General features: G+C 60.5%; 35 protein-coding genes, 1 pseudogene and 1 riboswitch (1 of these 37 running past the window's edge). Of the genes and pseudogenes, 23 read left to right on the top strand and 13 right to left on the bottom strand.

What is annotated here, in order from left to right; all coding sequences use genetic code 11:
- The 6 genes from BW14_RS05225 to BW14_RS05200 all read left to right on the top strand — a co-directional run.
- Positions 1-1909, top strand: partial view of a 5'-nucleotidase C-terminal domain-containing protein gene (locus BW14_RS05225; protein ID WP_258184900.1) — the 3' portion only. It extends 1907 nt beyond the left edge of the window; only the last 1909 of its 3816 coding nucleotides appear in the window; its start codon lies off the left edge, out of view; its stop codon occupies positions 1907-1909.
- A 257-nt stretch (positions 1910-2166) separates the two neighbouring features.
- Positions 2167-4740: an RNA helicase gene (locus BW14_RS05220; protein WP_044088646.1), complete on the top strand. Its 2574-nt coding sequence runs from the start codon at positions 2167-2169 to the stop codon at positions 4738-4740.
- Positions 4741-4803: 63 nt separating this feature from the next.
- Positions 4804-6183, top strand: coding sequence for a replication-associated recombination protein A (locus BW14_RS05215; protein ID WP_044088645.1), 1380 nt, complete (start codon positions 4804-4806; stop codon positions 6181-6183).
- 73 nt (positions 6184-6256) lie between these two features.
- On the top strand, positions 6257-6976 hold the full coding sequence (mtrA, locus tag BW14_RS05210) for an MtrAB system response regulator MtrA (RefSeq protein WP_044088644.1): 720 nt from the start codon (positions 6257-6259) through the stop codon (positions 6974-6976).
- A gap of 26 nt (positions 6977-7002) precedes the next feature.
- On the top strand, positions 7003-8844 hold the full coding sequence (gene mtrB, locus BW14_RS05205; protein WP_140464576.1) for an MtrAB system histidine kinase MtrB: 1842 nt from the start codon (positions 7003-7005) through the stop codon (positions 8842-8844).
- Complete coding sequence (locus tag BW14_RS05200; RefSeq protein WP_044088643.1) at positions 8841-10565, top strand: LpqB family beta-propeller domain-containing protein; 1725 nt, start codon at positions 8841-8843, stop codon at positions 10563-10565. The genes mtrB and BW14_RS05200 overlap by 4 nt, the downstream gene beginning before the upstream one ends.
- A gap of 90 nt (positions 10566-10655) precedes the next feature.
- Here the strand turns inward: BW14_RS05200 and BW14_RS05195 are convergent, their stop codons facing one another.
- A complete protein-coding gene (locus tag BW14_RS05195; protein ID WP_044088642.1) occupies positions 10656-10925 on the bottom strand; it encodes a hypothetical protein in 270 nt (89 codons plus the stop codon).
- Between the two features lie 287 nt (positions 10926-11212).
- Here BW14_RS05195 and BW14_RS05190 point away from each other — a divergent pair, with 287 nt between their 5' ends.
- The 6 genes from BW14_RS05190 to BW14_RS05165 all read left to right on the top strand — a co-directional run bounded on the left by BW14_RS05190 (position 11213) and on the right by BW14_RS05165 (position 19164).
- Positions 11213-12202 carry an ABC transporter substrate-binding protein gene (locus tag BW14_RS05190; protein WP_044088641.1) on the top strand — a complete coding sequence of 330 codons (990 nt, stop codon included), beginning with the start codon at positions 11213-11215 and terminating at the stop codon, positions 12200-12202.
- A 142-nt stretch (positions 12203-12344) separates the two neighbouring features.
- Positions 12345-13883 (top strand): sugar ABC transporter ATP-binding protein, encoded by a 1539-nt coding sequence (locus tag BW14_RS05185; protein WP_140462526.1) that lies wholly within the window; start codon positions 12345-12347, stop codon positions 13881-13883.
- Between the two features lies 1 nt (position 13884).
- Entirely contained in the window at positions 13885-14955 is a 1071-nt protein-coding gene (locus BW14_RS05180) for an ABC transporter permease (protein WP_044088639.1), read from the top strand.
- Positions 14952-15971, top strand: a complete 1020-nt coding sequence (locus BW14_RS05175; protein WP_044088638.1) for an ABC transporter permease — start codon at positions 14952-14954, stop codon at positions 15969-15971. Before BW14_RS05180 ends, BW14_RS05175 begins: the two co-directional genes overlap by 4 nt.
- Positions 15972-16617: 646 nt before the next feature.
- On the top strand, positions 16618-18114 hold the full coding sequence (locus tag BW14_RS05170) for an MFS transporter (RefSeq protein ID WP_044088637.1): 1497 nt from the start codon (positions 16618-16620) through the stop codon (positions 18112-18114).
- Between the two features lie 63 nt (positions 18115-18177).
- Positions 18178-19164, top strand: a complete 987-nt coding sequence (locus tag BW14_RS05165; RefSeq protein ID WP_044088636.1) for an NAD(P)-dependent oxidoreductase — start codon at positions 18178-18180, stop codon at positions 19162-19164.
- 79 nt (positions 19165-19243) lie between these two features.
- On the opposite strand, the gene BW14_RS05160 is transcribed toward BW14_RS05165, so the two are convergent.
- The 5 genes from BW14_RS05160 to BW14_RS05140 form a co-directional block, all read right to left on the bottom strand.
- Positions 19244-19666, bottom strand: coding sequence for a hypothetical protein (locus tag BW14_RS05160; protein ID WP_044088634.1), 423 nt, complete (start codon positions 19664-19666; stop codon positions 19244-19246).
- A gap of 293 nt (positions 19667-19959) precedes the next feature.
- The gene (locus tag BW14_RS05155; protein WP_081886601.1) at positions 19960-20625 is read right to left on the bottom strand and encodes a TM2 domain-containing protein; all 666 of its coding nucleotides are present in this window, start codon (positions 20623-20625) and stop codon (positions 19960-19962) included.
- A gap of 191 nt (positions 20626-20816) precedes the next feature.
- The gene (locus tag BW14_RS05150) at positions 20817-21122 is read right to left on the bottom strand and encodes a YhbY family RNA-binding protein (RefSeq protein ID WP_044088632.1); all 306 of its coding nucleotides are present in this window, start codon (positions 21120-21122) and stop codon (positions 20817-20819) included.
- 49 nt (positions 21123-21171) lie between these two features.
- Entirely contained in the window at positions 21172-23649 is a 2478-nt protein-coding gene (locus BW14_RS05145; protein ID WP_044088631.1) for an energy-coupling factor transporter ATPase, read from the bottom strand.
- Between the two features lie 82 nt (positions 23650-23731).
- Complete coding sequence (locus BW14_RS05140) at positions 23732-24397, bottom strand: ECF transporter S component (protein ID WP_044088630.1); 666 nt, start codon at positions 24395-24397, stop codon at positions 23732-23734.
- A gap of 5 nt (positions 24398-24402) precedes the next feature.
- Positions 24403-24555: riboswitch (FMN riboswitch) on the bottom strand.
- Positions 24556-25038: 483 nt separating this feature from the next.
- On the opposite strand from BW14_RS05140, the pseudogene BW14_RS05135 reads away from it, so the two are divergent.
- The 5 genes and pseudogenes from BW14_RS05135 (at position 25039) to BW14_RS05115 (ending at position 37760) form a co-directional block, all read left to right on the top strand.
- Positions 25039-33169 (top strand): annotated as a pseudogene (locus tag BW14_RS05135) (beta strand repeat-containing protein).
- 104 nt (positions 33170-33273) lie between these two features.
- Positions 33274-34905, top strand: coding sequence for a SpaH/EbpB family LPXTG-anchored major pilin (locus BW14_RS05130; protein WP_044088629.1), 1632 nt, complete (start codon positions 33274-33276; stop codon positions 34903-34905).
- Between the two features lie 107 nt (positions 34906-35012).
- Positions 35013-35978 (top strand): class C sortase, encoded by a 966-nt coding sequence (locus BW14_RS05125; protein ID WP_140489420.1) that lies wholly within the window; start codon positions 35013-35015, stop codon positions 35976-35978.
- Entirely contained in the window at positions 35962-36699 is a 738-nt protein-coding gene (locus tag BW14_RS05120) for a prealbumin-like fold domain-containing protein (RefSeq protein WP_044088627.1), read from the top strand. Before BW14_RS05125 ends, BW14_RS05120 begins: the two co-directional genes overlap by 17 nt.
- Positions 36700-36737: 38 nt before the next feature.
- Complete coding sequence (locus tag BW14_RS05115) at positions 36738-37760, top strand: glycosyltransferase family 2 protein (RefSeq protein ID WP_375137531.1); 1023 nt, start codon at positions 36738-36740, stop codon at positions 37758-37760.
- Positions 37761-38030: 270 nt separating this feature from the next.
- On the opposite strand, the gene BW14_RS05110 is transcribed toward BW14_RS05115, so the two are convergent.
- Entirely contained in the window at positions 38031-38816 is a 786-nt protein-coding gene (locus BW14_RS05110) for a nitroreductase family protein (protein ID WP_044088624.1), read from the bottom strand.
- A 231-nt stretch (positions 38817-39047) separates the two neighbouring features.
- On the opposite strand from BW14_RS05110, the gene ppgK reads away from it, so the two are divergent.
- The 3 genes from ppgK to BW14_RS05095 all read left to right on the top strand — a co-directional run bounded on the left by ppgK (position 39048) and on the right by BW14_RS05095 (position 42176).
- Positions 39048-39815, top strand: coding sequence for a polyphosphate--glucose phosphotransferase (gene ppgK / locus BW14_RS05105; RefSeq protein WP_140462522.1), 768 nt, complete (start codon positions 39048-39050; stop codon positions 39813-39815).
- A gap of 255 nt (positions 39816-40070) precedes the next feature.
- Positions 40071-41279 (top strand): pyridoxal phosphate-dependent aminotransferase, encoded by a 1209-nt coding sequence (locus BW14_RS05100; RefSeq protein WP_044088621.1) that lies wholly within the window; start codon positions 40071-40073, stop codon positions 41277-41279.
- A gap of 102 nt (positions 41280-41381) precedes the next feature.
- Positions 41382-42176, top strand: a complete 795-nt coding sequence (locus tag BW14_RS05095) for an energy-coupling factor ABC transporter ATP-binding protein (protein ID WP_044088620.1) — start codon at positions 41382-41384, stop codon at positions 42174-42176.
- 35 nt (positions 42177-42211) lie between these two features.
- Here the strand turns inward: BW14_RS05095 and BW14_RS05090 are convergent, their stop codons facing one another.
- Entirely contained in the window at positions 42212-44389 is a 2178-nt protein-coding gene (locus BW14_RS05090) for a hypothetical protein (protein WP_140489440.1), read from the bottom strand.
- 218 nt (positions 44390-44607) lie between these two features.
- Between BW14_RS05090 and BW14_RS05085 the strand changes: the two genes are divergently transcribed.
- Both BW14_RS05085 and ligA read left to right on the top strand, forming a co-directional pair.
- Positions 44608-47928 (top strand): tetratricopeptide repeat protein, encoded by a 3321-nt coding sequence (locus BW14_RS05085; RefSeq protein ID WP_140489438.1) that lies wholly within the window; start codon positions 44608-44610, stop codon positions 47926-47928.
- A 216-nt stretch (positions 47929-48144) separates the two neighbouring features.
- Complete coding sequence (ligA, locus tag BW14_RS05080; RefSeq protein WP_140489417.1) at positions 48145-50865, top strand: NAD-dependent DNA ligase LigA; 2721 nt, start codon at positions 48145-48147, stop codon at positions 50863-50865.
- On the opposite strand, the gene BW14_RS05075 is transcribed toward ligA, so the two are convergent.
- Positions 50843-51067, bottom strand: a complete 225-nt coding sequence (locus tag BW14_RS05075) for a DUF6199 family natural product biosynthesis protein (protein WP_044088617.1) — start codon at positions 51065-51067, stop codon at positions 50843-50845. The genes ligA and BW14_RS05075 overlap by 23 nt on opposite strands.
- 89 nt (positions 51068-51156) lie before the next feature.
- Here BW14_RS05075 and BW14_RS05070 point away from each other — a divergent pair, with 89 nt between their 5' ends.
- The gene (locus BW14_RS05070) at positions 51157-52275 is read left to right on the top strand and encodes an Mrp/NBP35 family ATP-binding protein (RefSeq protein ID WP_140489414.1); all 1119 of its coding nucleotides are present in this window, start codon (positions 51157-51159) and stop codon (positions 52273-52275) included.
- A 159-nt stretch (positions 52276-52434) separates the two neighbouring features.
- Here the strand turns inward: BW14_RS05070 and BW14_RS05065 are convergent, their stop codons facing one another.
- From BW14_RS05065 to BW14_RS05050, 4 genes are all read right to left on the bottom strand, one after another.
- Positions 52435-53424 (bottom strand): cation diffusion facilitator family transporter, encoded by a 990-nt coding sequence (locus BW14_RS05065; protein WP_140489411.1) that lies wholly within the window; start codon positions 53422-53424, stop codon positions 52435-52437.
- A 123-nt stretch (positions 53425-53547) separates the two neighbouring features.
- Positions 53548-54984, bottom strand: coding sequence for a type I glutamate--ammonia ligase (gene glnA / locus BW14_RS05060; RefSeq protein ID WP_094667715.1), 1437 nt, complete (start codon positions 54982-54984; stop codon positions 53548-53550).
- 301 nt (positions 54985-55285) lie between these two features.
- Positions 55286-56068 (bottom strand): DUF4191 domain-containing protein, encoded by a 783-nt coding sequence (locus BW14_RS05055; RefSeq protein WP_140489409.1) that lies wholly within the window; start codon positions 56066-56068, stop codon positions 55286-55288.
- Between the two features lie 75 nt (positions 56069-56143).
- Positions 56144-57631: an NAD(P)/FAD-dependent oxidoreductase gene (locus BW14_RS05050; RefSeq protein WP_044088610.1), complete on the bottom strand. Its 1488-nt coding sequence runs from the start codon at positions 57629-57631 to the stop codon at positions 56144-56146.
- Between the last annotated feature and the right edge of the window lie 40 nt (positions 57632-57671).

The following is a 57671-nucleotide window of genomic DNA, read 5'->3' as shown; positions in this document are numbered from 1 at the left end:
CGTGCAGCGTGACCAGCCCACCATCGACGTGCTCAACGCGCTCGGTGTGAAGGCCTCCGCCGTCGGCAACCACGAGTTCGATCAGGGTTACGACGACCTGACCGGTCGTGTGATGAATGGCACTGAAGGCAACAACAAAGCCCAGTGGGACTACCTCGGTGCCAACGTCTACAAGAAGGGCACCAAGACCCCGGCCCTGCCTGAGTACAGCATCCAGGACGTCGACGGCGTCAAGGTCGGCGTGATCGGTGCGGTCACCCAGGAGACCTCCACGCTGGTCTCGCCCGGCGGCATCAAGGACATCGACTTCGGCGATCCGGTCGAGGCTGTGAACCGCGTGGCCAAGCAGCTCACCGATGGCGATGAATCCAATGGCGAGGCCGACGTGATCGTGGCCGAATACCACGAGGGCGCCCCCGCCAACGAGGATGACGAAACCGGCAAGCCCACGCTCGACGAGCAGAAGGCCTCGAGCCCGGTGTTCAAGGAGATCGTCGACCAGACCGACCCGGCAGTCGATGTGATCTTCACCGCCCACACCCACATGAAGTACGATTACACCGATCCCGCCCACAACAACCGCCCGATCATCCAGACCGGCAGCTACGCGGCGAACGTCGGCCAGGTCGTGCTCGACTATGACAAGGCCAACGGCCAGGTCTCCTACGTCAAGTCCGACAACAACGCGGTGGACACCAGCAAGTCCGATGACGAGCTGGTCGCGTCCGGCGACGAGACGGTCAAGAAGGTCAAGGAAATCGTGGACGCGGCTCTTGAGGTCGCCGACAAGAAGGGCAACGAGAAGGTCGGCTCCATCGCCGCCGACATCACCACCGCATTCAAGGACGGCGCCCGTGACGACCGTGCATCCGAATCCACGATGGGCAACCTCGTGGCCGACTCGCTGCTCGAATCGCTGAAGTCCGCCGACCGTGGCGGTGCCGAAATCGGCGTCGTGAACCCCGGTGGCCTGCGCGCCGAGTTCTGCAAGACCGGCGACAACGAGAAGTGCACGCTCTCGGCTGATGGCTCTATCACCTACGCCCAGGCCAACGCCGTATTGCCGTTCCTCAACAATCTGTGGACCACCACCCTGACCGGCGCGCAGTTCAAGGAGGCTCTGGAACAGCAGTGGCAGCTCACCGCTGACGGCAAGGTGCCTTCACGCCCGTACCTGCAGCTTGGCCTGTCGCACAACGTGTCCTACACCTACGATCCGGAAGCCGTCCAAGGCCACCACATCACCTCGGTGACCGTCAACGGCAAGCCGCTCGACCTCAACAAGGAGTACCGTATCGGCTCCTTCAGCTTCCTGCTCCAGGGCGGCGACAACTTCCGTGCCTTCGCCCAGGGCAAGAACACCAAGGACACCGGTCTGGTCGACCGTGACGCATGGATCGACTACATCGGCAAGAACTCGCCGCTCAAGCCGCGTTACGACCGCCGTGCGGTGGCCGTGACCGGTGTGCCGACCAAGGCCGTCAAGGCCGGTGACTCGTTCACGCTGAACTTCTCCAAGCTCACGCTCACCTCTCTGGGTGTGCCGCAGGAGACCAAGCTGACCGCCACCATCGACGGCAAGACCGTGGGAGAAGCGCAGGTCAACAACGGCGACACCGCTTCGCTCAAGGTGACGGTTCCCGCCGACACCAAGGCCGGTGACCTGACCCTCACCGTGGTCGGCGCCACCAACGGCACCACGGCAAGTCTGCCGCTCGCCGTGGCAGCCGGTGAGGGCGGCAACCCGCAGCCCGGCAAGCCTCAGCCTGGCAAGCCGGTTGCGAAGCCGAACAAGAAACTGTCCGACACCGGTTCCTCCATCGCTCCGCTGGTCGCTGCGTTGGCGATCACTGCGGCCGGTGGCGTCACGGTGCTCGTCATCAAGCGCCGCGAAGCCTCGCGTCACTGAAGAACCCAGCCGGCCGAACCGTTATGACAGAGCACTATCATGCGGCATACATGACATGACGGCATGACGGTAAAAGCCGGATTAGCCTGCCATCGGCATCAGGGCGTCCGCCCACAATCCGCTCATAGGCGGGGCGTGGACGGACGCCCTGATTGTTGTGGGCGCTGAGTGTGGGCGCTGAGACGTGCACGTTGAGATGGCAGACTGCCAGTTGGGAAATCACATACAGGCATTACGGGCGGCTAGACTGGGGGACTATGACTGACGAGAAGGAATATGGATCGCTGGGACGTCTGGCCCCCGAGTGGGATGGCGACGGACGACAGCGCAATCTCACCGCCGACGATATCTACGAGCGGTTCTTCGGCTGGGTGCAGGAGGTCAAAGGCATCGAGCCGTGGCCGCATCAGGAGGAGGCCATCATGGACCTGCTCGCCGGCGACCATGTGATCCTCAACACGCCCACCGGCTCCGGTAAATCGCTGGTGGCGCTCGGCATGCATTTCGCCGCCTTGTGCACCGGCCGGCGTTCGTACTACACCGCACCGATCAAGGCCTTGGTCTCGGAGAAGTTCTTCGATCTCGTCGAGGTGTTCGGGCGCGACAACGTCGGCATGATCACAGGCGACAGCCATATCAACGCTGACGCGCCCATCATCTGCTGCACCGCCGAGATTCTCGCCAACCAGGCGCTGCGCGAAGGCGTCCATGCGGACGTGGGGCTCGTGGCCATGGACGAGTTCCATTACTACGGCGACCCGGAACGTGGCTGGGCATGGCAAGTGCCTCTGCTCACCCTGCCACAGACCCAGTTCCTGCTGATGAGTGCCACGCTCGGCAACGTGGACGCCGTGGCCGACAAGCTCGCTGACCTCAACGACACGCCCGATGTGGACGTGATCGCCGACGCGCCTCGTCCGGTGCCGCTGAGCTACGAGTACACGCTCGACCCGCTCGAGAAGACCGTCGAACTGACCTTCCGCAACGGTGAGACGCCGATCTACGTCGTGCATTTCTCGCAGGACGCCGCATTGGAGACCGCGCAGGCGCTCGCCTCCACCGGCGTGTCCAGCAAGGAGCAGCGACAGGCCATCGCGGATGCCATCAAGGGGGTGAAGTTCACGACGGCGTTCGGCAAAATACTCCAACGGCTGCTGCGCACCGGCGTCGGCATCCACCACGCCGGCATGCTGCCACGCTACCGCCGTCTGGTCGAGCAGCTCGCCCAGCAGGGCCTGCTGCCGGTGATCTGCGGCACCGATACGCTGGGCGTCGGCATCAACGTGCCGATCCATTCGGTGGTCCTGACCGCCCTGACCAAGTTCGACGGCACGAAGATGCGGCGGCTCAGGGCCCGTGAATTCCATCAGATCGCAGGCCGCGCCGGCCGTATGGGCTTCGACACCGAAGGATTGGTGATTGCCGAGGCCCCCGAATATGAGATCGAGAACCAGAAGGCGCTCGCCAAGGCAGGCGGCGACCCGAAGAAGCTCAAGAAGGTCAAGCGCAAGAAGGCGCCCGAAGGATTCGTGACCTGGAACGAAAACACGTTCGACAAACTCATCGACGCCGAACCGGAGACCTTGGTCCCGCATCTCAAGATCACGCATTCCATGGTGCTCAACGAGGTCGCGCAGGGCGGCGACGCCCGCGCCCGCGTCGAGGACCTCATTGACGACAGCGCCCAGACCCCGGAGCAGAAAGAGCATTTGCATCAGCGCGCCGACGAGATCTTCCAGACCCTGTTCGACACACAGGTGATCGAAACCGAGGACAGGCAGGACGGCGGCAAGGACTATTTCATGACCTTGGACATGCCGGACGATTTCGCACTCGATCAGCCACTCTCCCCGTTCCTGCTCGCCGCCCTCGAACTGCTCGACCCCGAATCAGAGACCTATGCGCTGGACGTCATCTCGATGGCCGAGGCCACGCTCGAAGACCCCAAGCAGGTATTGCGCGCCCAGGAGCGCCAGGCGCGAGACAAGGCCCTCGAGGAGATGAAGGCCGACGGTCTCGACTACGACGAGCGCATGGACAAGCTGCAGGAGATCACCTATCCCAAGCCTCTGGAGGACATGCTCGAGGCGGCGTTCGACCAGTACCGGCATGACGTGCCATGGGCGAACGATTACTATCTGAGCCCCAAATCCGTGGTGAGAGACATGGTGGAGACCGCCTCCGACTTCACCGGATATATCGCCCGATACAATATCGCCCGCTCCGAAGGCACGCTGCTGCGCTACCTGTCGGACGCCTACCGCACGCTGGCCCGCACTGTACCGCCTGAGAAATGCGACGAGCAGCTGGAGGACATCATTTCCTGGCTGCGCGTGCTCGTCCGCTCCATCGACTCCTCGCTGGTGGACGAGTGGGAGAACGCCGGAGATTCCTCAGCTCAATCCGAGGCTGCCGCATCCCTGGCCGCGCCCGGCAAAAAGAACCAGGTGGTCGAGGACCGGCGAGGGCTCATCGTGCTGGTTCGCAACGCCCTGTTCCGCCGTGTGCAGCTCATGGACCTCGACGACCCCGACAAACTCGGTGCGCTCGACAAGGACTGGGGCTACGGCGTACACGAGTGGGAGGACGTGCTTGACGACTATTACGACGAGCACGAATACGTCGGCATCGGTGCGGACGCGCGTTCGCCCAAGCTGTTCATGCTTGACGACCGGCATGAGCAGGACGAGCACACATGGAAGGTACGCCAGATCATCGACGACTCCGATGGCGACCACGATTGGGCCATCGAAGGTGTGGTCGACCTCGACGCGACCCAGGACACCGGCGAAGTGGTCTTCTACGACTACAAGGTGGGCAACGGGGACTGAATTCGAAATATGCACGAATCATCATATCGAACAGATGTTCGAGCCGTGCTGTAGGGTGGAACCATGAGTCAGAACGATCTGTTCGGGGCGTCGGATGCGCCGGAGACGATGACGCGGCCATTGGCGGTGCGTATGCGGCCGCGCACATTGGATGAGGTCATCGGGCAGCGGCATGTGCTGGGGGAGGGCAGTCCCCTGCGCCGCCTCGCCAATCCGGCCAGCAAGGGAAGCCTCACGGCCCCAAGCTCGGTGATTCTCTTCGGTCCGCCCGGCGTCGGCAAGACCACGCTCGCCACCATCGTCGCCGGGCAGTCCGGCCGCGTGTTCGAGGAGCTCTCGGCCGTGACCAGCGGCGTCAAGGATGTGCGTGACGTGCTCGTCCGCGCCCACGAACGTCTCGTCTCGCGCGGCCAGGAGACCGTATTGTTCATCGACGAGGTGCATCGGTTCTCCAAATCGCAGCAGGACGCATTGCTGCCTGCTGTGGAGAACCGTGACGTGACCTTCATCGGAGCCACCACCGAAAACCCGAGTTTCTCGGTCATCAAGCCGTTGCTGTCCCGTTCGGTGGTCGTCAAGCTCGAATCCTTGGAAGCCGACCAGCTCACCGAGCTCGTGCACCGTGCGCTGGACAGTGAACGAGGGCTTAAAGGCGAAGTCAAAGCCACTGATGAGGCCATAGCCGACATCGTGCGCATGGCCGGAGGCGACGCGCGCAAATCCCTGACTATCCTCGAGGCTGCCGCCGGTGCGGTCACGGGGGACGAGGCCCGCAAGAAGGGCGCCCGCCGCCCCATCATCACACCGGACGTCGTCGCCAACGTGATGGACACCGCCACCGTGCGCTACGACAAGGACGGCGATGACCACTACGACGTGATCTCCGCGTTCATCAAATCGATGCGCGGCTCCGACCCGGACGCCGCCATCCACTACTTGGCCCGCATGATCAGAGCCGGTGAGGATCCACGGTTCATCGCCCGACGCATCATGATCGCGGCGGCCGAGGAGGTGGGGCTCGCCGCTCCGCAGATCCTGCAGGTCGCCGTCGCCGCCGCCCAGGCCGTGGCCCTGGTCGGCATGCCAGAGGCGCGCATCATCCTCGCCGAGGCGACCATCGCAGTGGCCACGGCGCCCAAGTCGAACGCCAGCTACAACGCCATCAACGCCGCGCTTGCCGACGTGGACGCGGGAAAGATCGGCGCGGTGCCGCTGTATCTCAGGAACGCTCCCACCAAGCTCATGAAAGAATGGGGCAACCATGAGGGATACAAGTACGCGCACGATTGGCCCGGCGCCGTGGCGCCTCAGGAATACATGCCCGAGATGCTGCGCGGCACGGAATACTATCATCCCAACGATCGCGGTTACGAGCATGAGGTGAGCCAGCGCCTGGCGATAATCCGACCAATTCTGCATGGCGAAGATGGCGGGAAGAGGTAAAGTGTAACGGAACAGTGAAGTGTTCCAACGGTGGTGTAGGGAAATCGGTGCGAACAGAGGAGCGTGGAAGGGCATGTCGGTCATTCTCATTGTCGACGACGATCAGGCCATCGGCGAAATGCTGAGCCTCGTATTGGAGAACGAGGGATTCCAGACCGTCACCTGCACGGACGGCCTTCGGGCGGTGGAGATGTTCCCGACGGTCAAGCCGGACCTGATTCTGCTGGATGTCATGCTTCCCGGGCTGGACGGCACTGAAGTGGCCCGTCGCATTCGCCAGACCTCGAATGTGCCGATCATCATGCTTACTACGAAATCGGACACCACCGACGTGGTCGCGGGTCTCGAGGCGGGAGCGGACGACTATGTGCCCAAGCCTTTCAAGGTGGCCGAGCTTCTGGCGCGCATCCGTGCCCGTTTCCGCATCGCCGCACCAATGTCGGCGACTGGTGGGTCAGAGACGGCTGCGAACGCCGCCAATGTCAATCATGTCGAACGTGGCGGCATCGTCATCGACCGTCTGGAGCATACCGCCACCAAGGACGGCAGGGACCTGGGCCTGACCCCGATGGAATTCGAGCTGTTGTTCGTGCTCGCGGCGGCTGCGGGTGAGGCCATCAGCCGCTCGGCGTTGCTGCATGACGTGTGGGGGTATGAGAGTTCGGGCGACACCCGATTGGTCAACGTGCATGTGCAGCGCCTGCGCGCCAAGGTGGAGGATGATCCGGAGAACCCGCAGATCATCCAGACCGTGCGCGGCATTGGCTACAAGTTCGTTACGCCTGAGGGCTGACGGTGTCTGACTCCAAGACGCCGAAGATGAGCGGGGATACGGGGCGCCGGGAGCATCGTGCCGAGCCGGTGTCTCGCCATAGATTCAGCGTCAGGCGTCTGTTGCGCCATGGCCGATCTGAAGTGCGACGTTCATTGCAGGCGCGTACAGTGGCCCTGACAGTGATTTTGACGCTATCGGTCGCGGTAGTGTTCTCCGTGGTCTCCATGGTGTCTGTACGCGCCTCATTGCTGACTCAGACCACGTCACAATCCCAAGCCGATTTCTCCAATATGGTCGAACAGGCCCAGAACAATCTGGACGCTTCGGATGCCACCACCACGGTGCAGATCCAGCAGCTGGTCAACGATCTGGCGTCCAACCTGCAATCGGACGGCTCCTCCAATCTCGTGGGCGTCTACCTGTGGAGCCGTAAATCCACGGCGCGTTCCATCATCCCGGTGTCCACAGAACCGACGTATGAGGATGTGATCACCGCAGACATGCGTTCCGCGGTGGCCTCCGACCTTGATGGCAATGTGTTCTATCAGCCGGTGGGGCTATCCATCGCCTCGGATGTGATGACCGGGAATACACCGGGAGCCGTGTTGGGGACGGTGCTTGATTACGGGCTGGCGGGAGACCTCGAATTCTTCGCTGTGTATTCATATACGTTGCAGCAGCAGTCACTCACGCAGATTCAGCTGAGTCTGCTGACTGTTTGCGCCATGCTGTCGATAGCGGTGGGCGTGGTGATGTGGCTGGTGATACGTGGCATCGTGCATCCGGTGGAACGTGTGGCCGACGCCGCGGCGACGCTGGCCTCGGGTGATCTGGACACGCGTGTCAAGGTGGATCGCAAGGATGAGCTTGGCGTTCTGCAGCGGTCGTTCAACAGTATGGCCGATTCGCTGAATCAGAAAATCGATGAGCTTGAAGAAGCCAGCGCATCCCAGAAACGGTTTGTCTCTGACGTCAGCCATGAGCTGCGCACGCCGGTGACCACGATGCGGATGGCTTCCGATCTCCTGGAGATGAAAAGGGATGGTTTCGATCCCGCCTCGCGGCGCACGATCGAACTGCTGTCCGGACAGATCAACAGATTCCAGGACATGCTCGCAGATTTGCTTGAGATCTCCCGGTACGATGCCGGATACGCGGCATTGGATGCCGTTGATGCCGATGTGCGTGATCCGGTCAATGACGCAGTGGATCAGGTCTCCGGCATCGCTGCGGCAAAACATGTGGAGATCCGGACCATGCTGCCCAACGTGCCGGTATGGGCCAAAGTGGATGTCCGACGCGTCACACGTATCATCCGCAACCTTCTGGCCAATGCCGTCGATTTCGCGGAAAACGGGCCGATTGCGGTTCGTATCGCCGCCAACCGCAAGGCCGTGGTCATCAGCGTGCGCGATTTCGGCGCAGGCATGGACGCGGATACCGTGTCTCATGTGTTCGACCGGTTCTGGAGGGGCGACCCCTCCCGCTCGCGCATCACCGGAGGTACGGGTCTGGGGCTTTCCATCGCGATGACCGATGCGATGCTGCACCATGGTTCAATCACCGTGCGCTCGGCGATCGGCCAAGGCACTTGGTTCCTGGTAGCACTGCCGTGCGATCCGCGAGGAGCTCATCTGTCTGAAGGGGACCTGCCCATCGCGTTCCGCGGAGCCGATGCTGACGACTTCGCGGTGACTGGAGGATTCGGTGTGGCGGCGAGCCCGGTCGCCGAACGCGGGGAGATTGCGGCGGGACATCCGCCATCGGATACGGTTCAGGCTCGGGTTCAGGCTTGGGTTCAGGCTCGGGCTCAGGTTCAGGCTCAGGCGTCCGCGGACGATGCGCATTCGGAAAACCAGCCCGATGACAATGGAGGTCCACAATGAACAGATGGTGTCGTTCAGCGGCCTCTCTGGCCATGGCGCTCGTGTGCTGTCTGACGGTCAGTGCATGTTCGAGCCCTCTGGCATTGCCGTCCAGCGGCAATGTGCAGACGCTTGAACCCATGGAACAACAGTCCCGTCGTGTCTATACCAATCCACAGGGGCCGGTTGAAGACGCACAGCCGGAAAGCATCGTCAAAGGGTTCTATGACGCCATGCCGGCAGGCGTGCAATCCGACGGATACCACGTGGCCCGTCAGTTCCTAGCCTCGTCGGCCTCGGCGGCATGGGACGGCGATGGTGCGGCGCTGATCTACAACGGCACTCCTGATTTCCGGCGTCGCGCCAATACTCTGACATCGCCGCAAGGTACGGAGAACTCTCTGATTGTGGAGGTCGAGCTTCAGGTCGTCGGCACATTGGACCAGAACGGCTCATACCGTCCGGTGCACGACAGCGAGCCACGCAAGATCCCGTATACACTGGTCCAGCATAAAGGGCAATGGCGCATCTCCCGTTTGGACGATGGCGTGGTGATTTCCGTCGCTGATTTCGATCAGGTCTTCCGTCAGGTCTCGGTGTATCAGGTGGCTTCCTCGGGCAAGCAGATGATTCCGGACGTGCGCTGGCTGAGCTGGCGCAATTGGCGCGCGCGGGCGGTCCTGGAGGTGCTGGGGGATGTTCCGGACTGGCTGCGAGGCGCGGTGAAACAGGCGGACGTGTCCTCGATATCGTTGACGACTGATTCGATTCCGGTGCAGAACAATGTGGTCGAAGTGAGACTGACCAGCGGCATCAATGCGATGAGCGATGAGGATCGCGCCATCCTCGTGCACCGCATCAGATTGACGCTTGGTGATGGGGGCACCGGTTATTCATTGAAGGTCACCGGCGACGGTGTGGATTATTCGGATGCCGATACGAACCTCAAGCTCGGCGTCGATCAGCCTGCGGTCGGCGTATATACCTTGACCGGAGGCCACATCGTTTCCCTGTCCAGCTCCAGCCCATTGCGCATAGCGGATGTGTCGGATGCCGAGGATGCGTCAGGCCTCGCATATTCGGCGAATGGGGGAGCGGTGCTCCACTCCAATGGCATCGCGGAGTGTCTGAACGCGAATGGCGGATCCTGCGGCACGGCATTCGGTGGCGCGAGGCTGAAATCACTGACTTCCGGAGCGGACGGCGAGGTGTGGGGAGTCGGTGAAGACGGACGGACGCTGTACGTGTTCAGCGATGGGAAAACCGTGCGACTCGAGATTCCCTGGCTTGATTACGGGGGGCAGGTCTCTTCGGTGAACGTCTCGCCGGAAGGTTCGAGGCTGGCATTGGCCATCGATGGCGGTGCGTTGAGCGGCGTGGCCGTCACCGGGGTCATACGGGATTCGTCCAATACGGTGACCGGGTTGAGCGATGCTGCGGCGTTGGTCTCCCAGGTGCAGCATGTGGCCATGCTGACGTTCTATAACGACCTCAATCTGGTGTACGCCACCGAGGTGTCTGCCGACGGCAATCAGGCTGCGTACCGTCAGATCGTGCCGGGGCCGGCGGTCAACCAAAGGCTGCCCGAAGGTTCGATAGTGTCGATGGCATCCGGGCAGATCAGTTTGTACCGTCGTCTTGCCGTACTCGACAGCACCGGCAATGTCCGTTCGGTGTCCGGGTCGTTGGACGGATCCTGGTCCATAGCCGATAGTCAGGTTGACGCTCTGGGCTCCCAATGAAGTGACAAGGAACAACAAATGAGCCTCCTCATGTATGAGGAGGCTCATGATGAAACCGGCTGCGAGGCGGGAGCGGCTGTGGCAGGCGGATCAGATGCCGCCGTACTCCTTCTTGAACAGCTCGGCGGGCACCTCGGAGTTCAGCGGCACCTCGTAGATGAGGTATTCCATGTTGAACGGGATGTTGAACAGGTGGCGGGTCACGCCATACTCTTCCTTGGTGCCCAGGAAGTTGAAGTTGTCGGGGCATTCAGGCTCCCACTTGGCCAGCAGGTCAGCGGCGTCGCCGATGGTCTCCGCCACGCCTGCCAGATGCTTGACGCCATCCACCTGCTTGAGGATAAGGAACACGGTCTTCATAGTTTCCCTTTCTGTGAACTGTATTGCGGCAACCTTGTCGCCCGGCTGACGGGCGGCATTGCCACCGTGCAACCATGTACCATTATGGCGGAAAATCGGCATGAATTCGCCGAAATAGGGCGCATTCGGGCCACTGTTACCAATTTGTTATAAACCTGTTATCAAACTGTTATCGCTCACGATTGAACAATGCGCCTGTTCGTTCCATACTGATAACTGTCGATGACATGGAGTCATCAATGTGGATGGAAGAACATCCAGAGAATATTGCTCGAGGAGGAGTTTTCATGAAGAATTGGAAGAAAGCCATTGCTCTCGTTGCTTCGGCTGCCGCTCTGGTGAGCGTCGCGGCCTGCGGTTCCAGCAACAATGCCGGTGGCAGCAGCAGCGATGGTGGCAAGAAGACCGTCGGCTTCGTGGCTGTCGGCCCTGAGGGCGGCTTCCGTACCGCAAACGAGAACGACATCAAGTCTGCGTTCGCCGACGCCGGCTTCGAACTGGTCTACTCTCCGACCCAGAACAACGATCAGCAGAAGCAGATCCAGGCATTCAACAAGTTCGTCAACGACGAAGTGGACGCCATCATCCTGTCCTCCACTGAGGATTCCGGTTGGGATGACTCTCTGAAGAAGGCCGCTGAGGCCGAGATTCCGGTCTTCACCGTGGATCGTAACGTCGAAGTCAAGGACGACGCCGCCAAGAAGGCCATCGTCTCCCACATCGGACCGTCCAACGAATGGGCTGGCGAGCAGGCCGCCGAGTTCGTGAACAAGAACTTCCCGGACGGCGCCAACGGCTTCATCCTGGAAGGCCCCGCCGGCCTGTCCGTGGTGAAGGACCGTGGCACCGGCTGGTCCAACAAGATCGGCTCCAACATCAAGGTCCTCGAGTCCCAGTCCGCCAACTGGTCCACTGATGAGGCTAAGACCGTGACCGCAGGTCTGCTCGACAAGTACAAGTCCGACAACCCGCAGTTCATCTTCGCCCAGAACGACGAGATGGGCCTCGGTGCCGCTCAGGCCGTTGACGCCGCCGGCCTCAAGGGCAAGGTCAAGATCATCACCATCGATGGTACGAAGAACGCCCTGCAGGCTCTGGTGGACGGCGACCTCTCCTACGTGATCGAGTACAACCCGATCTTCGGCAAGGAGACCGCTCAGGCCGTCAAGGATTACCTGGATGGCAAGACCGTCGAGAAGGACATCCAGATCGAGTCCAAGACCTTCGATGCCGCTTCCGCCAAGGAAGCCCTGGACAACGGCAGCCGCGCATACTGACGGCAACCCGATCCTGATGCAGACGAACCGAACTGAGTGAATGATGGTGTGAGAGGGATTCCGAATCCTTCCACACCATCACTCATGTTCGGCCGAAACATCACAAAACGATAACAAATCCCTTTTCGTTTAAGGCAAAGACATGACTGATAAAACCCCTATCGTCGTGATGAAGGGCATCACGATTGAATTCCCGGGCGTCAAGGCTTTGGACGGTGTCGACCTGACCCTGTACCCGGGCGAAGTGCACGCTCTCATGGGTGAGAACGGTGCAGGCAAGTCGACCATGATCAAGGCTTTGACCGGTGTCTACAAGATCGACGCCGGCTCCATCACCGTGGAAGGCAAGCCGCAAAGCTTCAACGGCACGCTCGACGCCCAGAACGCCGGCATCGCCACCGTATACCAGGAAGTGAACCTGTGCACCAACCTTTCCGTCGGTGAAAACGTGATGCTGGGCCATGAAAAGCGTGGTCCGTTCGGCATCGATTGGAAGAAGACCCACGAAGCCGCCAAGACGTATCTGGCGCAGATGGGTCTGGAATCCATTGATCCGCACACCCCGCTGAGCTCCATCTCCATCGCCATGCAGCAGCTGGTCGCCATCGCGCGCGCCATGGTCATCAACGCCAAGGTGCTGATTCTCGACGAGCCGACCTCCTCCCTGGACGCCAACGAGGTGCAGGACCTGTTCAAGATCATGCGCAAGGTGCGTGACTCGGGCGTGGCCATCCTGTTCGTCTCCCACTTCCTCGACCAGATCTACGAGATCACCGACCGCCTGACCATCCTGCGTAACGGCAAGTTCATCAAGGAGGTCATGACCAAGGACACCCCGCGCGACGAGCTCATCGGCATGATGATCGGCAAGTCCGCCGCCGAGCTGAGCCAGATCGGCGCCAAGAAGTCCCGCCGCGAGATCGAGCCCGGTGAGAAGCCGCTGCTCGAGGTCAAGGGCCTGGGCAAGAAGGGCACCATCAACCCGGTTGACCTGGACATCTACAAGGGCGAGGTTGTCGGCTTCGCCGGCCTGCTGGGCTCCGGCCGTACCGAGCTCGGCCGTCTCCTCTACGGCGCCGACAAGCCGGATTCGGGCACGTACGAGTTCAACGGCAAGAAGGTCAACATCTCCGACCCGTACACCGCCCTGAAGAACAAGATCGCCTACTCCACCGAGAACCGTCGTGACGAGGGCATCATCGGCGACCTGACCGTCCGCCAGAACATGCTCATCGCCCTGCAGGCCACCCGTGGCATGTTCAACCCGATTCCGAAGAAGGAAGCGGACGCGATCGTGGACAAGTACATGGAGGAACTCAACGTTCGTCCGCGCGACCCTGATCGCCCGATCAAGAACCTCTCCGGTGGTAACCAGCAGAAGGTGCTGATCGGCCGCTGGCTGGCCACCCACCCCGAACTGCTCATCCTCGACGAGCCGACCCGTGGTATCGATATCGGCGCCAAGGCCGAAATCCAGCAGGTCGTCCTCGACCTTGCCTCCAAGGGCATGGGCGTCGTCTTCATCTCCTCCGAGCTTGAAGAGGTCGTGCGCCTGTCCGATGACATCGAGGTCCTCAAGGATCGCCACAAGATCGCAGAAATCGAAAACGGCGACACGGTCTCCCAGGCGACCATCGTCGAAACCATCGCCAACACCAACGTGAACGGAAAGGAGGCGTGAGATGGCTGAAAAGGCAAAGGAAGAGGGCAATGCCCTCGTCAAGAAGCTGCTGAGCAACAACCTGACCTGGTCTGTCGTCGCATTCATCCTGCTGATTGTCATCTGCACCATCTTCCAGCATGACTTCCTCGCTCTGAGCTGGAACACCAACACCGGTGGTCTGGCCGGCCCGCTGATTACCATGCTTCAGGAATCCGCGCGATACCTGATGATTGCCACCGGCATGACCCTGGTCATCTCCACCGCAGGCATCGACCTTTCCGTCGGCTCCGTCATGGCGGTGGCCGGTGCCGCCGCCATGCAGTCCCTGTCCAATGGCGTGAACGTGTGGGTGTCTATCCTGATTGCCCTGCTCGTCGGCCTGGTCATCGGCTGCGTCAACGGCGCTCTGGTCTCCCTGCTTGGTCTCCAGCCGTTCATCACCACGTTGATCATGATGCTCGCAGGCCGTGGTATCGCCAAGGTGATCACCTCCGGTGAGAACACCGATGCCTCCGCAGTCGCCGGCAACGAGCCGCTGCGCTGGATCGCCAACGGCTTCATCCTGGGCATCCCCGCCAACTTCGTCATCGCCGTCGTCATTGTGATTCTTGTCGGCCTGCTGTGCCGCAAGACCGCAATGGGCATGATGATCGAGGCCGTCGGCATCAACCAGGAAGCCTCCCGTATGACCGGTATCAAGCCGAAGAAGATCCTCTTCCTCGTGTACGCCGTGTCCGGCTTCCTTGCGGCCATTGCAGGTCTGTTCGCCACCGCATCCGTGATGCGCGTCGACGTGGTCAAGACCGGTCAGGACCTCGAAATGTACGCCATTCTGGCGGTCGTCATCGGCGGCACCTCGCTGCTCGGTGGCAAGTTCTCCCTCGCCGGCTCCGCTGTCGGCGCTGTGATTATCGCCATGATCCGCAAGACCATCATCACCCTCGGCATCAACGCCGAAGCAACCCCGGCCTTCTTCGCCGTCGTCGTGATTGTGATCTGCGTGATGCAGGCTCCCAAGATTCACAACCTGGGTGCGGCAATGAAGCGTAAGCGCGCGCTCAAGGCTCAAGCTAAGGCGGTGGCAGCATGACAACAGCTACGGCAAACAAGGTAAAGGCTCCCAAGAAGGGCTTCAAGCTCGATCGTCAGATGATCCCGACCCTCGCGGCCGTCGTGATCTTCCTGCTGATGATCATCATGGGACAGGCACTGTTCGGCACCTATATCCGACTGGGCTTCATCTCCTCCCTGTTCATCGACCACGCATACCTGATCATTCTGGCTGTGGCCATGACACTGCCGATTCTGACCGGCGGCATCGATCTGTCCGTCGGCGCCATCGTGGCCATCACCGCAGTCGTCGGCCTGAAGCTGGCGAACGCAGGTGTACCCGCCATCCTGGTCATGGTCGTCATGCTCCTGATCGGTGCCGTGTTCGGTCTGCTGGCCGGTACTCTGATCGAGGAATTCAACATGCAGCCGTTCATCGCGACCCTGTCTACGATGTTCCTGGCCCGTGGTATCGCCTCCATCATCTCCACCGACTCGCTGACCTTCCCGGACAACAACAACTTCGCGTTCATCGCCAACGAGATCAAGATCATCGACAACCCGAAGATCTCCAACGATCTGTCCTTCAACGTCGGCGTGATCATCGCTCTGATTGTTGTAATCTACGGATACATCTTCCTGCATCACACCCGCACCGGTCGCACCATCTACGCCATCGGCGGCTCGCGCTCCTCCGCGGAGCTCATGGGTCTGCCGGTCAAGCGCACCCAGTACACCATCTACCTGACCTCCGCGATCCTTGCCGCCTTGGCCTCCATCGTGTACACCGCGAACATCGGTTCCGCCAAGAACACCGTCGGTGTCGGCTGGGAGCTCGACGCTGTGGCCTCCGTGGTCATCGGCGGTACGATCATCACCGGTGGCTTCGGCTACGTGCTCGGCTCTGTGCTCGGCGCTCTGGTCCGCTCCATCCTCGACCCGCTCACCTCCGACTTCGGTGTGCCGGCCGAATGGACCACCATCGTGGTCGGCCTCATGATCCTCGTCTTCGTGGTGCTGCAGCGCGCCGTGATGGCGGTCGGGGAGAAAAAGTAGCGTAGCCCGCGCTACCGGGCCGAAAGGCCGTCTCCCTAAGGACGCTGCAAGACAACTGAATATCGGAAACTGAATAACGATAACTGAATAGGCGGGTGCCATCCAGGCCTCTCCGAGGTCATTCCTGGTCACGGCAGTGGCCCGGTGCATCACCCGCCACCTCTTTCTTCTCCTTATCTTCCTTTCATCGCACTGTGGGGCGCGTTCCCGGGTTCATAACCCAGGGGCGCGCCCCACAGCGTTTTTGGTATCTGGTAATCCCATGGTTTGGCTGTGGCGTTTGTCATATGCGGCTCGATTGTTTTGGCCTTGGAATCTATTGGTTTTCTATGTTGGATTTCTTGCGGTGGGGAGGTTCCGGAGAACAAGGTCTAGGCGCAAATGAGTCAAGTACACAAGATTCAAGATGATGTGGAGCGTTTCGTGAATCCTTGCGGTGTGGACGGGTGGCGATGGTGAGTTGATGTTCGGATGGCAATGCCCGAGTCTGCCATGAGCCCTAATATTCCTTGATGGCGGTAACGGGATGCGTTTGCGCGAGAAGCGACTCGCTCCTATCTGTACCACAGCAATACAGCACTGCACACGCCGGTTGGTAAACCTGACTTCCAGACGTTTCACAATGATGATGTAGAGGAGACCTATCATGTCCCAATCGCAGCGGCAGCCCGATTCCGCCGTCGTCCAGAACTCCGCAGACAGCGAGCGCATTCCACCGCGACTCATCGGCGCCATCGTGGCCGTGGGATCGCTGGCCTTCATCGGCATCCTCACCGAAACCGTGATGACCGTGCTCTTCCCGGCATTGATGCGCGAATTCAACGTCGACACCGCAACCGTGCAGTGGATCACCACGATCTACCTGCTGTCCGTGGCGGCCTCAATGCCGATCAGCTCGTTCCTCAAGCGCCGGTTCCGACTCAAGGCCATCTTCCTGGCCGCTGTGGCGCTCGGCGTCACCGGGTCGCTCATCATGATCGTGGCGCAGGCGTTCCCGCTCATGATTCTGGCCCGCATCATCCAAGGCGTCGGCTCCGGCGTCGCCACGCCGCTGATGATCAACATCATCCTCGAGCAGTCGCCGCGTTCCAAGATCGGCCGTCTGATGGGCGTGGGTTCACTGGTGATCACCGTCGCCCCGGCTATCGGCCCGACCGTGGGTGGCGCGGTGACCAGTGTGCTGCCGTGGCGTGCGATTTTCGTTGGCGCGGTGCCGTTGATGCTCATCGCCGCGGTGATCGGCTGCATCTGCATTGAACAGCGCACGCCCACCGAAGACGCCTATCTCGATCCGGTCCAGCTGTGTCTGATCGTCCTGGCGCTGGTGGGACTCGTCCTCGCCCTGAATCAGGGCGGCGTGGCAGTGAGCGCGGCGGTGAGTGGGGGAGTGACCGCAAGGCCCGGCATCATCGCCGTAGTGAGTCTCATCGTGGGCCTTGGCTCCCTGATCCTGTTCGCCAAGACCTCCCAGCGTGCCTTCTCCCCGTTGCTGCGGCTGGGTATCCTGCGTGACCCAGCCGTGCTGCTCCATGCCGTCGCTTATCTACTGCTGCCGCTGGTGGGCATCGGCTATGGTTATGTGATCACCAATGTGTCGCAGCTCTCACTCGGCACGTCCGCTTTCGTGGCCGGTTCGCTGGTGCTGCCCGGTGCGTTGATCGGTGCTGTGTGCGCGCCCGTGGGCGGTTGGTTCTATGACCGGTTCGGTGCGGTCAAGCCGATTCTCATCCCACTGGGCATCGCAATCCTGGGACCGGTACTCATGCTGGTCTTCTCCATGCATCTCACGCCCGGTCTGCTGGCTGGATTCTATTTCATCTTCGGTTTCTTCTACGCCATCGGCAATGCGAATGTGATGACCAGCGGCCTGTCCGAAGTGCCGCATGAGTTCCGTCCGGACGGCAACGCCATCTTCAACACCTGCCTGCAGTTCGGCGGCGCAGCGGGTACAGCCCTGTTCTCCACCGTGCTGACCGTGGCCCAGGCCGGTGCCGGGGCCGAGGGAACGCCACGGTTCGCGCACGCCACCGCAGTGGGCGGTGCATGGACCTTCGCCGTGATGATCGTGATCTGTCTGATCGGATGGGGGTGTCTGGCGTCCGCCTTCCGCATCCGTGCGCGTCGTGGGGCCATAAAGGTCTGACGCAGGCGCAAGGCAAGCGCATTGTTGACACAATATCCGTACTGACGCCTAGGTTGTTGGAATATGGGAATCGAGAACACGGATAAGCTGATAGTCAACTGTCTGCCGCTGAACGAATCCGAGCGTCAGGCGTTTGCCAAGGCCGCGCGGGACGTGCCGCAGCAGTTTGTGGGGTGTGAGGCACATCGTGGGGATATGGTCTGGCCTGTGGAGGTTCCTGACGAACTGAAATACCGGGCCACTGCGGTCATCGGCAACATTCCGGTGTCCGAGGTCGGGCGATACGCACGGCTCGAGTGGCTGCAGACATTCAGTGCAGGAGTGGATCCGTATCTTCGGCCCGGCGTATTGCCGCGTGGCGTCATGGTCACCAGTGCCAGCGGCGCATATGGACAGAGCGTATCCGAGCACATGTTCGCCATGATGTGGGCGCTGATGAGGAACATCAACCGGTATGCCTCCAACCAACGTGACCGTCGGTGGGAAGACGTGGGGCGGGCGCTGAGCCCGCAGGGTGGCATCGCGCTCATTATCGGCACCGGGGACATCGGTTCGCATTTCGCACGGCTGGTACAAGGAGTGGGCATGCGCACGTTTGGTGTACGCCGTCATCCTGAGGTGCCTGCGGAAGGCATGGAGAAGATGTACGGGTTTGAGCGCTTGGATGCGTTGCTGCCGTTGGCCGATGTGGTGGCGCTCGCGGTCCCGCATTCGCCCCAGACCCATCATCTGCTAGATGCCAGACGTCTTGCAAAACTCAAGGACACTGCCATTGTGATCAACGCCGGTAGGGGAGACGCCGTCGATGCGGATGCGCTTGCCGCTGCATTGCGGGAGAACCGTATTTGGGGTGCTGGTCTGGATGTCACCGAACCTGAGCCATTGCCCGAGTCGAGCCCGCTGTGGAGCGAGCCGCGATGCCTGATCACCCCTCACGTGGCGGGAGGCAATCATCTGGAATCCACGGGCGATCGCATCATCGGCATCGCGTTGAACAATGTGTCCCGTTACGCGCACCATCAGGAGTTCATCAACCTCGCCTGTCGATGAATGGCGGTGGCGACATAACAAAGGGGTGCGGACGTCGTTGTCCGTACCCCTTTTACGTGATGATGGCGGGAAGCGCCAATCACCACTGGTTCGCGCCGGTACCCTCGAACTTCACGGTGAAGCCGCGCTGGTAGTGCAGGAACATGGCGGCACCGTAGCGATCCACCTCACGGTGGGTGAACAGCATGCGGATGGCGAAAGCGGTCTGCACGTCCTCAGGCAGCGCAAGGAAAGCCTTGTGCGCATCCCAGTACGGGTGTTCGGTGATGGCGGCATCCGGCACGTAGGCGTAGCCGTAGCCGTCCTCGTTCACGTAACCCATGAACGGCAGATCCCATGCGTTGTGGTTGGTGAGCTGCTGCTTGAAGTACTCGACCTCGTCCAGCGCCTGGTCGCTGATGCCGAACTTCTTGGCGACCTCGTTGCCGTGGGATGTCTTGGTGTCCGCATCCTTGTTGAACAGATCGGGGTCTACGATGATGACTTTCTCCTGCTCCGCCATGATTGTTCCTTTCGCCGGAAGCTGCGCATGCCATAGCATGTGGTGTTCGATTACGTAGTTAAACGCACATCTTCAATCCTTGCTCAGATGGGCAAGGATGGGCACATTGGCTTGTGCTGGTTCCTTAGAATAGCAGCAAAAACGGCTTAATTAGGCTGATTAACGAACAATTCATATGGTGGTAACCGCTTTGGGGCGTTGTGTGAGATTTCTGGCGTTCGGTGTTCTTTTTGTATAAAAGCGAACATTTGCATTGTTTGTTTTGGTGGCGTATTGGATATAGTGCTGACCACTTAGTCAATAAGCTCCAGACCATTGGCATCGCGATGCCATGGAGAACCATACTGGCTGGTCAGAATCAGGATGCCCTCCACCAGTCCCCAGACGGCGGCTGCGATGGGTCCCAATCCCAACAGCACCCATCCGACCAAGGTGAGCAGCAGCTGAGCCACGGCCTTGCCGGTGTTGCCCAGATAGAAGTTGTGCACGCCCAGACCGCCCAGGAAGATGCCGAGAAGCCCTGCGGCCAGTTTGGATTTTTGGGAATAACCGGCGCCGTACTGCGGAGCGCCATACTGTGGAGCCCCGTACTGCGGAGCCCCGGGCTGTGGGGCTGCATATTGTGGGGTGCCATATTGCGGAGCGCCGTACTGTGGGGCTGCGGGCTGCGGCGCGCCATACTGCGGTGCGCCATACTGCGGCTGGGTGTATGGGTTCGCGGGTTGCGCATACGGATTGGGCTGGGCCGCCGTCGGCTGGCCGTAAGGCGCGTATTGCGGCTGCTGTGGTTGCGCGTATTGCGGTTGCTCCGTCTGGGCATATGGTGTCTGTTCCGATTGCCCATAGGCGGGTGCGGCCGGAGCATGTGCGGACGATGGGGAAGCCTGGGGAGTGTTCTCCGCTGGAGTGTCGGGTTCGGGATTGGTCGTGTCGTACGGTTGTTGTGCGTTGCTCATCATCAGGTCCCTTCTTGAAACTGCGGCATCACATAAGTCGCATGGAGCTGTGATGCATACGTCATTGATACACATCTTCTCATATTTCGTCCCGAATAGGATGCGTGACAGGCGATACCGCCCTGAACACATCGGAAGGTCGGTGGGTTTCCCTCACCGACCTTCCGATGTGTCAGCAATACCGTATACGAGGCTTATTCGCGCACCAGCTTGATGTGCTCGATATCCTCGCGCTGTGAAGCGCGGTAGAGGACGAAGCGGTTGCCGATGGACTGCACCACTTCCGCACCCAACTGGTCGGCGAGATCGGCGGCGGCCTCCTTGGCGGTCATGCCGGAACCGTCCTGCACGGCGCATTTCATCAGCTCATGCGCCTCGATGGTCTCGTCGGCCTGCTTGATGGCGGCTTCCGTGAGATCGTTCTTGCCTACATAGAACAACGGCTTGAGTGAGTTGGACAGTGCGCGCAGCTGCTTGATTTGCTTCTTGGTCAATGCCATGGGTTCATCCTTACGTCAAGTAACCACAACAGCATAGCCGCCGGGCCGGTCATGCGAGGATGTTCATGGCGATGATCGCCGCGATATAGCAGACGATTATCATCGTGAACGCCGCATCGCGCCAGCTCGGGGAGAAGACTCGCCAATGCGTGCGCGTGATGCCCTCCTCATAGCAGCGCGCGTCCAATGCCAGACTGAGATTGTCGGCATGGCGCAAGGTGCCGGCGAACACGGGCACGATGATTGCGCTCATCGCTTTGACGCGCTGCGGGAGCGATCCGGTTTCCACTGTGCCTCCGCGTGCGGCCTGAGCGTTGATGATCGATGTGGTCTCGCTGGTCAATGTGGGGATGAAGCGCAGTGCCAGGCTCATCACCAAAGCGATTTCCTGCGTGTGTATGCCGAGGTGCCGCAACGGTTTGAGCAAGGACGCGAAGGCGTCGGTCATGGCGGTCGGCGTCGTGGTGTTCAGGAAGATCGCACCCATGATGATCACCAATGCGAAACGACAGGTGTACAGCACGGCGATGGTGACGCCGTCGCCGGTGATGCTGAACGGTCCCCATGCCACGAGCGTGGGTCCTGTTCGCACGACCACCAGGTTGGCGAGGCTCATCAGCGCCAGCAATGCCAGAATCGGGTGGATGGCGGCGATCAGACGCAGGGGATTGAGGCGTGCGGCGGCAATCATCCCCAAGGTCAGGGCGATGCCCAAACCAAGCTGAATCGGCGTGTTCACTGCGAACATGGTGAACATCGCGGCGAGGAAACAGACCATCTTCGCGCGGGGGTCCAGTCGCTGCATCACCGATTGCTTGGTTGACGTCGGGTGTACGGCTTGTATGGCCGATTGCCCGGCGGACGACGGGGCCTGCGCGCTCGAAGTCGCAGTGTGTGTTCCAGCTTGCGCGAGATCGGGACGGACGCCATCCGATGCCATGGGGGCGTCATGCGCGTCGGGCATCCGCACCACTCGGTCCGCCAGTGCATACGCTTCCGCACGGTCGTGGGTGACGATCAGCATGGTCACCCCCTGTGCCTTCAGGGTGCGGATCAGCTCATGTATCCTCGAAGTGGCGTGCACGTCAAGGCTTGCCGTGGGCTCATCCATGATGAGCACATCCGGCCGGCACGCCACCACGCCAGCGATGGCGACAAGACGCTGCTGCCCTCCGGAAAGATCGAAGGGGGAGCGGTCCGCCAGATGCGCGATGTGCAGCATCTCCAACGCCTGCTTCACACGTTCCTGCACAGTGGACTCGCCCAACCCCTGGTTGCGTGGCCCATAGGCCACGTCCTCGGCCACCGTATCGGCGAACAGCTGGTGTTCGGGGTGTTGCATCACATACCCGACATGGCGTCGCAGCTCCGCCAGTTGCCTGCGGTTCGCCAGACGGGGCTTGCCGTTGCGTCGTGTGCATGCGGTCGCCGTCATACTTGCGACCGGAACGCCGGCGACTTCGACGCTGCCGACCACAGGCTTGGCCAGCGCGCACAGCAGGCGCGCCAACGTGGATTTGCCCGAACCGTTGGCACCCATCAGCGCCACGGTCTTGCCGGCATCCATATGGAAGGAGAGGTCTCTGATCACGGTCCGCCCGGAACCATATCGGTAGCTCAGATGCCGCACTTGGATGGCCGGAGACATTGCGGCGGGCTCCTTCTGTCCCAGCAGCGGCAGTGGTGAGGTCGGTGCGGCCCCCGCGGCAACGGTACCGACGGCGGGGTCGGGGCATGTTATGTCGGCAGTAGCTGGGACTACAGTGCCTGCGCCGTCGGTCCCATGTGGTTCGGCATCGTGTGGTTCGGCATCGTGTGATGCCGCGATTGCCGTGATATGGCCGCCTTCCATGTGCACTACACGGTCGGCGTGCAGGGTCTCCATAGGTCTATGCGTCACATGGATGATTGTGGTGCCCCGAGTCTGCAGCGTATCGAGGATGGCCATGACCTCGCCACGAGCCGTCTCATCCAGCATGGCGGTAGGCTCGTCGAGCACCAGTATCCGTGAATTCATGGCCAACATGCCGGCGATGGCCGTGCGTTGCTGCTGCCCGCCGCTCATACGGGTCGGATCGGAACCCCGGTGTGAGGACAGGCCCACGGATTCGAGCGTTCTCGCTATGCGCATCCCGATGTCTTCGCGGGGGATGCCGAGGTTCTCCGGTCCGAATGCGATGTCATCCTCCACGATGGTGGTGACGATCTGATCCTCGGGGTTCTGGAACACCATGCCGATGCCCCTGCGCGCCGCACGATAGGCGTCGGCATCCGGGCCGGAGTCCGAGCCGAACACGTGATGCCCCAACAGGGTGATGTCACCGCCGTCTGGGGCGGTCAATCCCGCAATCAGCCGAGCCAACGTGGACTTGCCCGAACCGTTAGGACCCACCAGACAGATTCGCTCCCCGGGTTGAATGGTCAGGGATACATCATCCAGCGCCCATGTGGCGCCATGGTCGTAACTGAATCGGACATGGCGCAATTCGGCGATGGGTGACATGTCCGGGGAGTGGCTATCGCTCATGAATCACTTCCTGGGGCCTTCATATACAGTTTGATGCGCCACGGGCTATTGCGGCTCATGACGCATCAAACGGAGCGTGGATTCACTGCTGCTTGGCGAGCAGGTTGGAGATCGGCTTGTAGATCAGGAAGGTCACCACAGCGTGGATCGCCATCTTGGCCACGTTGAACGGCAGCAGGATCGGCAGGATCATCGCGGCCACAGCCTGCACCGTCATATGTGCGTAGATCGGCGTCACCACGAGGTTGCCGAGGAGCGCGGCCACAATGGCCAGCACCGCGCCGACCAGAATGCCGATAAGCGCGCCCTTGCGAGTGCGGTTCGCGCGGTAGATGAACGAAGCCGGCACGGATAGGCACAGCGCCACGAGCACCGCCATCAGCGTGCCCCACGGATCGGCGAACAGATGTGGTACGAAGCCGAGCACGGAGACGATCGCGGCTGCGGAGGGGCCGAAGGCGAAGCCGGCGATCAGGCATACGATGCCGGACGGGTCGTACTTCAGCCATGTGACCGGGGTGATCGGGAATTCGATGAAGCTGGTGACCATGGCCAACGCCACGAACAAGGCGTACATGGCGATGCGCTTGGTGGACCAGCGGCCGGAATCGGCCACACCGGTCGAATGCGAGCCGAGCTTGGCGTTGGAGACGTCGCCGGCGGCGGAACCTGAATCCGAACCAGCCCCCTGCGCCTCAGGCGCGACGGAACGGACAACCTGCATGCGAATACGCGAAGAAATGCTCATGTGAGCCCTCGTTTCTTCCATCCGGACTGTAACCGTTGGCTTCGGATTCTCACCGAATCGGCCGCTTTCGCGGGTCGCGGGCTCGCCTGCATTTCCGTTATGAATCCCGGATGCGGCATCACCGCCAGTAAGGAATTGCACCTTCCCTGAAACTGACAGCCAATATTCATACGCCATAGGGCGTACAGATGCAAGCGCTGTTTCATTTCGCCTGATAGCGATACGAAAACAGGGGGGAAGCACCCCCCGAAATGTCGGCGTGTCTACGTTGCGGGCATTGTTTCATATGTTCATTTTTTGTTGCTGTGAGCGATAACGATACAGTTCGATACTGTTCGTTTTCGGTTGATGCCGGGTCGGAAACCCAGTAATCACGCCATTGTGCAGTGTTCGCACCATCACGGTGATTGTTCGTTTCTGCATCGTGTATTGAGACAGTTCAGTCGCCTATGCCCAATTATTAAGTCCGGGGGGGGTAATTATTCGGTGTAATTTCACGAATCGTTCACTGCGCCGTAGGGAGAGGTGAGAAGATGCGCGTAGGACCGGTTGTTTCTAGGTCCAAGGGTTCCGCGAAGGCGGGGGGTGCGAAGCACGCCCCAACGGGTATTCGAGTCATTGCCGGTGTATTGGTTTCCGCAATGACGCTCACCTGCGCAATCCCAGCTGCTTATGGTCAGACTTCCGCAGGTTCTGCGGTTTCAGGCTCCTCTTCAGGAGTCACCGTGATTTCCAATGGTGCTGTGGTCACGGATTCCACCATCGTGTCCGCTGCGGAAACACTGCGACGCACATCAGGTGACGGCAACGATACTGCAACTGCTCAAACGTCATCTTCTCAAATATCTGAGATCGGGCAGTTCCCCTCTGACGCGCACTCCGCATTCACCACGAGGACCATTCTGGATGCCGGCGATGATTCCGCCGATACGCAGTCGGCCGATGATACCGAAGCCGACCATGCCCAGACCGACAATGCCGACAATGCTGCGTCCGATGATGCCGTTGGGTCCTCCGGCGCGACCGAGCCGGCGCGAGCGGTCGCTGATACGTTAGGCGGCCGAGACTACGCAGGACAGGTCACGAAGGAGATCGGCGGTAAGACCTACATCTTGATCGGCAATGAGCAGCAGTTGCGCGCCATAGGTTCCGGCAAGAAGGTCGTTGGCGGCACTGTTTATCAGGTTCCGCAGAAGGTAGTCAATACAGGAAGTGTGCTGCTGCCAAAACTTGAGTGGCAGGATGCCGGCGATGAATCGGTGGCGTATGCCGGTGATGCCGATTTGGCTGATAACGATACATTGCGTGACGAGAATTTCGATGACCATGATGGCGGTCTCAGCCTTATTCTTGGTTCCACTCGAACCAAATACTTCGTCAAGGACGCTCATGGCAATCGTCTGGACGTGACAGACGGCACATATGGCCCCAATACCGGCTTGAGCTACGCCTCGGATGGGAACTACATCATCTTCCGCGATATCGATCTGTCCCGTAATGCCGCTGATCAGAACAGCACGGACTGGTCACCGTTGATGTTCTCCGGGACCATGCTCGGCGCGGTAGTCGCCGACGCCGCGACAGCCGGCGCTCTATTCGATGTGATTGATGCGGATGGCCCCGGTGTAAAGAACAACCCCGCTAAGCCGGTTATCGCTCATGTTGTGGTGAATCAGCCCGAAGGCAACCTCGATGTGGACAAGCAGCAGGGCATCGGCTTCTTCGCGTCGATCACGAGCACTTCGAGCATCACGAACAACGGCAACAACAAAGGTGGTGTGCAGAGCCTGGGCACGGTCACGGTCGCCAATCTGAAGCTTGACGATGTGACCGTGAGCAACAACGCCACGGTCGCTCACGTGGATGAGACACTGGTATCTGCTCTGCTCAAGTTGGTCGGCTTGCTGCTCAAACCACTGGGCCTTGGTCTGGATGAACTGCTCACCGTGCACAAGAACAACCCGTCCAATTTCGCGACCGGTGCGTTCGCAGGTCGTATCTATGGTGATGTCAAGGTGACCGGTTGCGAGGTCGCAGACGCCACTGTCGCGAATGTCAAAGGGATGACCGGCGGATTCGCCGGCTACGTTGAGGGTGCAACCCGGTACGATATCGCTTCGGAGTCGCTGGGCACACTCATTACGGTGCTCACGGATATTCTGAACGTGATTCCATTTCTGGGCTTGGGCGACCTTGTCGACTGGCTGCTCGGCAGCACGTTGGGCCTGAACGCTTTGGTGCCGGTCGGCTACTACAACCCGGAGATCTCCGACTCGCATGTGGTGAACTTCAAACAGAACACTGTGATCGGCAATGATGATTCGGATTATGCAGGTGGATTCGTCGGTGCGCAGATCGGCGCGATCATTGAACAATCCTCAGTGACCAGTGAGAACGCGTTTTCCGTGAAGGCCGGGAAGTATGCAGGTGGATTCGTCGGCGTGAGCCGCAACGGTGAAGTCGGCGGTCTGCTTGGATCATTGGGCATCACGATTCTTTCCGCATTGCGCCCGCAAAGCCTCATCGAAGAGTCGTCCCTTAGTGTGACCGGCGGCCAGGGCCTGGTGGAGATTACCGCAGAAAACTATGCGGGCGGATTCGCAGGGCGCTTGGCGAATGCTTATGCGATCAATGATTCCTTGAGCGCAGCTGTGAATGTCGTCGCTACGGCATCCCATGCTGGCGGTTTTACCGGTCGAGCTTCGGCCGGCTGGGGTTTGGAAGCGGGCACCGATTCGGATGAGAAGCTCTCCGATACCTCTTTGGTCAAAAACCTCACGACTATCCTCACCAAACTGCTTGGCACCAATCCCGACGGCGCCGGCGCTTTGCTGACCATCGCCGGGGTCAATCCGTCCGTTGTCCTTGGCGCGCAGATGGACGGCGACATCACCGTCACCTCTCAGGGTGACTACGCCGGTGGTCTTATAGGCGATGGCTCGGGCACGATTATCGCCGATTCGACTCAGGAACGTATCGCAGATCTGTCATTCTGGAAATACGACAGTTCACGTGCCATCCCGCAGCAGCGTTCAACTGTCGTCAAAGGGTTGCGTTCGATCCAGGCTGATGGTTCATATGCAGGCGGCATTGCGGGCAATCTTCAGCCGACCACTGTCGCCGGCTTGCTGAACAGCGTCGTGAAAATCGGCGACTTGACCATGCTCCAGAAATTTGATCAATTCGCGCCATTCACCGTTGACAACGTGACCATGCAAGGCATTCAAGACGGATGGTCGGTGAAGGCGGGCGACTATCGGGCTGGCGGTGCAATCGGTTGCGCTACCGGTGGTGATATCACCAACACGAATCTGAGCGCAGTAACCAGTGTGGAAGCACGGGGAGAAGCTGGCGGTTTCATCGGTTTTTCCGGCCCGGGAGACACCGTTGGGGCGAACAGCCTGAACCTTCTCGGCCTGGTCAAACTGTCCGGTCTGCTTTCGGTCGCCGAATACTCCTCTGTCGAAGTGACGCAGTCCAATGTGGCCGGCATCGCAAGCGGCTTCACCGTTCAGGCGACAGGCAGCAACACCAACGGTGAAACCAACACCTATGCCGCAGGCGGTTTCTACGGTCAGGCGAACAGCACGAAAACCCGTGAAAGCCATGTTGCGAACCTCAAGTCCGTCATCGCAGACAGCACCATGTCGGACGGCATGGCCGGCGGTTTCGTCGGCTATTCAACAACCGGTGGCCTGGCGGAAGCCGTCAGCGATTCCGATGATTCGGATGCGCTGAAGAATCCGCTGACCGGTTCGCTCATCTCCATCGACGACCTGCTTGGCGCAGTGCCGTATCTGATCCCGGACTACAAGGACACCACCGTGTCTTACGTGAACGGTGGCTATGTGGAAGCCGATACGGCTGGCGGTTTTGCAGGCGACCTGCAGAGCGGCAAAGTCAACCAGTTCTCCAGCAAGGAACTGGAAGACATGGCGATGCAGGCTATTCAGACGCGTGTCGCTGCAGACGATTACGCCGCGGTCATCAATCTCGACCATGTTGCCGGCGGCGCATATGCAGGCGGCTTCGGCGGCAAGGTGGTATCCGGCGCGCTTGCCTCTGCCGGCAAGGGCGGCATCAGTCTGCTCGGCAAACTCGGCACCGTGCAGTTGAACAATCTGGTGGATTTGGTGCAAGGCTACGTGCCGTACATCTCGTATGCCTCAGTGAAAAGCGATGCGACAACGGTAGCAGCCGATGCCAGCGGCAATGCCATCAGCGATCCGAAGAACCCGGGCCTCGTCGTTTCCGCTGACCGTCTCGATCAGACTGATGCGCAGTCCGGTTCCGCCGGCGGTTTCATAGGCTACGGCTCCGGCGTGCAGGTTTCTCATTCCAATGTGACGCAATTGCGCTACACCAAGGTCACCGAGCCGAAAGCTCTCGAAGGTGCCGACGGGTCGTCATACTTCGATACCGCCAAGAGCGCGTATGCGATTGACGGCAAGCGTTACGCCGGCGGCTACATCGGCAAGATGGACATCGGCTCCGCCGCCTCCGTGGGCAATGGCCTGAGCCTGCTCGGCCAGAACCTGACGCTCGACGGTGTGGCAAGCGTGCTCTCGGTGGTGGTCTCCACCATCGAACACTCCGACGTGACCGGTGACGCCGCCGGCTATTCGGTCATCGCCAGCGACACAAGCGAACAGAATACGGTTGTCGGCGGTGGCACCGCCACTCCAGGCAGTGCGGATAATCCTCTTGGAGAAGCCGGCGGTTTCGCCGGCCGTGTGATGGGCGGGCATATCCAGGATTCCAATTCCCATAACTTCGCCTATATCATCGGTCAGATCACGGCAGGTGGCTATGCCGGTGGAATCGCGCCGGGCGATGCGGCGGACATCCTTGGAGAGCATTCCTCGATACTGTCCGGACTGGTCGATACCGATGAGGCTCTTGCGTCCGTATTGCAGGACTTCGTGCCGACGATTCGCAACTCCTCCACGGACGCGGTGCCATGTGGTGCCGCGATTCGCGCGCAAGCCGTTTCGGAAGCGGGCATTCGCCGTGGTATGGCTGGCGGTTACGTGGGCCACAATGAAGGCGGACACATCTGGGGCAACAACAGCTCCAGCTGGAAAAGCGAGAACGACGACAACGGGTATAGCGGACCCAAGCGCAAGGCATATGCCGCGCGTATCCGTTCGGTGTATGGTGCAGAACTCGCCGGTGGCTTCACCGGGTTCATGGAATCGGCCGATACCGCCGAAACCGGCAATCTCAGCCTGCTGTTCGGCCTGATCAAGGTCAACAATCTGCTGGGCGCCTTGAAGATGGCGTATCCCACCGAAGAGCATTCGGAAGTCACCGGCCCCTTGCGCAATCTCGACCTCGACACGTGGCAGGCATGGGTGAAAGCCGTAGGCATCAATGGCGCATACGGTAAGGAATTCGCAGAGCTCATCAAGAACTCCGACACCATCACCTCCACTGGTCAGCTTGACGGATACATCTATGGTTTCAATGTGGTGGCAGGCCGCAGCGAATACTCCAATGATGCCGATCTGCTGGATTCCGGCGTAGCAGGAGGTCATGTCGGCCTGATGCGTACGGGCACCATTACCGATGGCCAGTCGCTGGACGTGAAAGCCGTGTCCGCCATGCGTGCGGCCGGCGGCTACGCGGGCACCATGGAATCCGGTACGGCGGCCCAGTTCGGCTCCGTGCAGCTGCTGGGGGAGAAGGGCCTGAACCTGAGCTTGGCCCAGCTGCTTGGCGTGGCCGAGGTGTTTGTCCCTGTCACCAAATCCTCCAGCGTGAATGGCTACCGCAAGGGCATGAAGGTCGAGGCCACAGGTACGGATATCACTCATGGCACTGGTAATGCCGGCGGCTATGTCGGTTTGGCGGTCGGTGCCCAGATCTGGGGCGACCGCGACGCCAATGGCAATACGCTGGCCGATGGCACCGAGGCGAGTGCGGCTGCCGGTGCGAATGTGACCAATCTGCGTAAGGTCTCCGGCCGCAACAATGTGGGCGGTTATGTGGGCATCGCCACATCCGGTTCGGTTGCCGACGTGAATACCAATGCATCCAGCGGATTCCTCCAGGGCGTGATCGACCAGCTCATTCAGGACGTCAACCCTGGCGGTCTGATCAATGTGCTGCAGGCCACCGTGGTGACCATTCGCGGTGCACATGTCAGCGCGGACAGCAGCGACTGGGGTTATACCGTTGAGAGTGCTTACACCGATGAACAGGGCGATATACAGTACGCCATCAATGCCGGCGGGTTTGCCGGCTCGTTGCAGGCTGCGATTCTCGGAGACAAGGATTCGGCCAAGGGCACAGGAACCGCCGCGGACGTATCCAAGGATCCCGCTGCAGTAACCGTATCCGACCTGCGTGCCGTAGAAGGCGGCCAATACGCCGGTGGCTTCTTCGGCCTGGCCGACGTATCCAGCGTGGCATCGGTCGGCGGCAACACCGCCGGCACGGGTGACGACACCAACCTGGTGCTGAAACTGCTCAAGGTCGGCAATATCGGTGTGCTGGAAGCCTTCCGCGTGTTCATCTACGACGGTCGCGTGGCCGGCGTGCCGGATGGCATTCAGGTCAACGCGCATACGGCCCAAACCTATGGCATGCTCGATAGCACGCGATTCACCGGCGCGGCCGGTGGCTTCGGCGGCGGCCTGATCAATGGTTCGGTGAAGAAGTCCACGGTCACCAACCTCAATAGCGTGACCGGCCTGAACTACACGGGTGGTTTCATCGGCCATCTCGGCAAGTCAGGCACAGTGAGCGCCGACAAGGTGACAGCCGCCGATTCCGTACTCGCCGGATTGACCGCCGGCGTTATGGACATCTGGGGTTCTCATGTGGAGGATTCCTCGGTTGCTGGTATCAGCGCAGGCTTTACCGTCACCGCTACACATAACGGTGAGGACTATGGCCGTGATGAATCGTTGACTGATGCCACTCATCGCAAGGGTGAGGAGATCGCCGCAGGTTTCACCGGTTATGCCGACCTTTCCCGCATCTCAGGCAGTTCGGTGACCAATTTCAAGAAGGCATCGAGCGGCGAACTCGCCGGCGGTTTCGCCGGACAGACCACGAAAGCGTATCTGGTGGACGCCAAAGCGAACTCCGCGCTGGTGAATCTGCTGGTCAAGTGGATTATCAATCCGCTGCTCAAACTCCTATACGTCGAAAAGATCGAGAATATCGGCAACAATCTGAGTCATTATAAGGACCAGTTGTTCGGCCCATTGACCAAGTTCATCGATCTGGAGCTGTTCACCGACGGCAATGCATTGTATGTCAACCTGCTTGGGCTGAAGATCGGCGTTGCCCTCGATAAGACCGGCACGGACACCGAAGACACCGCATACATCTTCATTGGCGATTCCAAGATCAGCGTCGGCTGCTCGAAGGATGGCGTCGACCCTGATTCCGTCAGCAATATCAACGCCCAGCTGATCAAAGCCAATCGCACGAAGATCGCAACCTCTTCGGTGCAGGGCATCGCCGACGGCTATGACGTGTTCGGCGGAGACGCCACCCAAGGGTCGGACGGTACCGGCGCGACCGGTTACGCAGGCGGCTTTGTGGCCGTGAACGACGAGGGTCTGCTCGAAGACAACGACATGACTTATGCGGATACGATTCGTGGCGCTTCCGGTCTGGTCGGTCCGTTCTCCGGCAGGACGAATCTCGAATCCGTATACGACTTCAATACTGTGCATGGTATCGAAGGCAACGGCAACACCTACCACATCTATCGTGATGTGCCGGAGACGTGGTCGTATGCGTTGACTGCCGAACGCAAGCAATTCACTTACGGATCGCACATGGACAATGCCACAAAGGCTGATGGTACGGCGAGCGGTACCGCAGGCGTGCTCACGCTGAACCTGAACCGTTATGACGTGGCTCATCTGGCTGAGAATACCGTAATCAAGCAGTTCTCCGACTACACGGACGCCGTGATGGCTAACAATGTGGGCGGCTCGAATACTGGAACGTCGTCCACGGGCGTCAAGAACGAGGCCGCGCCGCTCGGCGTGTACGTGTCCGACGCCAAGGCCGTGCTCATGCTCGATGCCGCAGTCGAAGACAACAACGGCGGCTTCACCCCCCGAGCCGGATGACGGCCAGGACCCTTGCGGCAAGGATGGTTGCCAGACCGTGGACCTCACCCTGCAGAAGGTGTGGAAGGATTACGGCCGTGTGGCACGACCGGATGCCATCGCATTGAAGATCACGGCAACGTACACCAACGACGCGGGGGAGAAGGTGACGCCGGACTCCATTCAGTGCTTCGACGGTGATTGCAATGCCGTGGAACAGCCGAATGGCTGGACCGTCGTATTGGATTCCTCCGACGGCGCTCTGTGGAGCAGCACGTGGCGCAAGAAGATCACCGGTCTGCCGGTGGCCTTCAAGGACGATGCCGGCAACCTGCACTACTACACGTACACCGTTTCCGAAACCTGGATGATGTTCGGCACAGGCGATATCACCCAATGCACGACATCGGTCGGAGCCGATGCCAAGGAAGGCTGCAAGACGCCTGCCGATGCCGGCTACTCGGTCTCGGTGTCATACGCCGCAGATCCGAACAACACCACAGGCGAAGGCAACAAGGAGTATGTGGCCACGGTGACGAACTCCGTACCTCTGCCGGAAACCGGCGGTCAAGGCACGGCATGGTTCGTACTGTTCGGTCTGCTGTTGCTCGGTCTCGGTACCGCATGGTATCTCCGGGCGAATTCGAGCGGCACAACAACGCCGCCTCGCCGACGTGGACGCCACGCAACCGCATAATCGCAAGATTTCCCGCAGCTTCGGCTGCGGGCCAACCAATATCAGCCAACGTCGTTTCCCGAAACAGAAGGTCGGGAAGCAACAACAGAAGAAAGGAACCAGTGATGAACTCACTGACCAGGAAGCTTGCGGCAGGCGTGATTGCCGCGGCCACGATGCTCGGCATCGCAGGCCTGGGAGCCACCACCGCCAATGCTGCGAATGCTTCTGACGGCGTGATCAAGATCAGCAGCTCCAGCGCGGAGTTCAACGGCAAGACCGTCACCGCCTACCAGATGTTCACCTATGACAAGGAAGCCGTGGACAATGGTACGGCCACCAACGGCGGCTATGCGCTGATCGACAGCTGGGATGCGTTCTTCAAGGCCAAGGCCACGGACTTCGGTCTGACCGATGTGACTGACGACAATGTCGATCAGAAGGCATACGACTACGTCTCCGGCCTGAATGATACCGCTGTGGTTACGTTTGCCAAGACGGCATCCGATTGGGCCAAGACCAACGATGCGACTCTGAGCGGTGCTAATCTCAAGTACACTGCGACTGCCGCCGTTGATGGCGCCAAGTACACTGCCACAATCGAGAACCTGCCGTATGGCTACTATGTGGTCAGCCCGCAGGGCGGCTCCACCGATACCACGAAAAAGCGCGGTACCGACGCCATCCTGCTCAATGTGAAGAGCAACACCGCCGTGGAGCAGGAACTGAAGTCCACGTATCCGACCGTGGAGAAGACGGTTGATGGCGATAACCACAACAGCGCCCAGATCGGCGACACCGTGAACTTCAAGCTCGCCTCCACCGTGCCGGATATGGCCGAGTACACCAAGGGCTACACCTTCAACTTCTCCGATACCCTGTCCAAGGGCCTTACGCTGAATCTGAATGCCGCGGGCGATGCCTTCGAGCCGGTCGTCAAGATCGGAACCACGACTCTCACCAAGGGTACCGATTACAACACCACCTATTCCGTCGACCAGACCACCGGTAAGACCACTCTGACCGTCGAGATGATCGACTTCCGCAATCTGCATCAGAACGATGCAGGCAAGGCCATCACCGTCGAATACTCCGCGACCCTGAATGAGAATGCGGTCGTCGGCGGTACCGGCAACGACAACACCGCCAAGGTCGAGTACAGCAACGACCCGATCGAAGGTGGCACCGGTGAATCGCAGGAGGACAAGACCTACACCTACGACTTCAACTTCGGCATCGACAAGGTTGACGCCGAGGATTCGAACACGAAGCTCGCCGACGCCCAGTTCGAGCTGCAGGATTCCACTGGCACGAAGATCGAACTGGTGAAGGTCAATGACAACACCAACACCTTCCGTCCGAAGACCGCTGCCGATACTACAGCCGCCACCGATGAGGATGTCAAGACCGACGCCGCTGGCGCTCTGAACTTCACCGGTCTCAAGGAAGGCACCTACAAGGTCGTGGAGACCAAGGCTCCTCAGGGCTATAACAAGCTCACCGCTCCGATTGAGGTGGTTATCACCGCCCAGTACGATGCAGAAGGCAAGCTGACCGAATGGGGTGTCCACAAGTCCGGTGACGCCTACGCTAAGGACAATACCACCATCACCGTCCAGAACAATAAGGGTCTCGAGCTGCCCTCCACCGGTGGCATGGGTACAGCCCTGTTCACCGTGTTCGGCGTGCTGATCGTGGCTCTGGGCGCCGGCTGGTACGTGAAGTCCAACCGCAAGTCCTCCAAGCACGCTGCCTGAGCCAGTCACGGGCTCTTTGATCGTGGGAATACCGCAGGCTCCCCTCGTTGAGGGGAGCCGTCCCGCGCAAGCGGAGTGAGAAGAGCCCCAAGACAATAGGACAACACATGAAGAAGCTGCGCGGCATTGCGCCACTGCTGGTCATCGCGATAGGACTGTCTGTCCTGTTCTATCCGACAATCAGCAATGTCCTCGTCATGAAGAACGCTTCGCGTGCGGTCACCAACTATGATGCCGCCGCGCAATCCATCTCAGATGAGCAGTATCAACAGATGCTGGCTGCCGCGCACGCCTATAACGAACAACTGGCCTCGAGCAATGCCGAGGCTACGGATGCGCTTGCATCGGCTGTGAATACCGAATCCGTCAATAAGGAATACAACAGCCTGTTGAATCTCGATGGCGACGGCATGATGGGATACATCACCATCCCACGGCTCAAGGAAACCATGCCCATCTACCACGGCACAGCGGAAAAAGTGCTGCAAGTCGGCATTGGCCACCTTGAACAGACCTCACTGCCGGTCGGCGGCGAATCGACGCACGCGGCGCTTTCCGGCCATCGTGGACTGCCCACGGCCAAACTGTTTACCGACCTGAATCTGATGAAGAAGGGCGACCGTTTCTACATCAAGATCCTCAAAGACACCTACGCCTATCAGGTCGATAAGATCACCACAGTACTGCCCACGGACACCAAGGAACTCGCCATCGAACCCGGCAAAGACCTGGTGACTCTGATCACCTGCACACCGTACGCGGTGAACACGCACCGACTGCTCGTGCGTGCCCATCGCATCCCCTACACGCCCGAACAGGCCGAGGAGTCCAAGCCGACGTTCCGTGTGGATATCCCTCTGCAATACCTACTGCCATCCATCGGACTTATCACATTGCTCGCCGGATGGACCATATGGCGACACCGAACGCAGCGTCGTGCAGCGGCTGCCGTTCATGACAATGCCGGCAATACCTCGGCGTCGGCGGCACAACAACGTACAGAACCCTACCACGACACCACCATAGACGAAACACACAGGAAAGGACGGGCCAGACATGGCAGACATGCATAACAGCTTGGGCATCGCGACACGGCGCATGCTCGGTGCAATCAGCGGTCTCGCCGTCATCCTGTCCCTGATGGTTGCAGGAATCGCCACTGCTGCCATCGCCCCGCAAGCACAGGCAGCCAGCGTAGGCAGCCTCACCATCGATGCGGTATGGGATCGCGGTGAAGCCGATGCTGCACCGCTCGCCGGCGACACCTATTCCATAGTGCGCGTGGCATCCGTGGACTTGGACGATGACGGGAACATCGCGGACTTCCATATGCTTGACTCGTTCACACAGTTCGATCAGAACTGGGGGAGCATCACCTCATCGCAATACCATGACGCGGCTGCCAAGATTTCAGCTTACGTGAAACAGCACGATCTGTATGCACAGTCCGCCACCACCAATGCAAACGGCAAGGCGCTTTTCGCCGGATTGCCGCTTGGCCTCTATCTGGTGGAGCGTACAGGCGTGGCCGATGCCAATGCGTCGTATGACTGTGATCCATTTCTCGCGGCAGTACCCGGCAGCGACAATGGTGCCTCATTGCTGGACGTTACCGTCGAGCCCAAATTCAGCGAGCAGAGTACGGTGACACCTCCGACGAATAAGCCCGCACCAAAACCGGAAACGCCAGCCGACACCGGTTCGGCAGTCAGGTCTATCGCCATCGCGGCCATCGCACTGGCCGTGATCGCCTTGCTGATCGGCGTCTATCGCCATCATCGAGTGGAGCTCTGAACACTATCTGTGTGAGCATGGAAGCAAGTGTGCATAGAATGGAACCCATGAGTGAAAAGCATGCCGTACAGCGAACCATCAACAAACTCGCATTGATTGTCACCACATACAAGCGCCAGCAGCTGCTCGAAGTGCTCTTCGATTCGATTCTCGCTTTGGAGCAGGCTCCGTGGCGCATCGTGATCGTGGACAACGAGCATTCCGACCGGACCGCGGATATGGTCAATGAACTCTCGGCCAAGGTGACTGGCCAGTGGGGGACCACTGTGGCCGACCTGTCCGGCAACGAGGAACGTGTGGTGTATGCCCCGCAGACCGAGAACCTGGGCGGCGCGGGCGGCTTCTCCGCAGGCGTCAAGAAGGCGTATGAGCTGGGTGCCGAATGGTTCTGGGTGATGGACGATGACGTCGCCGTGCTTCCGGACGCCATCGGCAAGCTCGCCAAGTGGACCGGAAGGCATGAAGTGATTCAGGGGTCCCGCTATGACTATGACGGAGGCCCGTTCTACTGGCAATATGACTTCATCGTGCCGCTCGGCATCCCGAATCCCATCGCCCCGGCCGCATTCGGCCCGGCCGGTTACCGTGTGATGGATACGCTCTGCTTCGAGGGCGGCCTGTTCAACCGTCGCGTGGTCAAGGCGATTGGCCTGCCCGACCCGCGGTTCTTCATCTACTGGGACGATACGATCTACGGCTACCGCGCCAGCAAGGTGACCAATCCGATTGTGGTGCCGGATGTGATCCTGCGCCGTACGCGCGAGATCGGCAACTGGGATATCGCCGGCGTGCGACAGCTCAACTCCACGTCGGACATGAACCGCTATCACATCATGCGCAATCGTGGCTATATGGCCCGATACTTCATGGTGCACGGTGACTTCCACCCGCTGATCTTCGGTGTCGGCACGGTGCTCACGGCGATCAAGGAAGTGATCCGCCTGGTGATGGTCGACCGCGAACATGTGAGGACCGGTCTCGTCAAGATCGCGCAGGGTTGGTGGGATTCCCGCAAGCTTCTCCACGATCCCGACTGGAAACCCATGCCGCCGCTGGCATGACGTTGTGTTGCCCGGACCTTCTTGGCTTATTTGGTTCTGGGCATATTCCTGCCAATTGTTCTGGGCATAGGTGGGTGAGATACGAAGTTCTGGGCATAATCCTAGGGATTGGAAGCCGTAAGTGGCTTCCTGGACGTGGGATTATGCCCAGAACCACATTTGAGGGTCTGTATTGTGTGGGATTATGCCCGGGACGCGCGCATTGCGACGCGCGCGTCCCGGGCATAATCGGAGGAGTCACCAGCCGGCTTGCGTGCGCGAGGCTGTCAACTACTTGTGGATGAACAGCCCGCCGTCACCCCACGCCCACTGTCCCTGACCGGCACCGATCTGGAAGTGGAGCTTGGCGATGCCCAGATCATTGAGCGCATAGTGCTCATCACCGGCAGAGGTGTCGATATGCGCGGCGGCGGTATCGTCATCCGGATTATAGGAGAAGGTGATCGGCTGCCGGTTCATGGCACTTGGCGCCTTCATCGCGGCCTCCACGCCGGCTTTGAACCAGTCCGGAGCCTGAGCACGAGTCGTGTCATCCATCGTGGCGGTGAACTGCTCATAGGTCTTCGAAGCGCGATGGGTGCGCTGACGCTCGCACAACTCGTCGTACGTCATGGACTGATACGCCAGACGGTTCTTGGGATAGCCGATCACCACGGCGAGCAGCAGCGCCTCATCCTTGGCGATTCGGCAGTGCTTGGCAGCCTCCGCCTTATCCCAGGAACCGGCGACCCAGAGCGTGCCCAGTCCGCGAAGCGTCGCGGTCAGCACCGCACGTTCCGCGTAGAACCCGGCTCGCTCCTTCGCCTGCTCGTCATCTTTCGGCGCCACTATCGCAATGTAGTTCGCCGCTCCGGTCAAATGCCCGGAAGCATTGGCTTCTTCGAACACCTTAGGCTGGTTGAGCACCAGCTGAAGGTTCACGTTGCCGAGCAGGTTGACCGGTTGCAGGGTCATATCAAGCTGTCGTGCCGCATCGTCGTCGATCGGCTCGCCATCATAGGCGCGCACTGCGGTACGGATATTGATCGCATCAATGAGTTGGTTATGTTCTGCCATGGCTCCATTATCACCCGTGTTCAGGTTTTTGTAAGGTGCGCAACGCCTGAGACACGTCGTGTCGTGTCTCAGAAGCGCCGGGTGCATCATGCGTCCACGGATTCGAGGTGCCGACTGACCACGTATCCGTCGGCACGTCAGGCAAAGCTGGTCGTGATCTTTGGCTTTGCGCTCAGGCGCGCGATAGACTAAGGGCGAACCATTCGACGTATCAGGAAAGGAAAGTCAACGATGATTGAAACCGCACAGGCGTTTGGCGTTGACATTGGCGGTTCCGGTATCAAGGCCGCCCCGGTGGATCTGGTCAAAGGCGATTTCGCCGAGCCGCGTCTGAAGATCCTCACCCCCGAGGTGTCCACTCCGCAGGCCGTTGCAGCCATCGTCAAGCAGCAGCTCGACCACTTCGAGGTGCCGGCATCCGCACCGGTCGGCATCGCCTTCCCGGCCCCGATCAAGCCCGGCAAGAAGCTCGACTTCATGGCCAATCTCGACCAGTCTTGGATTGGCGTGGACGTCACCGAGGTCTTCTCCGAGGCCTGCGGACGTCCAGTCGTCGTGGTGAACGACGCTGACGCCGCCGGTCTTGCCGAGGTGCAGTACGGTGCCGCAAAAGGTCAGGAAGGACTGGTCATCGCGACCACATTGGGCACCGGCATCGGCACCGCGCTGATCTACAACGGTCAGCTGATCCCGAACACCGAGCTGGGACACATCATCCTGAGCGCCAAGCATTTGGATGCCGAGAAGTACGCTTCCTCCGCAATACGCGAGAACGAGGATCTGGGTTACAAGAAGTGGGCCAAGAGACTGACCAAGTACTACGGTCTCATGGAGAAGTACTTCAATCCCGATCTGTTCACTGTGGGCGGCGGCGTGAGCCGCGTCAGCGAGAAGTTCCTGCCCTACGTGGACATCAAGACGCCGATCGTGCCCGCCAAGCTGCGCAATCAGGCCGGCATCGTCGGCGCAGCCTATTACGCCAGCACCAAGCAGGCGTAAGTCGTACTGCCACGTGCCACGCAAATGCAGATTCGTCTGAATTGCATTTGCGTGGCAGGTGACTGAACACCCTGAATGATATGAATGGCGGAATTCCGCCGATTGTGTGATGTACGTTGTGCCACACGAGTGCGAAATCGCTGAAAATGCGCTGGCGTGGCAATCACGCATGCCACGCAAATGCAGAATCGCCGGGAATGCATTTGCGTGGCACGGTCAGGCCGGATTCTATACCAGGCTCTATGGTGGAGAGGCATGACCGTGCATTTCTCCTCCCGCGTGAATGTCAGTGACCCGAATCCGATTGCGTTGGCCGAAGCCAAGGCCAAGGCGGACGGCGTCACGCTGGGCAAGCTCAATGACTCCAATCCCACGCGGCATGGGTTGGCGCCGGCACTGGTGCCGAGCGTGTACACCGCTGAGCCGCGCGGTCCGAAATCCGCGCGCACGGCTTTGGCGGCGTTCCTATCGGATCGCAATGCCGAGGATGCCGCGTCGCATGAGGCCCATATGGGCTATCCGAGGGTCGATGCAGACGACCTGTACATTCTGAGTTCCACATCCGAGGCGTATTCCTGGCTGATCAAACTGCTGTGCGATCCCGGCGACGCGGTGCTCGCCCCCAAGCCCGGGTATCCGCTCATCGAATCCATCGCCCGGCTTGAAGGGGTGGAAACGGTCGAATACCAGCTGCAGTTCGACGGTTCCTGGTTCCTGGACACCGCATCCCTCGCCGAATTGCTTGACGGTGAACACGGCAGCCGGATTCGAGCGCTGGTGTTGATCAATCCGAACAACCCCTCAGGTTCGTACATCAAACCGGACGAGCGCCGGCAGATTGTGAAACTGTGCGTGAAACATGGCGTGGCGCTGATCGCCGACGAGGTGTTCTTCGATTACAGCCTTGAGCCGTTCGCAGGTAACGCGCGGCTGGCGGGAGAGTCAGGTGTGCTGACGTTCGCGCTGGACGGATTCTCGAAGATGCTCGCCGCCCCCCACGCCAAGGTCGGCTGGATTCAGGTATCCGGCCCCAAGGATGATGTGGAACAGGCGAAGCGTCGTCTGGATGTCATCGCCGATGATTATCTGCCCATGAGCGATATCATCGCCGAACGCATCCCGGCACTGCTTGAGGCCGCGCCGGTCCAGACCGGGCGCGTGCGCGAACGGGTGCGGGGCAATCTCGCCCGGCTGCATGAGATGCTGAAAGCCGACCCGAATGGCCTGGTGAACGTCCTTCGTGCGGAAGGCGGATGGAATGTGCTGCTGCGTGTGCCTTCGGTCATCGACGAAAACGAATTGGTGCTGCGTCTCATCGCCGACTGCCGTATCACCGGCCAGCCCGGCTACTTCTTCGATATGACGTCCAACGGGTATCTGGCGATATCGCTGCTTCCTGAGCCCGCGGAATTCGAGCGCAACGTGCGTGCGGTACTTGACGTCACCGCACGCTTCATGGAGTGAATCATGCGGCGACGCCGGACACCTGACACTGGACACCATTCGAGGGCGGTGTCGTATGGCGGCTTCGGCTGCCGGTGATGAGCGGGGATTACAATAAGTGCTATGGGATTCTCATTGTTCAAGTCCAAGGAACTGCCGCGTCCGCAATCATTGACGTTTCGTCTTGAAGGCGCAGCTCATACGTACGATGACGGGCAGCTGGGGCTTGGTCCTACCACGCTGACCATCAGCGAGCGGCGCGTGGCGGTCATCGGTCTCAATGGCGCCGGCAAATCCACGTTGCTGGGATTGCTCGATGGGTCATTGAAGGCGACGGCCGGTGCCGTCGTGATCGAGGGTGGCGAGGAGCGGCTTGATCCGACGTCGAAGAAAGACGACAAACGCATCAACGATCTGGTCGGCATCGTTCGCCGCGAGGAGATCCCGAACAGCTTCTACCGTGCGAAGAACATCGCCGAAGCGGTATCGGAGGCTTTGAAGAAGCACAAGATCCCCGAAGGGGAGCGGCAGGCGCGCATCGGCAATCTGTTCGCCCATTTCGATCTGGCGCAGGTCTCGCGGGCGAAGGCCAGCGAGCTCGATTCCCTGAAGCGCCATCTGCTGGCCATAGCCGCCGCATTGAGCTTCGAGCCCAGTGCCATCGTGGCGGACGAGCCCAGCAAAGGGCTGGATGAAGTCGGCACCGCGCATGTGGCCAAGGCGCTGTTCAGCTATGACAAGCAGGTGGTGTTCGCCACACATGACACCGATATGATTCGCCGGCCCGAATACGCGATCGACCGCGTACTCGTCGTGGACGATCACAGTATTGTGTTCGACGGCACGCCGAACGATGCGGTGGCCTTCTATGAGCATCTGATTCGGGGCAAGTACGAGGCCGCCAAACAGCAGGAGTAGGCGTCCGGTGTGCCGGCTGGCCGCAGGGCAATGGGTCACAGCAGGGAGAACCATGAGGCCACGTCGTGCCACACCGTCGGATTGTTGTTGATCAGCGCATCATCGCGTGCCAGTACGAAACAGCTGAGCACTGCGATGGACAGCGTGAACAGTGTCAACAGCAATACAGTCCAGCGCATCAGCCAACGCCAAGGCGTCACATGGGCGATGCCGTCGCCCGAAGCGGCGTCGTTCGCCCCCGCCAAGGAGTGGCTGGGCTCCCTGCCATTGACCAGCCATAACGTCGCAGGTATCGAGGCCAACGCGAACAGCCAGCCGAAATCGGCGCTGTAACGCCAACCAAGACCGCCGACATAGGCGTCGAACACGATAAGTCCGCAAGCCAGCATCGGGCAGCCGATGAGCCAGGGCCGCAGACCATGCATCTCGAGATTGTTCATATATGGCAGCAATACGGCGAGCAGCATCACAGGCGTGGCGGTGAACAACGCGCCGACCATCACCTCGTAGTATCCCCACACGGGCATGGGAGCGGGGGAGATGGCAAGCCAGGGGAACTGCGGAACGAATCGCAAGGGCAGGAACAGGTAATACCATATGGACGATGGCATGTCCGCCATGGGCGTGGTGTACCGCGTCATATCGGACACGGTGAACTGATACGCGTTGCCGAAGTTGAACAATGAGCCGAACCTCGCATGGTTCCACGCCATAAGAGGGGCCACGACCGCAATGGCGGGAACCAGCATGGCAAGGGGAGCGCGCAACGCCTTGGCCACACTGATGCGATGGTGCCGCAGCTCGCCGATCACGGCCCGGATCTGCGGCCAGAACAGCGGGAACGCCAGTAGCGCGGCAAGGGTGAACGTCGGACGGCAGCCGAAGTTCGCGGCAATGCACAAGGCTCCGGCAGCCAGTCGCGGCAACGACAGCGGCGCCGTGTCACCGGCACGCCAGCGGTCGACGGACAGCACCGGCCGTGCGGAAGTCTCGGCACCGAGCCAGAACCATAGTCCGAGCGATGTCAATGCCAGTGATGCGGCGAACGGCACCTGATAGAAATTCGTGCGGTACACCAGATATCCCGTCTGTGCTCCCAGCAGACCGGAGACCGTGGTCAGTGATGCCGCAGCCAGAGAGGTTCGCGGCATCACACGGTGAATCGTGCGGATCATCAGCATCGAGAAGAAGATGATGAACAGCAGCATCAGGAACTGTTCGGCGGCTCCGGTGGACAGCATTCGCCCGGTAATGAGGCGATACGGGGCGAACAGCACTGCAGCCGGAACCACACCGAAGTAGGAATACCAGTGTCCGTCATGGAACGCATAATCCCAGTAGATCGGGCTGACTCCGTCGCTCAGCAGTTTGAGACGGGTCGGCACATCATACGGCTGCTCGGCCTGCGCAAGTTCGCTGGGCACGTCTAGATCCAGCCATGGACGGCCGGCAATCAGGGAATCCGCCACATGCGCGTACTGGTCATAATCGTAGGTGTATCCGCCTGCGGTATGGAACACCATTGGCGAAGCGTAGATGATCTGCGCAATGATCGACCAGCCCAGAGCTATCGTCGGAATAGCCATCACCGCTGCGAATGCCAGACGCTGCCGGACACTGGCGGGATTCAGTTCGATGCGCCACAGCCTCGACCCCGGCCTCCACAGCGCCACCAGGGCCGACAGCAGTGCCATGACTCCGACACGTATCCAGTTGAAGGCAAACGGCACTTTCACGTTCGCACGCGCATCGCTCACCGGTATCACGGCGCCGCGCTCCTCTTGGATCCAGACACGGACCAGGCCCGCGCCGACTGCCTTGACATAATGGCTGCGTGTGGAGCTGGGGCTGATTGACTGCATGCGTCCGGTCGTATCACCGATATCCACGCGAACATGCACGGTGGAGGAGGGCATGGCGAGTTCCGTATCCCCCTGGGAATGGGATTGCCTGAGGGTCTTGTCCCGTACGGAGCTGATGGTGGCCGCATCGACCGTATCGATGCGGAGGAAATCCGACGTGCCGTCCGCAGTCAATTCCAGATAGGCGTTGGTGGGATCGGTCACAGTCAGCATGCCGTCGCTGCTTCGGGTCAAGCCGCTGCCGAGCGCGTTATGCACGGCGTTGGTGTCGGTGCTTGCGCCAAGCGTGCGCCAGAACGGCATATTGAACACTATGCACTCCAAGGCGAGCATCACCATGGCCACCGCCATGATGGGAAGCAGGATGCGGCGAAGCCTTGACGCGATATGCGACGGCTGCGAATGGTGCGTCGTGGGGCTGGCTGCTGAGGAAAGGTCCATGGAATGCACGCCATTATTCTATAAGCTTTATGTCGGGCAAACAGGAGAGAATGAGAATCATGCCAAATCGTATGTCGAATCACAGGAACCAGTCGCGCAAGTCCCTGCTGGGGGAAATCATGGATTCGATGAATGCGTTCGCCGCCGATTTGGGCTTGGCAAAGCCGAAGAAGGCCGGAACGAATCCATTCGGTGACGCACTGCGGGAAAACAGCGAGCGTGAAGGCAGCGTCATCGATGAGCTGATTCGCCATGCGGTCACGATTTCCCCGGTGGTCAAGCGCCACACGTTCCCTGCCTTGGAGAATGTGCCGGAACATCTGGTGCTGGGATGGGCGCAGCTGCCTTCCACGCGAGGACGGGGCTTCTCACTGGGTATTTTCCCCGACCGTGATCATTTCGCCCAGGTGGCGTTCGCCGATACGCACGGCCGTGTATTCGTGGGTTCCGACCCCGACATGGATGTGCAGGATATGCAACCGCGGTTCATGTTCGGCAAGGAGAAGAACGTCACGCTGCCGGACGGGGAACGTCTGGGCTTGGATGAGAACGTGCAACGCGGAGCGATGGACGGTATGCGCGCGCTCGAGCGGGCGCTGCGCCGCAGGAACGGGAAACCGGTGAAGGCCGTGGCGGGCGGCGTCATAGGCAGGGACGATACCGGACGCATGACCTGGCTGGCATCCTGGCTGAAAACCGATAATCGGTACACGCTGGAACAGATGCGAGCCAATCTGCCGTCTGAGATGCGTCATAATCTCGAATACCGCGATGCGGTGGCCATCGCGTTCTTCGCCGCATATATGCTGCCGCAGATCAACGGACTGCTGATTGGCTTCGGATCCGGCAACATCTTCCGCCGTCTGAACCGTGAGGCGCCGATTGGCGCCATCCGGCGCTCCGTGCGTGATACGCTGGCTGCGCGCGCCCACGGCATGAGAGCCTCCGGATTGGAGGACCACTTCGCCGATCTGATGCGCGAGGCCGGAGCATTGGACAAGCTTGAGGGGCTTGAAGCCGTGCATGGCGCCGAAGCCTTGCACCTGTATACGTCCAGCTATTCGAACAGTTACTTCTTCACCTGGGACAAGTCTCTCGCATTCGCACAGGCATTGAAGGCGTTGAAGATCGAAGGCAATCTGAATCGTTTCGCCGCCGTCAGTGCATGGTTGGAGCGCAATTCCTCGCTAGGGCGCACGCTTACCGAGGATACGGTGACTCGCGCGGAGGCGGCGCAGATCGATATGAAGCTCATCGAGAATCCTGCGATCATGGCTCTCGATCCGTTCGAAGGCGCCGACGAGCGTCAAGCCGTGCTCAAGCTGGTGGATATCGCCGGCCACACCGCCCGGAGGATCCGCGAGCAATTCCCCGATCCCAGAATCGCCTCGGATGGTCGACAGGACGCACATGGGTCTGCCAGCAAGCCCAGCGAATGGGTGTATCGCCAGGCAATGGCCACGCTGTTGCGTCGGCTTCGCCTGCCCTACCGCTTTGATGTGGAATTCCGCTCATGTCTGGAATCAGGCGAGGTGGCCATCGGCTTTACCACGGCCGGCACGTCGATGATGCCCAACAGCCGTTATGACGAGATCAGCCATGCCTGGCGCACCTTGTCCAGTACCGAGCGTGCCGCGATGAGCGTGGCCTACAATCTGCGCGTCGGCCTGATGATGGCGGCACTGAGCTTTGGAGCCAGCCCGGCGGTCAAACAGGTGTCGTTGCACATCGACTCCATCGGATTGGAAGAGGCCATCACCGAGCAGGACAGCGCCATCGAACAGATGATGAGCGAGGCGTTGCGCGCATTCGAGCATCTGCGCAGCGGCGACTTGGGTCGTTCCGGTTCCAAGGCGGACCCCAAAGACGGTGATTTCCACGGTGACCCGACGCGACCCATCGCCCATGAGGAGTCTTTCGGACATGATGCGCATGAGGGCGATGCCGCTGATGGTCAGGACGAGGGGCAGCACCAGTCCGATGGACAATCCATCGACTCCCAGTTCGAGGACCTGATGCGAGGCGTCGAGATTGACGATATGTCCTTCGGTCTGGGAGCTGACGATGATGGGAACGCCGGTGACGACGCCGATATGGACGATGACCCGATGAACGCCCTGCGCAGGAATCCCACCGTGCGCAACATGGTCACCGTCACATTGAGCCGCGACGCGTTCCTGCGGCGTCTCCACACGGATGGTCTCGACCATCCGCAGGACACCTATCGCATGTTCGGCGCTGTGATGGACGTGGACGGTGAAGGCGGCCTGAAGCCCATCAATGCGGATTTCGACCTTGCCGACAGACGTTTTTCGCCGCGCGGCTCCCAAGAGGAGCCCGAACTCACCGAACGGGTTTTCGACCCCGCTGTGGCCCAGGTGCTTGGCGCGGCCAGCAGCGATGGTCTGGCGATCCAACGTGTGGACATGCTGCAGCGCGCGGTGAACGAATTCCATGCGTTGGCTCAGAACCGGGAACTGGATTCCGTCAGCAAGGCGCAGCGTGCCGTGGGTCTCATCGAGAGCATATGCGATCCGGAACTGACCGGACGGTCCTCCGAGGTGACCAGCGCGCTGATTGACGGACGAGACACCCCGGATCTGACGTTCACACTCGCCGATGAACTCGACAAGGCGCGTCTTCACGCCCGGGATCTGCTGTTCTCCGGTCAGGCTGATCAGGCCATTGAGACTTCGGAGGCGGCCGTGGCCCGTATGGATCAGCTCTTCACCTCCGGTGCAGGTGTGCCGCGGTATTTCAACTCCTATGCCGAGCGCGTGGTATACAACCGGCTGTTCGCCACACGGGATGAGCGAACCATGCTGATTCCGGACAACCTGTTCTATGCGCATATGGAATTGGCCGACGTGCTCAGTCAGATCAAGGGCGCCAAAGCCGCCATACCGCATCTCAACCGCATGGTCGCCTACGCTCCCGCATATCCGCTTTCCCATCTCAAGCTCGCCATCCAACTGGCGCGCAGCGAGGATTGGGATTCCGCCCGCGCCGCCTGCCTCAATGCGCTTCGCGTGGCCTTGGACCGCGATGATGCCGCGTTCGCCTACTACCGTTTCGCCTATTGCGAGTGGATGCTGGACCACTTCGAAACGGCGGCTGCGGCCTATATCCTCAGCGATCACATCGCTCCGGGTGCCATCAGCAGTCTGGAAGGCGAATTGCAGGAGCTTGTGGCACGTGCCGATTCGCAATGCATCAACGTGCCCGAATCGGTGGATGAGGCCTCCTATGTGCTTGCATCGCATGATCTGCCGGTCTGGCCGCATGTGGAAGTAGGGGATATCGTGCGTGATGCCGCCCGTGTCTGCGTGGATGAAGGCATGTTCGTGCCGGCGCGGACACTGTCTGTGGCGGTGGCTCGCATGAATGCCGGAGGCGACGGCGACATCGACGTCATCCAGGCGCAATACCTGCGTTCCCTGACCACCTGACGGATCCCCCGTATCTGGATTGCGGCCCATGTCCTGCATGTTGGCCGCTGACGGGTACGGAATACGCTTCCCGACACGCTCAAGGCCGTTCGGCCAAGCCTACGGTCGGGAGGTGCCTCCCACCACCCACAAGCTCCGTATCAATTCGGATTGCTTCGTCGGGCTTGCTTTGCGGACAATGCTGTGGTTCCTCATGCTCGGCTAGGATAGGCGGTTATGAGCACTGAACAGTTGGCATGGGATTTCGATGATGGCGGGACCGCCGAGGTGAAGCCCGACGAGGGCGCAGCGCGTTTCGCGCCTGGCTCGGAGCAATGGATTACGGCTTTGCAGCCCACCGATGACGATGCGATGCGGCTCGACCGGCTCGATGTGAACACGTTGAGCTCCGAAGCCGCGGCGCGCCTGTGGGCGCGTGTGGCTGCATGGGTGGAAGCCGACCAGATCGCCTATTACATCGATGATGCGCCGGTCAGCTCCGATGCCGCCTACGATGCTCGCATGCGTACGCTCGAACGGCTCGAGGCGGGCTTCCCCGCGTTGGACAATCCTCAGTCGCCCACCCATCGCGTCGGCGGTACGTTCTCCAATGACTTTGCCTCCGTGCGTCATCCCAGCCGCATGATGAGCCTCGATGACGTATTCTCCATCGAAGAGCTCAGGGACTGGTACGATTCGGTGATCCGCGACCTCGACTGGCCTGAAGGCAAGCCGTTGCCGATGAGCTGCGAGGTCAAGATCGACGGTCTTGCCCTGAATCTCATCTACCGCAACGGCGTATTGGAACAGGGGCTGACACGCGGCGACGGCGTGACCGGCGAGGACATCACCCTGAACGTACGCACCATCGGCTCCATCCCCGCCAATCTGGGAGGGCCCAAGGAGGACATCCCGGACTTCGTGGAAATCCGTGGCGAGGTGTTCATGCGTTGGGATGACTTCCACACGCTCAACAGCGAGCAGGAGGATGCCGGACGCGCCCCGTTCGCCAACCCCCGCAACGCCGCTGCCGGTTCCCTGCGCCAGAAGGATCCACGTATCACGGCCACACGGCGTCTCAGCTTCTATGCACATGGTTTGGGACAACTCACTTGGGGACCCGACCATCCGCGAGGCACGCATGACGTGGTGGCCGACCAGTCGCAGGCCTATGAACTGTACCAACAGTGGGGCGTACCGGTCTCGCCGCACAATCGTTCGGTGACCTCATTTACGCAGGTCCTCGACATGATCGACTACTACGGCGAGCATCGCGGCGATATCGAGCATGCGCTCGATGGCATCGTCGTCAAAGTCGATGATCTGGCCTTGCAGCATACTTTGGGTGCCACATCACGTGCGCCGCGTTGGGCCATCGCCTACAAATATCCGCCTGAAGAGGTGAACACCGAGCTGAAGGACATCGTCGTGCAGGTCGGGCGTACAGGCCGTGTTACGCCGGTCGCCGTCCTGAAGCCTGTATACGTGGCGGGCTCCACCGTGGCCCGCACCACGTTGCACAATGCGTATGAAGTCAAGCGCAAAGGCATTCTCATCGGCGACACCGTCGTGGTGCGCAAGGCCGGCGATGTGATCCCCGAGCTGGTCGGTCCGGTGCTGGAGCGGCGCAAGGGCCGCGAAGGGGAGCTGCGTGAATTCGTGATGCCGGAATACTGCCCGTCCTGCGGGGCCAGACTGGCTCCGGCCAAGGAAGGCGACAAGGACATCCGGTGCCCGAATGTGGAAAGCTGCCCTGCACAGCTGACCGAACGCGTAATCTCCCTGGCGTCACGCAAAGCCTTCGACATCGAGCATCTGGGAGAGCAGTCGGCCTTGGCGTTGACGAACCCGGAGGAGAACCGCCCCGGTTCCGTGGACACGTATGCGCCGAACATCACCGAAATCGTCGTGAAGCCCGGGGAGGAACCCGAACCGTACGAGCCGGTGGAAGGATTGGAACTGCCGACCGAACAGACGCCGGTGTTGTCCAACGAGGCGGGACTGTTCGCGCTTGCTGCCGACGATCTCAAGGACATACGCGTCTGGCGCGAGGCGGCGATTGTCGAAGTCCGGGAAACCGTTGACGGCGACGGCAAGAAGAAGCGAACCCGCAAACGCGTGGGCGGCTCGGGACTGTGGCATCAGGTGCCGGCGTTCTGGACAGCGCCGACTCCCGCGAAAAAGCTCACCGCCAAGCAGCTGGCCGCGCGCGGGGAATCGGATGCTGCTGATATCACGGTGACCGCCTACCCGGATTACGACGTACCCGCCGACGCCGTGATCGTACGCGTGGACCATAAGCGGACCCGCGCCGGCGAAACCGACGTGCCGGTGTACATTCGACCGGGCGAGAACACCCGCAAGATGCTCGATGAGATGGACAAGGCCCGTCATGCCGATTTGTGGCGTGTGCTGGTCGCGCTGTCCATTCGCCGACTCGGCCCGCCCACCGCACGTCTGATCGCCTCGGCTTTGGGGTCGCTGGATGCCATAGCCGCCGCGAGCGTGGACGATCTGACGCAAATCGACGGCGTGGGACCGGAAATCGCCGAATCCGTGGTGAACTGGTTCGCCGCCGCCCGCGAGCCCGGTGACTGGCGTGGGGAGACCTTGCGCGCGTGGACCGCGGCAGGTGTCGGTGTGGCTGCCGCAGAACAAAGCACGTTGCCGCAGACGCTGGCCGGCAAGACCGTGGTGGTCACCGGCTCCTTGGAGGGCTACTCGCGCGATTCCGCCAAAGAGGCGATTCTTGAGCGTGGCGGCAAGGCCGCAGGTTCGGTGAGCAAGAAGACGGATTACGTGGTGGTCGGCGCGAACGCCGGCTCCAAGGCAGCCAAGGCGGAGGAGCTCGGCATTCCGATGCTGAATGAAGCCCAATTCGCCCAGCTTCTGGAAACCGGCGAGGTCAGTGCTGAACGAGGTGAGGCATCGCCTGTCAGTCGCGCAATGCGAGCATGATCACCGGGAACACGATCGCGGCTGCCAGCGTAATCGTGCCGAGCAGCCGCACGTTGCCCGTGTAGAAGTCGGTCGGCTCCCCGCCTTTGACATCGAGATAATGCTTAAGCTTGAAGACAAGTTCGGGCTTCCATAACAGAAAGCCGCCGATGCCGATGAGAATCACCTCACTGAGCACTATCTGCAGGATAAGAGGCATCATTGCTCCTTTCCACGTGAAAGTATCACATCAAGACCCTAGCATGCCGGCCGATTGCACGGTACTCTGGTGGACGGCGATAAGGAGGATTGATGAGCGAAACCCGTGCAATCGAAGCAGCGATATACGAACGTCTTAGCCGTGTGATCGACCCGGAATTAGGACGATCGGTCACCGATTTGGGCATGATTGCGGCCATCGACGCAACCCCGTCTGCGAACGATGCGGAAGGCGACTACGACGTCACCGTGCATGTGGAGCTCACCGTGGAGGGCTGTCCGCTCTCAGAGACCATCACCAATCAGATCAACGGTGCGGTGGCCTCCTATCCGGATGCCAAACTCACACCTCATATCGAGGTCTCTTCGATGAGCCGGGACAAGCTCGACGATCTGGTGGCCGACCTGAAAGCCGAACGCAAGCAGAACCCGTTCAGCAAGCCCGGGGTCAAGACTCGCATCTTCGCCATCGCATCGGGCAAGGGAGGCGTCGGCAAATCGTCGGTGACGGCGAACCTTGCCGCCACATTCGCGGCATTGGGCTATGACACCGCCGCCATTGATGCCGATATCTACGGTTTCTCGCTGCCAAAGCTGTTCGGCGCGCACACCCAGCCGACGAACCTGAACGGCATGCTGATGCCGGTCACCGCGTGGGGCGTCAAACTCATTTCCATCGGCATGTTCGCGGGCGCGGATCGCGCCATCCTCTGGCGAGGCCCGCGTCTGCAGCGCTCGCTGGAACAGTTCCTGTCTGATGTGTGGTGGGGTCAGCCGGACGTGCTGTTGCTCGATCTGGCACCCGGCACCGGTGACATGGCGATATCCGTGGCTCAGGCGCTGCCGAACGCGGAGCTGGTCGTGGTCACCACACCGCAGCCGTCCGCATCCGATATCGCCGTGCGTTCCGGCTTGGTGGCGTTGCAGGTACCGATGAAGGTACGCGGCGTGGTGGAGAACATGAGCTACTACGAGCACAACGGCGAGAAGCTGCGCATTTTCGGCGAAGGTGGAGGTCAACGGGTCAGCGAACAGCTCACCGAAGCGTTGGGATACGATGTGCCGTTGATGGCACAACTGCCGCTGGAACCCGAGGTGCGTGAAATCGGCGAATCCGGCCGACCCGCGGTGTTGGATGCCGATGGCGCACTGCGCGCTGACGGCATTGGTGCCACCTTCCGTTCGCTGGCCAATCAGCTGATGCGTAGCTGAGGGGGGGTCGTCAGACTCATCACCAAAGCCCTCATGAGGAACGCTTGTGTTCTGCGTCAGAAACTCATTACTGTATTTCTGGCTCCCCTTGTCAGGGGAGCTGTCGACGAAGTCGACTGAGGGGTAGTCATTTTGTCAACGAACTTCTGACGCAAGACGCTAGTGCTGCGCCCGCCAGATGTCCGGCTCCACGTAGATTTCCCAGATATACCAAGGCATCGCCGTGCGGATGTTGGTCTCGATCTTGTCGACGGTCTGCACGTCGAAATCACGGTCGAGCTTCGACGTCTCCACTTTGAGGCATAGCAGCACGGAATCCTCATCCATGTGGATGGCCTGCATGTTGATGAGCCGGTCGACGCCGGCGGTATCCTCCACGGCCTTGACCACCATTGCTCGCGTGCTGGGGTCAAGGCTTTCGCCCACCAGCAGCGAGCCGGATTTGAACGCCAGCGCAGCCGAACCGCAGACCAGCACCAGACCGACGAGCATGCCGCCAATCGCATCATAGAGTTCGTCGCCGGTCACTATCGACAGTCCGATGCCAAGTCCTGCGAATGCCAGACCAATCAGGGCCAGCGTATCCTCCATCATGACCGAAGCCAATTCGGCGGACTTGGTGCGACGCCAGAAACCAATCAGCGAATCATCTTCCACCTTGACGCGTTTCATACGCCCGCGAGCCTCATGGACGGAGGTGTGCAGACCATACCCTTCAAGACATGCGGAGACGCCGACCACCACCAGCGCGGCGATGAGTTCAACCGAGTTCGCATCACGGGACGCTGTGCCTTCGATGAGCGCGCCTAGTTTGCCCGCCGCCTGAGAGACCGCGAACACGCCGCCGACGAAGAACAGCAGCGTAGCCACAATGAAACTGGCGAGATACTTCACGCGGTGAAGCCCGAACGGGTGATCGCCACGGGATTTATGGTCGGATGCCTTATCGCCCACCATCAGCACCAGTTCATTCGCGCAATCTGCCACCGAGTGCACGGATTCCGAGAACATGGATGACGATCCGGTGAACGCCGCCGCCGCGAACTTGGCACAGGCGACACCGACATTGGCAAGTAGTGCGGCCTTGACCGCCGCTCCACTGTTCTTCTGATCAGACATGAGATATACGCCCCTCTTCCACCGCGGCATTATAGCGTTCCCCTGTACCGAATGCCTTCATCGGGCAGCAATACGGAAAAGCCCAGCCGCATGATGCAGCTGGGCTTTTCCGTATTGCGCTACTAGCTCATTGTCAGGCTATGCAGCCAACAATCAGATGTGGTAGTAGAGCTCGTACTCGAGCGGGGTCGGGGTCAGGCGGGCCTGATCGATCTCGTCGCGCTTGAGGCCAATCCAGGTCTCGATGAGGTCATCGGTGAACACGTCGCCGGCGGTGAGGAAGTCGTGGTCCTCTTCCAGGGCGTCCATGGCCTCGGCCAAGGAGCTCGGCACCTGCTTGATGCCGGCGTGCTCTTCCGGAGGCAGCTCGTAGAGGTCCTTGTCGACCGGCTCCGGAGGCTCGATGTGGTTCAGGATGCCGTCCAGACCAGCCATCAGCTGGGCGGAGAAGGCCAGGAACGGGTTGCAGGACGGATCCGGGGCGCGGAACTCGATACGCTTGGCAGCCGGGGAGGTGCCGGCCAGCGGAATACGGATGGCGGCGGAACGGTTGCGGGCGGAGTACACCAGGTTGACCGGAGCCTCGAAGCCCGGAACCAGACGGTGGTAGGAGTTCAGGGACGGGTTGGTGAAGGCCAGCACGGAGGAGGAGTGCTTGATGAGGCCGCCGATGTACCAGCGGGCCAGATCGGACAGGCCGGCGTAACCCTTCTCATCGTAGAACAGTGGCTTGCCGTCCTTCCACAGGGACTGGTGGCAGTGCATGCCGGTGCCGTTGTCGCCTGCGATCGGCTTCGGCATGAAGGTCACGGACTTGCCGGCCAGGGCTGCGGTCTCGTGGACCACGTACTTGTACTTCATCAGGTCGTCACCTGCGTGCTGTAGGGTGTTGAAGCGGTAGTTGATCTCCTGCTGGCCCGCGCCGGCCACCTCGTGGTGGGAGCGCTCGAGGATCAGGCCGACCTTCTGCAGGTTGGCGACCATGTCGTCGCGCAGGTCCTGGCTGTGGTCGATCGGGGGAACCGGGAAGTAGCCGCGCTTGACGCGGTTCTTGAAGCCGATGTTCGGGGTGCCGTCCTCTTCGGTGTCCACGCCGGAGTTCCACGGGGCCTCAATGGAGTCGACCTCGTAGAAGGAACGCTGCATGGAGTTCTCGAAGCGCACCTTGTCGAAGATGAAGAACTCGGCCTCAGGGGCGAAGGACGCGGTGTCGGCGATGCCGGTGGACTTGAGGTAGGCCTCGGCCTTGCCGGCGACCTGACGGGGGTCGCGGGAGTAAGGCTCGTCGGTCAGCGGGTCGACGATGGAGAAGGCCACGTCGAGGGTCTTGTGCTTGCGGAACGGGTCGACGAAGGCGGTCGTGATATCCGGAACCAGCTTCATATCGGACTCGTTGATGGCCTGGAAGCCCTGGACGGACGAACCATCGAACGGCATGCCTTCGGTGAAGGCGTCCTTCAGGAACTCGCTTGCCGGTACGGTGAAGTGCTGCTGAACGCCGATCAGATCGGTGAAACGAACGGAGACATACTCGATGCCTTCCTTATTGATAAGGGCCTCGGCGTCTTCCTTGGACTTGAGTTCGGTCACGGGACCGCTCCTTTCGTGTGAAACGTAACGATATACATCGTAAAATCGTGCGTTTCGCGAGCTCGAAACTTGGGTTACGAGAATGTTTCGTGACTATGGCCTATTGACGTTCAAGCGCGGTATTCCAACGAAACATCATTACGAATCGGAAACGAAGGACCTTGTGCAATGGCCGAGACAGTCCGCAACGTGGACAGTTCCGAATTCGTATGACGATAAGAAGAATAACGAGGAAGCCTCCTTGAATCCGGCATGGGATCCAAGGAGGCTTCCTCGTTATCGTCTGGTGGTCGAACCGTGATCAGCGTCCGCGCATCGCGCGACGGGACACCTTCTGCGGGTGGTAAGGGTCGATGCCCTTCGGCACGCCGTATCCGGCCTTCAGCTGCAGAGTGCGCAGACGATCGTTCAGCGTGGCGATCTCGGATTTGGTCAGCAGGAAACGACGGCGGGGATGGATCTTCGCGATCAGCGGGTTCTTGTGGTCAGTGGGCTCATACGTCTTGGCCTTGGTCACGGCGTTGCGCAGCTTGTCCAGCGGCACCTGCTTGGGGCCGTGGCCCACGGCGATACGATACACCGGGATGGAGGAGCCGGCGGTGACGCCCTTGATCTCACGCTCCTGACGGTTCATGGCGCGCATGACCCGGCCATAATCGCCCTCGCCGATCAGATAGATGCCATTCATCGACGTGCCGCGCCAGATGGCGTCCTTGGTCTTCGGATCGATCCACACCGGTTCCTGCGGGAAGTCGAAGCCTGCCTTGCTCATGTTGCTCAGCACGCTGATGGCGGCACCTGGCTTGCCGTCGATCTGCTTGTATCCCACGGCGTCGGCACGACGGGTCAGCATCATCGTGGCGAGCAGCAGACCCAGCATCACTGCGGTGATCATCAGGAAGATCCAGGTGAGCCATGTCCACTTGAAGATCAATCCGATGATGACCATCACGATCACCGGCAGCAGGAAAGAACCGGCCTCAAGCCAGGGCAGTGCCTTGTCTTCCTTCGCCGTGTACTTGTAGATCTGGATGATCTGCTTGATTGTGCTTTGCTTTTTGGGCTTTGCTTCCTTGTCCGCCATCACTTTTTCCTTTACTGCATGCTTTTGCAAACGAACACACTGGCAAATAACTGTATCAGGTGCGCTGGTCCGGTTTCAGCGCGTGTGCAGAGGGCGGCCGTCCGCTTTGAGAAGCGCCTCGCCGAGCGTCTCGCTGAACGTGGGGTGGGGGTGGATCAGCCGGGCGGCTTCGCTCAACGGAATATGGTTGCCGACAAGCTGTTCTGCCTCCGCGATGAGGTCCGAGGCCAGTGGAGACACAATATGCACGCCCAGGATGCGGGGCACATCCGGCACCGACTGGTCGCATCCTGAGACGATGGTCATCGATCCCGCCGTGCCCCGCATCAGCATGCGGGCGTTCGAGAGCATGGGATAGGCGGTTTCCTTGACCTCCACAAGATCCTCCCGGGCCTGCGCCTCGTCCAGGGTCAGTCCCACACAGGCGGCTTCCGGTGAGGAGAACACCACCTGGGGTATGGTGTCCTCCTCCACCGGCTTGACATGTCGTCCCGCGATCGTCTCAGCGATGACCAGTCCCTGTTCGAATGCGCGATGCGCCAGGGCATGGCCTTCGGTGACATCTCCCACCGCCCAGATGCCGGGTTTATCGGTATGGCCGAATGCGTCGGTGGAGACAAGTCCGGCATCGGTGAGGGCGACGCCCCACGAGGCATCGGTGATGGGGTCGCGTCCGATGGCCGCCAGCGCGACTTCGCCCCAAACGCTGTGCTCGCCGTCTTCTCCTTGGATGGTGTAATGCACTGTGGCGCCGAGGTTCACGCCGACGTCCACATGGGTCACGGCGGAATGGGTGATGACCTTGATGCCATGACGCTTGAGTTCGCGGGTGAGCGTCACTCCGGCGCGACGGTCCCATGCTGACAGCACGCGATCCTTGCGGATGAGCAAAGTGATGTCTGATCCGGCGGCATTCCACATGGAGGCGAACTCCAAAGCCACCGCGCCGGCGCCGATGATGACCGCAGACGAGGGGAACTCGTTGGCTTCCAATGCCTGCGTGGAATCGATCAGCGCCCCGCCAAACGGGTTGCCGGGCAGGGGGCGCGGGCGTGCGCCGGTGGCGATCACGATGTCGGTCACGCTCAGGTCCAGTGCCGTACCGGCAGGCTTCGGGACATTGGCTTTATGGTAGACGATGACCTCGTTCTGTTGCGGGGCCGGAGCGATATGCACGATATGCCGCCCGCCGGCGTCGGTCTCGTCCGCAGAGAACGTAGCGAATCCACGGTATACGGTGATGCCTCTATGCGCCAGCAATCCCGACAGCCCCTGCACCATCGTGTCGACGATATGCCGCCTGTAATCGTGCAGTTTGCCGAAGTCGATGCCGTCGACCGTGGCTTGAACGCCGAGCTCGGCTGCGCGATGCACGGTATCGATGGTATGTGTGGCCGTGATCAGCGCTTTGGATGGTATGCATCCCCGGTTGAGGCAGGTGCCGCCGACGGTGGCGTCCCGTTCGATCAGAGCCACCTTCTTGCCAAGTTCAGCGGCTCGCAATGCTGTGGAATAGCCTCCCGGTCCCGCGCCGATGATAGCGATATCGTACTGTTCGCTCATAGTGTCCTCCGTTGCAAACACAGGTAATCACATAATAAAA

Origin of the sequence: Bifidobacterium sp. UTBIF-68 (assembly GCF_006408855.1) — a bacterium.
GTDB classification, from domain to species: Bacteria; Actinomycetota; Actinomycetes; order Actinomycetales; family Bifidobacteriaceae; genus Bifidobacterium; species Bifidobacterium reuteri.
This window is presented reverse-complemented; position numbering and strand designations above follow the sequence as displayed.

Coding starts and splice junctions, on each gene's coding strand:
- BW14_RS05220 (WP_044088646.1), top strand. CDS start 2,167: ATGACTGACGAGAAGGAATATGGATCGCTGGGACGTCTGGCCCCCGAG.
- BW14_RS05215 (WP_044088645.1), top strand. CDS start 4,804: ATGAGTCAGAACGATCTGTTCGGGGCGTCGGATGCGCCGGAGACGATG.
- mtrA (WP_044088644.1), top strand. CDS start 6,257: ATGTCGGTCATTCTCATTGTCGACGACGATCAGGCCATCGGCGAAATG.
- mtrB (WP_140464576.1), top strand. CDS start 7,003: ATGAGCGGGGATACGGGGCGCCGGGAGCATCGTGCCGAGCCGGTGTCT.
- BW14_RS05200 (WP_044088643.1), top strand. CDS start 8,841: ATGAACAGATGGTGTCGTTCAGCGGCCTCTCTGGCCATGGCGCTCGTG.
- BW14_RS05195 (WP_044088642.1), bottom strand. CDS start 10,925: ATGAAGACCGTGTTCCTTATCCTCAAGCAGGTGGATGGCGTCAAGCAT.
- BW14_RS05190 (WP_044088641.1), top strand. CDS start 11,213: ATGAAGAATTGGAAGAAAGCCATTGCTCTCGTTGCTTCGGCTGCCGCT.
- BW14_RS05185 (WP_140462526.1), top strand. CDS start 12,345: ATGACTGATAAAACCCCTATCGTCGTGATGAAGGGCATCACGATTGAA.
- BW14_RS05180 (WP_044088639.1), top strand. CDS start 13,885: ATGGCTGAAAAGGCAAAGGAAGAGGGCAATGCCCTCGTCAAGAAGCTG.
- BW14_RS05175 (WP_044088638.1), top strand. CDS start 14,952: ATGACAACAGCTACGGCAAACAAGGTAAAGGCTCCCAAGAAGGGCTTC.
- BW14_RS05170 (WP_044088637.1), top strand. CDS start 16,618: ATGTCCCAATCGCAGCGGCAGCCCGATTCCGCCGTCGTCCAGAACTCC.
- BW14_RS05165 (WP_044088636.1), top strand. CDS start 18,178: ATGGGAATCGAGAACACGGATAAGCTGATAGTCAACTGTCTGCCGCTG.
- BW14_RS05160 (WP_044088634.1), bottom strand. CDS start 19,666: ATGGCGGAGCAGGAGAAAGTCATCATCGTAGACCCCGATCTGTTCAAC.
- BW14_RS05155 (WP_081886601.1), bottom strand. CDS start 20,625: ATGATGAGCAACGCACAACAACCGTACGACACGACCAATCCCGAACCC.
- BW14_RS05150 (WP_044088632.1), bottom strand. CDS start 21,122: ATGGCATTGACCAAGAAGCAAATCAAGCAGCTGCGCGCACTGTCCAAC.
- BW14_RS05145 (WP_044088631.1), bottom strand. CDS start 23,649: ATGAGCGATAGCCACTCCCCGGACATGTCACCCATCGCCGAATTGCGC.
- BW14_RS05140 (WP_044088630.1), bottom strand. CDS start 24,397: ATGAGCATTTCTTCGCGTATTCGCATGCAGGTTGTCCGTTCCGTCGCG.
- BW14_RS05130 (WP_044088629.1), top strand. CDS start 33,274: ATGAACTCACTGACCAGGAAGCTTGCGGCAGGCGTGATTGCCGCGGCC.
- BW14_RS05125 (WP_140489420.1), top strand. CDS start 35,013: ATGAAGAAGCTGCGCGGCATTGCGCCACTGCTGGTCATCGCGATAGGA.
- BW14_RS05120 (WP_044088627.1), top strand. CDS start 35,962: ATGGCAGACATGCATAACAGCTTGGGCATCGCGACACGGCGCATGCTC.
- BW14_RS05115 (WP_375137531.1), top strand. CDS start 36,738: ATGGAACCCATGAGTGAAAAGCATGCCGTACAGCGAACCATCAACAAA.
- BW14_RS05110 (WP_044088624.1), bottom strand. CDS start 38,816: ATGGCAGAACATAACCAACTCATTGATGCGATCAATATCCGTACCGCA.
- ppgK (WP_140462522.1), top strand. CDS start 39,048: ATGATTGAAACCGCACAGGCGTTTGGCGTTGACATTGGCGGTTCCGGT.
- BW14_RS05100 (WP_044088621.1), top strand. CDS start 40,071: ATGACCGTGCATTTCTCCTCCCGCGTGAATGTCAGTGACCCGAATCCG.
- BW14_RS05095 (WP_044088620.1), top strand. CDS start 41,382: ATGGGATTCTCATTGTTCAAGTCCAAGGAACTGCCGCGTCCGCAATCA.
- BW14_RS05090 (WP_140489440.1), bottom strand. CDS start 44,389: ATGGCGGTGGCCATGGTGATGCTCGCCTTGGAGTGCATAGTGTTCAAT.
- BW14_RS05085 (WP_140489438.1), top strand. CDS start 44,608: ATGAATGCGTTCGCCGCCGATTTGGGCTTGGCAAAGCCGAAGAAGGCC.
- ligA (WP_140489417.1), top strand. CDS start 48,145: ATGAGCACTGAACAGTTGGCATGGGATTTCGATGATGGCGGGACCGCC.
- BW14_RS05075 (WP_044088617.1), bottom strand. CDS start 51,067: ATGATGCCTCTTATCCTGCAGATAGTGCTCAGTGAGGTGATTCTCATC.
- BW14_RS05070 (WP_140489414.1), top strand. CDS start 51,157: ATGAGCGAAACCCGTGCAATCGAAGCAGCGATATACGAACGTCTTAGC.
- BW14_RS05065 (WP_140489411.1), bottom strand. CDS start 53,424: ATGCCGCGGTGGAAGAGGGGCGTATATCTCATGTCTGATCAGAAGAAC.
- BW14_RS05055 (WP_140489409.1), bottom strand. CDS start 56,068: ATGGCGGACAAGGAAGCAAAGCCCAAAAAGCAAAGCACAATCAAGCAG.
- BW14_RS05050 (WP_044088610.1), bottom strand. CDS start 57,631: ATGAGCGAACAGTACGATATCGCTATCATCGGCGCGGGACCGGGAGGC.